Raw genomic sequence first — 56,096 nt, 5'->3', positions numbered from 1 at the left:
CGCCCTGGATAAACTCGGCGCCGCGCGCAACCAAATGCTCCACGGCCTCGGCGCGGCGGCCATTGATGCGCACCTGCAAACCTTGCTCCAAAGCAAAGCGGGCAAAGCGCCCACCAATAAAACCGCTCGCCCCTGTTACCAGAATCCTCATATCCACCCTCTCACGCAAATCCGCTCTCTTCGTCAGCGCACTCTAGCAGCGCTAAAGCCGTGGCGCGCTAACCCTACAGGCCAAAACAGCGACCTTCAGGCCCGTAGACGAAAGATCCAACAGTGTTTATTAATGCGCACGGATATTGCAGGATATTTTACATAGCACCCCAACTGTAACCCTTCTACCCCGGAGTTGACCGCATGCCGCTGCGCCTAAAGCTAGCCCTAAGCTACCTGTTGATTGGCTTAATCCCAGTGCTGGGCATGGCTTTTACGGTCTATCAGCAAGCCGGCGCGGCCTTGCGCGAACAAAGCCTGAATGCCCTCGAGGCCGTGGCTAATATCAAACAGCAGCAATTGCTGGATAACTGGCAGCAACGGCGCAACCAGATCAGCACCCTGGCCAGCAACCTCAGCAACACTTATCAAGGCTTGGATGCCAACGCGCTGCTCAGTAGCGCTAATTACGACCGGCCGATTTTTGAAAACTTCATCACCACCTTCGGCTATCGCGACCTAAAACTGGTACTGCCCGACAGCACCGTGATGTTTAGCCTGCAGCGCGGCAGCGACTACCAGCACAAGCTCAGCGACAGCGCGCTGCAAGGCACGCCGCTGGCCCAACTGGTCAAGCAAAGCCGCGACAACCGCCAGTTGGTGATCAGCGACCTGCTCTATAACGAGCTCAGCAAGGAGCCGACCCAATACCTGGCGGCACCGATCATGGCTGACGGCGAGCTGATCATGACCTTGGTGCTGGAGCTACCGATTGCCCCCCTCAATACCGTGATGCAAACCCGCCAAGGCCTGGGCGACAAGGGCGAGACCTATCTGGTCGGCAGCGACAGCCGTCTGCGCTCCGACTCGGTGCGTTTCCCCGAGCGCCAAGTCGCACGCGACCTGCAAGCGTCAGAAAGCCTGCAAGCCAGCGCCATCAGCGGCGCCCTGAACGGCCAACAAGGGCGGATTAGCGAGGCTGGCCTGGATGGCAACCTGGCCCTCAAGGTGTTTTTACCCCTGGAGTTTGATGGCAATCATTGGGCCCTGATCGCCGAGATGGATCAGGACCAAGCCTTTGCTCCGGTACGGCGTTTAATGTGGCAAATGTTGCTGCTCGGACTGTTAACCGTGGCGGCCGTGATCGCCGCCACCTGGCTAGTCAGTCGCAGCGTGATGCGCCCGCTGGGTGGCGAACCGAGCAATATGACCGCCCTCGCCCGCCGCCTGGCCGCTGGCGAACTAAATCTACCCAGCGTCAACGGCCAGCAATTTGGTCTGATGCACGCCTTGCATGAGATGGCCCAGGCCTGGCGCGAAGTGATCGAACGCCTGCGCCAATCCAGCCAAGACGTCGACCAGGCCAGCGGCGAAATTTTGCAGGCTGCCAGCCAAACCAGTGAGCGTCTGGACCTACAGCAGGAGGCGCTGGAGATGGTGGTCAGCGCCGTGGAACAGATGGCCTGCACCGTACAGGAAATTGCCCGCAACGCCGGCGACAGCGCCCACAGCAGCGAAGCGGCGCGCAACGCCTTCGGCTTGATGCAAGGCACCCTGCAACAGATGATCGGCCAACAAGGTCGGCTGTTAAGCGACATCAGCAAGGCCGGTAACGTGGTCGACACCCTGGCCAAAGACGCCCTGCAAATCGGCTCGGTGCTGGCGGTTATTCGCGGCATCGCCGACCAGACCAACTTGTTGGCACTCAACGCCGCCATTGAAGCCGCCCGCGCCGGCGAGCAAGGCCGCGGTTTTGCCGTGGTCGCCGATGAGGTGCGCAACCTGGCCCAGCGCACCAGCAGCGCCACCGAAGAGATAGTCGGCATTACCAATGCCCTGCACGGCTCCTCCAGCGAAGCGCTGAAAACCATGCAGGCCTCCGCCGAACAGGCCCACGCCCTGGAGCGCGAAACCCAGGTGGTGCTGGGGTCCCTGAGCCAGCTGAATGATTCGCTGCAAAGCGTGCAGGCCTTTGCCGTGCAAATTTCCACCGCCGCTGTCGAGCAAGCCGGCGTCACCCAAGAGGTCAACCAACATATGCATCGCCTGCACGACATGACCCGCGACAACCGCCAAACCGCCGCCCACACCCGCGACAGCGGCCAACACCTGCAACAGGTCGCCAACAGCCAGCAGGCGTTGGTGCAGCGCTTTAGCCTGTGAAGCCCTTAAGTAGGCTATGTACCCGCTCTAGCGATGAATCGTAGGGTGGATTAGGCGCATGACCACGGGCTATCTGCCGCGACGGAGTCAGCTGCGCCGTAACCCACCAGAGGAGGCCGGCCGATCACCGCTTGGTGGGTTACGTGGCGCACACTCTCTGCAGTTGATTTTAAAACCCGGCTCCGCGCCACTAACCCACCCTACCCCAGTGGCACCAGCCATTGACCGCTGGCACGCTGTAAATGGGCGGTCAGCTCGCCCAGCAGCTCGCCGCCATTACGCCAGTGGTGCCAGTACAGCGGCACATCCAGCGAGCGGCCGGGCAACAGCTCAACCAGCTGACCGCTGGCCAACTGGCTGTGCACCTGCAACTCAGGCACCAAACCCCAACCCAGACCGCCCGCAGTGAGCTGCACAAAGCCCTCGGAGGATGGGCACAGGTGGTGAATAAAGCCGCCGGCCACGCCCAAAGCCTGCAGATAGCGATGCTGCAATTGGTCATCCGGACCAAAGACTATCGCTGGCACCCGCGCCAAACCCGCCGCCGTTACTCCAGCCGCAAAGTGCCGGGCAATAAAGGCCGGGCTGGCCAGAGCCCGATAGCGCATGGCCCCCAGCAACTGACTGCGCGCGCCGGCCACCGGTCGCTCGGCGGCGCACACGCAGGCCGCCACATCGCCGCCACGCATGCGTTTTAGGCCCACTTCCTGATCTTCCACCACCAGCTCCAGCAATACCTGATGGCTGGCGCAAAATGGCCCGACGGCCGCCGCCCACCAGGTTGCCAAGCTGTCGGCATTCAGGGCAATGCGCAGGCGCTGAACAGTGCCACCCTCATCCAGCGCCGGCACTTGGCCGTGCAAGTCCCGCTCGAGTAAACGCACCTGCTGCACATGGTTAAGCAAGCGCCGGCCGATCTCAGTCGGTGCCGGCGGCGTGCCGCGCACCAATACCGGCTGCCCCACCCGCGCCTCCAGCAGCTTGATCCGCTGCGAGACCGCCGATTGCGACAGGCCCAGTAACTGCGCCGCCCGCTCAAACCCAGCCTGCTCTACCACCGCCGCCAAGGCGGCGAGCAGTTTGTAATCGAACATTATTAATTTCCCTAATGGGTAATCAGCATGATTTGTTTCTCTTATACATCTTGACCGCGCAGGCTGACCAGCATCGAGCCGCAATAGAGCGCTCACGTGAACGTTACAAAATCCACCCCACTCAGGAAGCGCCCAACATGTGGCACAGCTATTTCAACGGAATCTTGGTCGCCATCGGTCTGATCATGGCCATCGGTGCACAAAACGCCTTTGTGCTGGCGCAAAGCCTGCGCCGCGAACATCACCTGAGCGTCGCCGCCCTTTGCGTGCTCTGCGATGCGCTGCTGGTCACCCTGGGAGTCTTTGGCCTAGCCACACTCTTGACCCAAAGCCCGCTGTTGCTGGGTCTGGCCCGTTGGGGCGGGGCGGCGTTTTTACTGGTTTACGGCAGCCAGGCGCTGCTGCGCGCCCTGCGTCCGCAAGCGCTCAATCAGGCTGAACAAAGTGGCCCACGCTCGCGCCGTGCGGTGTTGCTCAGCGCCCTGGCGGTAACGCTACTGAATCCCCACGTGTACCTGGACACCGTCTTGCTGATCGGCTCCCTCGGCGCCCAGCAAGCGGCGCCCGGTGCCTATGCCTTGGGCGCGGCCAGTGCATCCTTGGTGTGGTTCTTCACCCTGGCCCTCGGCGCCGCCTGGCTGGCCCCATGGCTGGCGCGCCCGGCCACCTGGCGCCTGCTGGATCTGGCCGTGGCGGCGATGATGTTCAGCGTCGCCGGTCAGTTAGTGCTGGCCGGCTAAGCCCAACTCCAGCTTGGGCAAGGCTCTGGCTAGGCTTCTCCACACAGTTGTTGCGTGGTTAGCGCTAGGTTCGAGTGCTATCATCGCCCGTTCGCGGCGCCCTGAGCCATAAGCTTGGCGTCGCCGGCCGGCCCGTGAACCGGTTGCGCGCGTGCAGCGCACACACAGACCTGATGCCTGACCTAATAAACAACGGAGATAAACCATGGCTTTCGAATTGCCGCCACTGCCCTACGAGAAAAACGCCCTCGAGCCGCACCTGTCTGCCGAGACCCTGGAGTTCCACCACGATAAGCACCACAACACTTACGTGGTTAACCTGAACAACCTGGTGCCAGGCACCGAGTTCGAAGGCAAAACGCTCGAAGAAATCATCAAGACGTCCGCCGGCGGCATCTTCAATAACGCTGCGCAAATCTGGAACCACACCTTCTACTGGAACTGCCTGGCGCCAAACGCCGGCGGCCAACCGACCGGCGCTCTGGCCGACGCTATCAACGCAGCCTTCGGCTCGTTCGACAAGTTCAAAGAAGAGTTCAGCAAAACTTCCATCGGCACCTTCGGCTCCGGCTGGGGCTGGCTGGTGAAGAAAGCTGACGGCTCCCTGGCGCTGGCCAGCACCATCGGCGCAGGCTGCCCGCTGACCAGCGGCGACACCCCGCTGCTGACCTGCGACGTATGGGAACACGCCTACTACATCGACTACCGCAACATGCGTCCTAAGTATGTAGAAGCGTTCTGGAACCTGGTTAACTGGGACTTCGTAGCGAAAAACTTCGCCGCCTAAGCCCTTGGCCGCTACCTCTCGGTAGCGCGCTAAAACAAAAAAGCCCGCATCAGTGATGCGGGCTTTTTTGTGGGTGATGACCCGTCCTGAATAAGGTTGACACGGCCAATGGTGGGTTACGCCTAAGCCGCCTTGGCCGGTTTAACCCGGAACCAGGCGGCGTACAGCGCCGGCAAGAACAGCAGGGTCAAGGCCGTAGCCACCACCAGGCCGCCCATGATTGCCACCGCCATCGGCCCGAAGAACACGCTGCGCGACAGCGGGATCATCGCCAGTACCGAGGCCAGCGCGGTCAACACTATCGGCCGGAAGCGCCGCACTGTGGCGCCGACAATGGCGTCCCATTGATCGATGCCGGCCGCGATGTCCTGCTCGATCTGATCGACCAAAATCACCGAGTTACGCATGATCATTCCCGACAAGGCGATGGTGCCGAGCATGGCGACGAAGCCAAAGGGCTGCTGGAACACGATCAAGAACAGGGTGACGCCGATCAGCCCCAAGGGCGCGGTGAGAAATACCATGGCCGACAGCGAGAAGCTTTTCAGCTGCAGCATCAGCAAAGTCAGCACCACCAGGATAAACAGCGGCACCCCGGCGTTGACCGAACCCTGGCCCTTGGCCGCATCTTCGACAGTACCGGCAACGGTGAGCTCATAGCCCGACTGCAGTTCATTTATGATCGGCTGCAAGGTTGGCATGATCTGCTTAACCAAGGTGGACGGCTGCTCCTGACCATAGATGTCGGCGCGTACGGTGACGGTTGGCAGGCGATTGCGGTGCCAGATGATGCCTTCTTCGAAACCATATTCCAGGGTCGCCACTTGCGACAAAGCCACGCTCTTGCCGCTATCGGTGGGGATTGCCAGGCTTGGCAGCTGCGACAACTGCTGACGGTCATCGGTGCTGCCGCGCTGCAAAATCTCGATCAGCTCATTGCCCTCGCGATACTGACTGACACTGGAGCCGGACAAGGCGCTTTGCAGAAACCGCGACAGATCCGAGGTATTCACCCCCAGGGCCCGCGCACGATCCTGATCGACCAACAGGCGGATAACCTTGCTCGGCTCCTCCCAGTCCAGATGCACATTCACCACATGGGGGTTTTCGCGCACCTTGTCGGCCACTTGCCGGGCCAGCGCACGCACCACCTCAATATGCTCGCCCGAGAGCCGGAACTGGATCGGATAGCCAACCGGCGGGCCGTTCTCCAGGCGCGAAACCCGTGAGCGCAAGGTCGGGAACTCGTTGTTAAGCAGCTCGATCAGCCACACCCGCAGCTCTTCGCGGTCTTCAACCGATTTAGCCAGCAGCACGAACTGGGCAAAACTGGCCGACGGCAGCTCTTGGTTGAGCGACAAAAAGAACCGTGGCGAACCAGAGCCGACATAGGCCACGTAGTTAACAATGCCTTCGCGCTCTTTGAGAATCGCCTCCAGGCGTTTGACCTGCTCATTGGTGGCGGTCAAGGACGCACCTTCGTTGAGCTTCATATCAATCAACAATTCTGGGCGCCCCGAGGCCGGAAAGAACTGCTGCGGCACGAAACGGAACATCACTATGGAGGCGACAAACAATCCGACGGTCAGCAGTATCACACTCTTGCGCCGGCGCACGCACCAGTCCACGGTGCGCCGCACCCGCTGATAGAACGGCGTCGCGTAGGGGTCATAGCCTTTATCGCTGCCGCCATGCTTGGCCGCATGCAACTTGGCCAGATCAGGTAACAAGCGTTCGCCCAAGTAGGGCACAAATATCACCGCGGCAATCCACGAGGCCAGCAGGGCGATGGTCACCACCTGGAAGATCGAGCGGGTGTATTCGCCGGTGCTGGAGTTGGCCGTGGCTATGGGCAAAAAGCCAGCGGCGGTGATCAGGGTGCCGGTCAGCATCGGAAACGCGGTGCTGGTCCAGGCATAACTGGCGGCGGTCAGGCGGTCGAAGCCCTGCTCCATTTTGATCGCCATCATCTCAACCGCAATGATGGCGTCATCCACCAACAGGCCGAGGGCCAACACCAGGGCGCCGAGGGAGATCTTGTGCAGGCCTATGCCAAAAAACTGCATGCTGGCAAAGGTCATGGCCAGCACCAGCGGAATCGACAACGCCACCACCAAACCGGTGCGAAAGCCAAGCGAGAAGAAACTCACCAGCATCACAATGATCAGCGCCTCGACCAGCACCTGGACGAACTCGCCAACCCCGGCCCGCACGGCGGCCGGTTGATCTGACACCTTGCTCATTTGCATACCGGCCGGCAGGGTTTCCTGCAGCCGGGCAAACTCTTTCTCCAGCGCGGTGCCGAGTATCAGTATGTCACCACCGGACTTCATCGATACGGCAATGCCGAGCGCCTCCTCGCCCATAAAGCGCATGCTCGGCGCGGCCGGATCATTGAAGCCGCGATGCACCTCGGCGACATCGCCAATGCGGAAGGTTCGATCACCCACTTGAATGGGGAAATCACGGATCTCTTTGACGCTTTGAAAGCTGCCCGACACGCGCAACCGCACTCGATCAGTGGGGGTTTCAAAGAAGCCGGCGGAGCTTAAAGCGTTTTGTTTATCCAGCGCTTGCTGCACGGCCACCAGCGGCACCCCAAGGGTCGCCAGTTTGACGTTGGACAGTTCGATCCAGATTTTTTCATCCTGCAGGCCCAGCAGCTCGACCTTGCCGACGTCCTTGACCCGTTGTAGCTGCAACTGTACGCGGTCGGCGTAGTCTTTCAGTACCGCATAATCGAAACCATTGCCGGTCAAGGCGTAGACGTTACCGAAGGTGGTGCCGAACTCATCGTTAAAGAACGGTCCCTGAATGCCTTGGGGTAAATACTGGCGAATGTCGTTGGTTTTCTTGCGGATCTGATACCAGAGCCCTTCCATCTCCGTGGAGCGCATGCCTTCGCGGGCCAGGAAAGTGACCTGCGACTCACCGGGCCGCGAGAACGAGATGATCTTGTCGAAATCACCGGTCTCCATCAGCTTCTTTTCGATGCGTTCGGTGACTTGCTTGGAGACTTCTTCAGCCGTCGCCCCCGGCCACTTGGTATTGATCACCATGGCCCGGAAGGTAAAGGGCGGGTCTTCGCTCTGTCCCAGTTTGGTGTAGGAAAAGGCGCCGACCAGGGCCAGCAACAACATGAAATAACGCACGATCTGGCGATTTCGCAGCGCCCAAGCGGAAAGATTAAAACCCATCGCCAGTTACTCCTTCGCCGCCAGGTCAACCGCGCGATTATCGCGATCAACCGGACGCACCACCTGCCCCTCGCGCAGCACTTGCACGCCGGCAGCCACCACCCAGTCGTCGGCCTTGAGGCCAGACAGCACCGGCACATTGGTTTCGGCAAAGGCGCCAATGGTTACCGGGGTGCGCTGCAACTTGGAAGTCCCGCGCTCAACCACCCACACATAAGGCGAGCCACTCTCCGCCGTTAGCGCCGAGAGTGGCACGGCCAGCGGCACTTCGCCGTCGACCCGAATAAATACCCGCGCGCTTTGGCCGAGCTCCGCCGGCACCTTACCTTCGGTAAAGGCCACTCGGGCGGCAAAGGTTCGTGACTGCGGATCGGCCGCCGGCGCCAGTTCGCGGATGCGCCCCGGGAAGCGCTGATTAGCCTGCGACCACAGCTCAACCTCAACCACTTGGCCGACTTTGATCCGCTCAAAAGTCTGCTCCGGTAAGCTGATCAGCACTTCGCGCTCGCCATCGGCGGCCAGGGTAAACACCGTCTGCCCGGCGGCAACCACCTGCCCGGCTTCCAGCAAGCGCTTGGCAATCACGCCATTTTGGCTGGCGCGCAACACCGCATAACCGGCTTGGTTATTGGCCACGTTGTATTCGGCCTTGACCTGTTGCAAGCGCGCCTGGCCTGAGTGATAGAGGTTTTCGGCGTTGTCGTATTGCGAGCGGCTGACCAGCTGGCGGGCCATCAGGGTTTTGTAGCGATCCCGCTCGGCCCGCACCAACTGCAGATTGGCCTCGGCGGCGCTGACCTGAGCGCGCGCCGCATCTAACTGTAAACGCACATCTTGTGGGTCAAGCTCGGCCAGTGGCTGCCCGATTTTTACCCGCGCACCGACATCCACCAAACGCTTAAGTACCTTACCGCCAATGCGAAACGCCAGCTCTGACTCCAGCCGCGCCCGCACCTCACCTGGATAGGTGTCCATTAACTCACCCGCCGGCAGCGGATGCACCACCAAGGCGGGACGCGCCTGCGACTGCACGGTTTCAGGGTTGCCACAGGCAACCAGCAGACTGATCAGGCTTAGCGGCAAAGCAACAGACAAGGCATGACGAAACATGGCGGGAGACCTTTCGCGAGGAACGCTTGGTTTTTTATACTGAGAATTTTTATACTGGCGAGTATAGTAAAAATACAAAACTCATCAGTCCAGTATTAAAAAGTAAAAAATGTTAAACCAACTGTTACCGCCCAACGGCCCCGGCCGGCCCAAAGATCCAGCCAAACGCGTCGCCATTCTGGAGGCGGCGCAGACGCTGTTTTTGCGTAACGGTTATGACGGCAGCAGTATGGATGCAATTGCCGCCGAGGCCGGCGTCTCCAAGCTGACGGTGTACAGTCATTTCACCGATAAAGAGACGCTGTTCTCCTTTGCCGTGCAGTCCAAGTGCCAGAAACAGGTGCCTGAGATGTTGTTTGAGCTGGCTGACGGCGTGCCGATTGAGGGCGTATTGCTCAATATCGGCCGCAGCTTTCATCAGCTGATCAACAGTGACGAGTCGATTGAACTGCACCGCGTGCTGATTACCCGTGGTGCCCAGGACGCAAAGCTTTCGCAAATGTTTTTTGACGCCGGCCCCCAGCGTCTGATGAATGAGATGGAGCAGCTGCTGAGCAAGGCCAACGCCGCCGGCCTGCTCAAAATTGCCAAACCGCTGAATGCCGCCGACCAGTTCTTCTGCCTGATCAAAGGCGGCTGCAACTTTCGCCTGCTGATCGGCTGCGCGGCGCCACAGACCGACAGCGAAATAGACACCCATGTGCGCGATGCCGTGGAACTGTTTATTCGCGCTTATCGGCCTTAAGCCAATCAACCCAAGCCGTCAGCCCTTGAGCGCTTTCTTCGGATAGATGTCATAGCGGCTGGACTTGCCCTCCAGCGCATAGCTGGGCTTTGGCCCCTCGATGCACGGCGCTTTACGCGCACGCTTAACCACCACTCGATGACTGGCCAGCGCTAACGCTGCGGCCAACAAGGCCGGAGCATCTTGATCGGCGCCTACCAAGGGGCGAAACAGGCGCATCTCTTTTTTCACCAGCGCGGTTTTGTCGCGATGGGGAAACATCGGGTCCAGGTAGATTACTTGCGGTGGCTCACCGACCCAGGCAGCCATCAACTCGATGGCGTTGCCTTGCAACAGGCGCATCTGCGCCACAATCGGAGCGACCTCGCTATCGCCCCTGGCCCGCGCCAGGCCATCTTCAAGCAAGGCGGCAATCAACGGCTGGCGCTCGATCAGAGTCATCTGGCAGCCCAGACTGGCCAGCACAAAGGCATCGCGCCCCAATCCTGCGGTGGCGTCCAGCACCTGCGGACGCACGCCCGGTTGTACCCCGACCGCCTTGGCGATCATCTGCCCGCTGCCGCCACCAAATAACCGCCGATGAGCCACCGCCCCTTCGACAAAGTCGACCCGCACCGCACCCGGTGCGTGCGGGCCAAGCTCGACAAACTGCAAACCGGCCGCGCCCAACTGCAAGGCAAACTCTGCCTCGGGATCGACCGCCAACCCCAGCCGTTCGGCCCACAGCGCCAGGGCCGGCAGGTAGCTTGGCTCAAGCGCAGCAAGGGTAATTGTGGCGCTAAGCCGCTCGTCACTCATCAACTTTAATGCTCAAAAAATGCTCAGGTGCGCCGCGAATCGGCCGATAACTCATTAGGGTCTGTTCCCGTTTCATCGCAAGCCGCGTTGCCGCGAGAAATGCCCCCCGGTTAGGCGCAGGACGCAGGTAATGGTTATTCCCTTGCCAAATCCTGCAACAACAGCGGGGGACATTTCCCGCGCAACCCGAAGGGCCGGGCCTGTTTTTGCGCGAGGCGGCGTTTCTCGTCGCTCATTTGGAACAACCAAATCGCGCTCCTCGTGCCTTGCCTCGCGCAAAAACAGGCTCCGGCGCGGCCGCGAATGAAACGGGAACAGACCCTAAGGGCAGCATTCTGCCAGAACTGCGTTTTCACTACCGCATTGAGTTGGCCATGCTAAATATTAGTCACTCGGCAAATCACCAGTATCACGGCGTCCACCCTGGCGAGACAGACAAGCAAGTGCCGCCCGAGGTGAGCCAGTCACTTAACTATCAAATTTTGCGCCGCACCTTGATGGCCAACAGCGAAGCGCCAGACGCACAAGCCGCCGCCCGTGAAATAAGCGCTGCGCACAGCATCGACGTGAGCGCCGCCAGCCCGCAGACGACCAGCCCAAGCCCTAGCACCGCGCCAGTCACAACAGTCGATGCAGCAGTACAAGGCCGCGACTTTGCGCAAATCATCCAGCAGCGTGAGCTAAAGCTCGACCTGCAGGTTAAGCCCGTACCGCAGAAAACCGACCCCTTGGCACTGGACCTGGCCGGTAACGGTTTCAGTACCCGCGGCCTTGGCGACAGTATCAGCTTTGATCTCGACGGCGACGGTCAGCAACAACGCATCAGCGCCCCCAATGGCGACGATGCGCTGCTGGCGCTGGATCGCAATCAAAACGGCCGCATCGATGACGGCCGCGAACTGTTCGGCGACCAACATGGCGCCAGCAACGGCTTTGCCGAACTGAGCAAATACGACGACAACCACGACGGGCGGATCGATCTGCACGACTCGGTATATGCACAGCTAAGTTTGCTGCGCTTTGACCAACAGGGTCGGCAACACAGCCAAAACCTGAGTGCGGCGGGCGTCAGCGCCATCAACTTGCAGGCGCAAAACGTCAAACAAGCACTGGGTGCCTACGATGAGATTGCACAGTTGGGGCATTTCGAGTTCAGCGATGGCCGTAGCGGCCAAGCGGCGGATTTACTGCTGGCGAGTCATTAACCGCCACGTTAAGGCTCAGGCGTAAAGATCCAAACCCAGAATTTCTTGAACATCCTGCTGCCCGGCAAAGCTTGCAGTGCTGCCGTAACTGGCCAGCGCCTGGTTGGCTCTATTGCTTAAACCGCGCTGAACAGGCTGATCTTGCAGGCGCGCCGGCAAGTTATCGCTGCTGGCATTACTGGCCTGCACCCGACGCACTTGCGCCACCGCTTCCAAACCTTGACTGCTGGCCGGCAGGGCTGGCTGCTCACGCCGCTGCTCCTGCTCGCGCTGGACTTCACGCAGCGGTGTGACCGCGCCCCCCGTGCGGGCACCGCGATCTAACGAGCTGAATGAAGTAGGGCCGTCAATACGCATCTGCTACTGCTCGAAAGACTGTTTAACGGTGGGATGAACTCAATCTAGCGGGGCGCCAGACTCTTGGCAATCAGCCGCAGGTCCGCGCTCATATACAACAGACCAAAGGTCTCAGGGCGCAGCTTTAGGGGTTGCTACCTGGTCGCGTAAATACACCGGCTGGGCCATATCCGCCGGCAGTGCTTCGCCACGCGCCCAGGCAAAACCGGCCAGTGCCAGCAAGTCTTGCGCATGGGGCAACAACACCTGCGGCTCGGCCAGCGGCTTAACCGGCATGCGCGCGGCATAGCTGCCCCAGCCGGTGCCGGCGGCTATCCAGTCAGCGCTGGCATCTGCCTCTGTCGGCAAGCTGACACGCTCGGGCGGCAACACCGCCTCCAGCCCTTGCAGACGCATCTCGCCCTGCTGCTCGCGGTAACAACCCCAGTACACCTCATCCATCCGCGCATCAATCGCCGCCGCCACCTGAGTTGCGCCCTGCTCGCGCAACGCACGTTGCGCCAACACCGCCAAAGTCGAGACCGGCAACACCGGCCGTTCCAGCGCGAAAGCCAAGCCTTGCACCACGCCAATGGCGATGCGCACGCCGGTAAAGGCTCCCGGACCGCGACCAAAGGCAACCCCATCGAGTGCCGACAGCGCTATCCCGGCCTCGGCCAGCAGGTCCTTGATCATCGGCAGCAAACGCTGGGCGTGCAGGCGCGGAATCACCTCGTAATGACTGAGCACCCGCCCGTCATGCAACAAGGCAACGGAGCAAGCTTCGGTGGCGGTATCCAGGGCCAGCAAGGTGGTCATCGGCAGTTCCGGAGGGCAAAAAGGCGAGCAGTATAAACACCAACGGCCCGCAAGCGGGCCGTTGGACAAGCACAAGGTTAGCGCGAGCTAAATCAGCTCAGCGCAGCCATGACCTTGGCGGTGATTTCGTCGACTGAACCCACACCTTCGACCTTGGAGCACTTAGGTGTGCCGCCGGCAGCAGCGAGGTTTGAGTAGAACGCCACCAATGGCTTGGTTTGCTCGTGGTACAGCGCCAAACGCTTGCGCACCACTTCTTCGCTGTCGTCTGGACGCTGAATCAGCTCTTCGCCGGTTTCATCATCAATGCCGGCTACTTTCGGCGCGTTGTGTTCGGTGTGGTAAACCCGCCCGGAAGCTGGGTGCACGCGACGCCCGGCGATGCGGCTGACGATTTCTTCGTCATCCACAGCAATTTCCAGCACGTTATCAATGCTCACACCGGCTTCTTGCAACGCATCAGCTTGTGGAATGGTGCGCGGGAAGCCATCAAAGAGGAAACCCTGAGCGCAATCGGCCTGGGTAATACGTTCTTTGATCAGGTCGATAATGATCTCGTCGGAGACCAGGCCACCGCTGTCCATCACCCCTTTGACCTTCAAACCCAACGGGCTGCCAGCCTTAACGGCGGCACGCAGCATGTCGCCGGTAGAAATCTGCGGAATGCCGAACTTTTCAGTGATGAAGCGTGCCTGCGTGCCTTTACCTGCACCGGGAGCCCCCAACAAAATCACACGCATCGATGTGCTCCTAAAAAATCAAATAAGGTCGGATTCGCCTCATGGGGCCAATCTCTGAGTTAAATAAGGCCGCACGTAGCGGCCAAAGGTTGATCAAGATACACAGCGCACCCTACCGGCACAAGCCACCGAAAGTCGGATAAAGCCGTCCCGCAAGTCGTGCTAAGCCAGCCCGCTACGCGCCCTGCAGCACCCACCAGTAAAGCCGCTTTCAGGCCGCTGTCTAGCTAGCCAAAATAACGCCCGACGCGCCCAGCGCTAGGGCTTAAGCCGGCGCCACGGAACGCTAGGAGGTGATAAAAGCAGGCAGATAAATGACCCCAGCGCACCTCAATGGCACCCAAGGACAACTAAAAAGCTCAGTAGCGGCACCTGAGCAGCCTCTTGAGCTGCGACAAAAAGTCGCAAAATCTCAGCCCTAAGCACCAACTATTACGCCGAGTTTTCAGCGCAAAACGCTAATAACACGACCCAACCCGGCCAGCGCGCCAACTTATTACAAGGTTGCGACGCCAATCTGCACAGCGACCGACCCGCGACTAGGCTATTAACAGCAGCTCCAACTCAGCCGCCATGGGTCGCCGCGTGAGAGCCCGCCAAACAGATAACAACTGAGGTGTTTATGAAAATCCGCGAACTGGTCCGCCACTGGGAAGAGAATGCCAAGGGGCGTCTAACCCGCAATCGCTACCAGATCCAACTCGACCTCGAAGCCGCCGCCCGCCTTGCCGCGCTGGCCGAGATGTACCCCAAACGCCAACCCGAAGACATGCTCGGTGAACTCATCGGTGCCGCACTGGAGGAGTTGGAGGCCGGCCTGCCCTATGTCAAAGGCAGCCAGGTGGTGGCGACCGACGAGCAAGGTGATCCGCTGTACGAAGACATCGGGCCGACACCGCGCTTTTTAGCCTTGTCACGCAAGCATCTGCAAAACCTGCTGACCCAGCAAGACAGCCCGATACACTGAGACGCAGCTTTACAGCTGCGTGCTCGGGCAGGCCATTAGTTGATTTCTTGCGGGGTTTCTTGACCCATGCAGCGTACGGCTCTTTTCTTGTTATCCACCAGCACGCCACTCAGGCCTTTTTGCGCGGTATCAAACAGCACCAACACGCCATCCACGCACTGGGCGACCTGGGTGGCCGGCTCCAAACCCAGGCGATAATCGGAGCCCGGCGTGGTTTTGTACATGGTGAACTCAGACAACAGCAGTGAATCTTCCGGCTTGGCGATATGCAGGTAACCGTACGACCAAAGCGCCAGCACACTGACCAAAATGCTGCCGATAGCGGTGAGAATCAGGGGGATGGCGTTACGTTCACTCATTGCGGACTCTCAATGTGAAAATGGGAAGTAGGAATTTCGGCTAACCGGCGCAAACCAACAAAGCCTTGCGGGTCATCGAGATAGCGCAGCATCACCTCACGCCACAGCGGCTCGGCAAAGGTCTGCACATGACCGCCGCGAGTCGGTTGCAGCACCCGCGGCGGGCGCGCAGCTTGATACAAGCGCACGCCATTGGAAAGAGGCACCACCTCATCATCGAGACTTTGATAGAGCAACGTCGGCAAACCTTCCAGCTGCGGCATGGCGTAAATGGCGCTGTCGCTTTCTGGCATCAGCCACGACAACGGCACCTGCAGCGGCCAGGTTAGCCAGAAGTTGCTCAAGGTGTATTGCGCCATATCAGCATAACTGGCGGGCGCGCCGTCCAGCACCAGCGCCATCAGCTGCGCCCGCTGCAACGGATGCTCAGCCAGATAATGCACACCCATGGCGCCACCCAGACTCTGCCCCAGCAACACCAAGGGCTTGCCCTGCACCTGCGGCGCTTGGGCCAACCAGGCAAAGCTGGCGTCTATATCCTGGTAGGCACCACTAAGACTTGGCTCACCTTGCGAACGACCATAGCCGCGATAATCCAGCAGCAACACTTGATAACCCTGGGCCGGCAACCACCAACTGCCGCCCAAATGGCTCGCCACGTTGCCGCCATTGCCATGCAAGTGCAGCACCGTGCCCTTTACCGCAACGCCGGCTTTAACCGGCAACCACCAAGCATGCAGCCGCGTGCCGTCGGCGGCAGTGATAAACACATCAGTGAACTCAAGGCCGGCAACGCTGGGGTTAAAACTCAGTTCACGCTCGGGGTAAAACAACCAGGAATCGCAACCCGCCAACAGCAAGGCCAACAGACAGAGCCCGAGGCTGCGCATCATTGGCCCACAGGATAGATAGGCGCATCAATCGGCCCCGGCCACCAGCTAGCCTTGGAGTCATGGTAAAAATGAAAACCTACGGCGGCCTTCACCGGCTCGGCCAGCAAACCGGCACGCAGGCGCAATACCCCCGGCAAAGAGCTGCGCTGGCTAAACAATGGCGAACCACAAACCCGGCAAAAACAACGCACTTTGCCTGGTGATGACTCATAACGTTGCATTAACTCCAACCCCGTCAGCCAACTCACCTGCACCTCGGCCACCGGCACATTGGTCGCCACCGGCCCGCCCTGCGCGCGCCGGCACTGACTGCAATAACACACCTGAATCGGCGGCAACTCGCCGCTCACAGTGAAGGTCACGCCCTGACAGAGACAGCTTCCGTGGTGCATGGGTGTCACTCCCTAAATAAATCAAAACCCGTGATGGGTTAGGCCGCGTTGCGGCTAAGCCATCCTACAAAAATTGCTCAACAACACTGCATTCAAACCAATGCTAGGAGCGTCACGAGCGAAGGCTAGGCAAGGCGCAAGCGGTCTGAAAAAGCGGAGTTTACATTTGTAAATGAGCATTTTTCAGACCGCTTGCAACGCCGCATAGCCGAGCGCAGTAGCTCCTAGAGGATGTTGGCGTAGTCGGCTTCGATGCGGTCCAAACTCAGGTGATTGAGGAAGTTGGAGAAACACATCCACGCCGACAGTGCATTCAAATCGCGAAACTGCTGCGGCAAGTACTTGGGTGGCACCACCAGTCCCTCATCAACCAACTGACGCAGGGTGCGCATGTCTTCGAGGGTGGTTTTACCGCAAAACAGCAGCGGAATTTGCTCCAGCTTGCCTTTGCGCACGGCCAGTTGGATGTAGTTGTAGATCAGGATAAAGCCCTTCAAGTACGACAAGTCCTTGGTAAACGGCAGCCCTTGCGGCGTCGAACCACGGAACACTCGGCTGGCATTGCCGTAGCTGTCTTCCATGCTGAAGCCCTGCTCGCGATAAAACTCGAACACCTGTAAAAAGTCCGCGCCCTCCTCAGCCATATGAATGGCGCGGGTGCGATTGGTCAGCTTGCGCAAGCGAGTTGGGTAGGAGGCAAAGGCAATCACCTCCATCAGAATCGCCAGGCCTTCCTGGGTCACGGTGGACGACGGCGGGCCCTTGGCCAGGAAGGTGCAAAACGGTTGATTGAGGCCGTTGAGGGTGGTGCCGACATGCACCAAGCCTTCATGCACTTCCAGGGCGCGCACATCACGCTCGTTGAACATGGCATCGGCGCGAATCTTGATGTAATCGGCACCGGCGGCGGCGTCAGCGACAATGCCGTCGGAGACAAACACCCGCACGGTGTCATCACCGTCACCGAACACGCCACTCAAGCGCTGCTGCAACATGGCCACCGCATCTTCGGCGGTCAGGGTCTTGGCCTCGTCCTTTAGATCGCCGCGCCCGGCGATATTATTCAGGTAATCCGAGAGCATCAAACCCAGATCGGCCAGGGTCGGGTCGCCGGCATGGAAGGCATCCGAGGCGGCGCCGTAGAGCTCTTGTGAGATAAGGCCAAAATCCGCCGTGCCGCGCGCCTCGAGCATCCGCACCACCATGCGGTACTCCTTGCACATGCGCCGCATGATCTGCCCGACCGGATTGAACTGGCCCAGATGGCGGGTGATATCCCGTTCGATATTTTGGAATTCGAGCTTTTTCGCGTCCGAGTCAAACGACAAGGGCCGCGCCTGGTAATAAGCCAAGTCCACGGCGGGCATGTGCTTGCCCTTACCTTTGAGAAAGGCCTTACGCACCCCGTCGTCCCACTTGATCGCATCGAGCACGCGGATCGGCGTTTGCGCCTCGACAATCCGGTCAGACAAGCTGCGGATAGTCTTTTGGTAATCGTCGGGGAGCTTACCTTTGCTCATCAGAGCCTCACTGGTCGATACGCTGATAGCGCGCAGTCTCGATAAACACATCGGCGTTGGCCGGATCATTTAAATAAGCCAAAACCTGCGGCAACGGACTGCTGATCAAGGCGCTGTCCGAGCCTTGGGTTTCAACTACTTGGCCCTGCAAGCTGCCGGCTTTCAGCTCTTGCAGAAAACGCTGCGGATCCAGGCTGTAAAGCACCAGCTCATTGCGTTTGCTGATTTCAAAACCGGCCATTGCGTAGTTGCTGCCAAAGCGCCTCGGCAGGCTTAGCGAGGCATACCAGCGCTCACCGCTGCGCGCCACGGTGAAAGGATAGACTTCAGGCTTAGCGTCCTGACCGAGCACCCGAATCGTCGCCACATAATGCTTGTTGGCGTCGGCGCTGATCTCCAGCAGCAGTTGCTCGCCCCATTCATTATCGCGCTGCCAACTGCCCAACAACTGCACCGGAGCCGCCTGCCCAGCCGGAATTGGCTGCTTGAACAGCACCAAACAACCGTTCAACAGCAGGCAGACCAGCACCAACAGCAACACCCGCGACGCGTTCATTAATCTCTCCCTAGACACTGTAATGAGGCAAACACTGTCCATTACACAGCCGCTACAGCAAGCTCAGATTACAAGCCCATAACCAAGCGTAGATAGCGGCGTAACAGCGCGCGCATCTCATCCAACTTAAGATTATCCAAGCCATCCAACAGACCCTGGTATTCCATCTGCAGAATCATCCCGGTCAACACCTTGGCGTCTTCGTCGGGCTGCTGCGAACCGAGCACCAGAAAGAAGCGATCAACCCCCTGATAGAGGATCTTACGGTGAGCATTGGCCAGCGCCAGCAAGCCCGGATTAAGCAATGCTTCAAGCCGCAGAGCCTGCTCGGCGAGCAGGCTTTCACGGTTCTCGCTGAGCTGACCACGCACGTAAGCAATCGCCATTTCGACCACCTGTTCGAGCAACTGCTGACGCGACTCAGGCTCCTGACCAATAGCCGTTTCTATCTGCTGCAGTTGCTCTTCGGCGCTCGCCCAAAACGCCACCATCGCCGCCGCGCTGCGCTCGACAAACAAGGCAAAGGTGTCGGTAATCAGGTCGTTGATGTCTTTGAAATAATAGGTGGTGGCCGACAACGGCACCGCCGCCTCGGTGGCCACCGCACGGTGGCGCACGGCACGCACGCCGTCACGCACGATAATGCGCAAGGCCGCATCGAGAATCGCCTGGCGGCGCTGCTCACTGCCCTGGCGTGTGGCCTTGCGACCCTGATACTGCACGCTATCGGCTACATCGCTGGCCACTTGCGAAGCACTGGGTTTCTTGGTCTTTTCGCTCAAAATGCACATTCCCTTAATTGCAGATAATCCATTGCAACTCTTGCCTAACTCCAAACCAAACAATAACGGCCCAAGCACAGCCTTTTCTACAAGAAAAAACCGCCCGAAGGCGGTTTTTGTGAGCGCCCGTTAGGCTTCGTGACGCATATGCGGAAACAGGATCACATCCCGTATCGACGGTGCATTGGTCAGCAGCATGACCAAGCGGTCGATGCCAATGCCTTCGCCGGCGGTCGGCGGCATGCCGTATTCCAAGGCGCGCACAAAATCGGCGTCAAAGTGCATGGCTTCGTCGTCGCCGGCATCCTTATCAGCCACCTGGGCATGAAAACGCTCGGCCTGGTCTTGGGCGTCGTTCAACTCGGAGTAAGCGTTGGCGATTTCACGGCCACCGATAAACAGCTCGAAACGGTCGGTAACGCTCGGATTTTCGTCATTGCGCCGGGCCAGCGGCGACACTTCGAACGGGTACTGAGTAATGAAGTGCGGCTGCTCCAGCTTGTGCTCGACCAGCTCTTCGAAAATCATCACCTGCAGCTTGCCCAGGCCTTCGAAGCCAATCACCTTGGCGCCGGCTTGCTTGGCGATGGCGCGGGCCTTGTCGACATCCTGCAGATCGGCGGCAGTCAGCTCGGGGTTGTACTTGAGGATCGAGTCGAACACCGACAAACGCACGAAGGGCTCGCCGAAGTGGAACACTTTGTCGCCGTACGGCACGTCGGTGCTGCCCAGCACCAGCTGCGCCAACTCACGGAACAGCTCTTCGGTGAGGTCCATGTTGTCTTCGTAATCGGCGTAGGCCTGATAGAACTCCAACATGGTGAATTCAGGATTGTGCCGGGTCGAAACGCCTTCGTTACGGAAGTTGCGGTTGATCTCGAACACCCGCTCAAAACCGCCAACCACTAAGCGCTTGAGGTACAGCTCCGGCGCGATGCGCAGGTACATGTCCATGTCCAAGGCGTTGTGGTGGGTTTCAAACGGGGTGGCCGCGGCACCGCCGGGAATGGCTTGCAGCATCGGCGTTTCGACTTCGAGGAAATCGCGCTGCATCAGGAACTGGCGAATATGGGCGATGACCTGCGAGCGCACGCGGAAGGTCTGGCGCACTTCTTCGTTAACGATCAGGTCAACGTAGCGCTGGCGATAACGGGTTTCGGTATCGGTCAGGCCGTGGTGCTTGTCCGGCAGCGGACGCAGCGACTTGGTCAGCAGCCGCACATTGGTCATTTCCACATAGAGATCGCCCTTGCCGGAACGGGCCAGGGTGCCCTCGGCTGCGATGATGTCGCCCAAGTCCCAGTGCTTGACCGCTTCCAGGGTTTCCGCCGGCAGGGTTTTACGGTTGACGTACAGCTGAATCCGCCCGCTCATGTCTTGCAACACCAAGAACGAGCCACGATTAAGCATCAGCCGGCCGGCAACCTTGACCGGGATAGCCGCCTCAGCCAACTCTTCCTTGCTGCTGTCGACATGGCGCTTCTGCAGGTCGGCGCAATAGCTGTCACGACGGAAATCGTTCGGGAAGGCGTTGCCCTGCTCACGCGCGGTCGCCAGCTTTTCCTTGCGCTGGGCAATCAGCTTGTTTTCTTCTTGTTGCAGTTCGTGCAAGTCGAGTTGCGGATCGAGTGGTTGGTCGCTCATGGTCGTCGTCATTCCGTCACGCTGTTCGTTGATTCATGCGCCGGCCCAGCACGGGCCGGACGGCAAAAAAATTACAGGCCTTGCTTGAGGCTGGCCACCAGGTACTCATCGATATCGCCGTCGAGCACGTTGACGCAGTCGCTACGCTCGACGCTGGTACGCAGATCCTTGATCCGCGACTGATCGAGTACATAGGAGCGAATCTGGTGACCCCAACCGATGTCCGACTTGGTGTCTTCCAGCGCCTGGGAGGCGGCGTTGCGTTTTTGTACTTCCTGCTCGTACAAACGCGCGCGCAGCATCTTCATGGCGGTGTCTTTGTTGGCATGCTGGGACCGTTCGTTCTGGCAGCAGACCACGGTGTTGCTCGGTACGTGGGTGATACGCACCGCAGAGTCCGTGGTGTTTACGTGCTGACCACCGGCACCGGAGGAGCGGTAGGTATCGATACGCAGGTCCGACGGATTGATGTCGATCTCAATGTTGTCATCGATTTCCGGCGAGACGAACACCGCGGTAAAGGAGGTGTGGCGACGGTTGCCAGAGTCGAACGGACTCTTGCGCACCAGGCGGTGCACGCCGATCTCGGTGCGCAACCAGCCAAAGGCGTATTCACCCTTAATATGCAGGGTCGCGCCCTTGATCCCGGCCACTTCACCGGCCGACAACTCCATGATGATGGCCTCGAAGCCGCGCTTGTCGGCCCAGCGCAGGTACATGCGCAGCAGCATGTTGGCCCAATCTTGGGCCTCGGTGCCGCCGGAGCCGGCCTGGATATCCAGGTAGGCGTTATTGGGATCCATCTCGTGGCTGAACATGCGGCGAAACTCAAGCTTCTCCAGCGACTCGCGCAGGCGCTCGATCTCGGCGGCAACGTCATCGACGGCGGCCTGGTCTTCTTCCTCGGCCGCCATTTCCAGCAGGTCGCGGGCATCGCTTAAACCGGCCGACATTTCATCGAGGGTTTCGACGATTTGTACTAATAGGGCGCGCTCGCGGCCTAGATTCTGCGCGTACTCGGCGTTATTCCAGACATTGGGATCTTCGAGTTCGCGGTTAACTTCGATCAGCCGATCATGCTTGTGATCGTAGTCAAAGATACCCCCGAATAGTCAGGGAACGCTCGGACAGGTCCTTGATGCTATTCAAGATTGGGTTAATTTCCATGGTGTTCTGCACTCGCAAACGAAACTTTCTGAAAGCCCGCGAGTATACCCGACTCACGAGAAGCTTGTCGGGCTTAGAGCTGCCCTACTGCGAAAGCCTGGAGGCTGGCGCTTTTTTCCGCTCAATCTCGTTGAAGAGAATGACTATTCGCCTCGATTGAGCGAAAAAACGAGCTCAACCCCAGACTTTCTCGCTACGGGCGTCCAAGCCCGACAAGCTTCTAGCCACTGACACGGACGATGCACGCTCAGGCCAAGCAATGCAGCAACACTCGCCGTCGACGCATCGATTAATTTGTTCAAAATATGATCAGCTTCACGCCGTTTTTTTAGCGCACATTCTTTGACGCGGGTACAGTTGCGCCACAAAAACTCGCCAGCAGTACCGACCATGCCCCGCAAAACCGCCATTTCACGCAGCGCTCGCGCACTGCGCCGCAGCCTCTCGGCCTGGGCTTTGTGCCTGCTTAGCACGCCCGTCTGGGCCGATCTCGCCGCACTAAATGCCAGCCAACTGCCTATTAATGCGGCTCAGGTGCGGTTAAATAACTGGCAGCAACTGATTAGCAACGCCACCACCTTGAGCAATGCCGAAAAATTGCGCGCGGTTAATCAGCTGATCAATAACTCCCTGAGTTATGTCAGCGACCAACAAGCCTGGGGCCAAACAGAATACTGGGCCACCCCCACCGAAGCCTTGCTGCGCGGCCAAGGCGACTGCGAAGACTTTGCCATCGCCAAGTACTTCAGCCTGCTCAAAATGGGCATCAGCGCGGCGCAACTGCGCCTGATGCACGTCAAAGCCCTGAGCAGCAACAGCCCCCATATGGTGCTGGCCTGCTACCCAAGCCCGCAGTCAGAACCGCTGCTGCTGGATAATTTGACCAACCGCATCCTGCCGGCGAACCGCCGTAAAGACCTGCTGGCGGTTTACGCTTTCAATGCCGAAGGCATCTACCTGGCCAAGGCTCCCACGCAAAAAATTGCTCAGCCGGTAACCATGCTCAGCCGCTGGGTCGCCCTCAATGCGCGCATGCACAACAGCGAAAACGCGCAACCAGTGCTTTAAAGCCCCCAGCCACTGAAAACGATTTCTTTGCAGCAACCCTCTAAAAACAAGATATACACTCAGCGCTATCGATAAAGCCGAGGCAAACCCGGCTTCGCTGCCGGTAACTCGCCATGATGACGCTGCGCCAGATTCGCCACTTTATTGCCGTCGCCGAAACCGGCTCGATTTCTGCCGCAGCGCAAGCCGTATTTATCTCCCAGTCGACCCTGACCCTGGCGATCCAGCAACTGGAAGCCGATATCGGCGTCAGCCTGTTCAACCGCCATGCCAAGGGCATGAGCCTGACTCACCAGGGCCATCAGTTCTTGCGTCAGGCCCATTTGATTTTGGCCTCGGTCGACAATGCCAAGCGCAGCCTGCAGCAGAGCACCGACCAGGTGGCTGGGCAGCTGACTGTTGGGGTGACCAGCCTGGTGGCTGGCTACTACTTGGCCGACTTGATCACTCGCTTTCAGCGCGCCTATCCCAACGTCGAGATCCGCGTGATTGAAGACGAGCGCCCCTATATCGAACACCTGCTGATCAGCGGCGAAATCGATGTGGGGGTACTGATTTTATCCAACCTCGAAGACCGTCACGCCCTGCAGACCGAGGTACTCACTCACTCACCGCAACGCCTGTGGCTGCCGGCTCAGCACCCACTGCTGGAGCACGACAGCATCAGCCTGGCCGATGTCGCCAGCCAGCCACTGATCCAGCTGAACGTCGATGAAATGGGCCTCAATGGTCAGCGCATCTGGGCGCAAGCCGGCCTGCAAGCCAACATCACCCTGCGCACCGGCTCCACCGAAGCGGTGCGCAGCTTGGTGGCCGCCGGCTTAGGCCTGTCGATTCAAGCCGATATGACCTACCGGCCCTGGTCACTGGAAGGCGACATTATCGAGGCCCGCGCACTGGTTGACCTGACCCAAACCCTGGATGTCGGCCTCGCCTGGCGCCGTGGCGCGGCACGCCCAGCCTTGGTCGCGCCGTTTCTGACCGTGGCCCGCGAGCAGCCCGCCGGGCGCAAGCTATCTATTTAATCGAACGCAGCTTTCAGTATTTAGCATTTGTAGGGGCCATGCCCGCGCTCTAGTCTCTGGCTACCCCTAATGCGGGCGACCGGTGCTGGCGCAATCTGCCCAATCACCGTCAGCCCCGATAATAAAAAGAGTACGGCTGATGGCTGGCGAGACGACTTCCACGCCCTTCTATAGCGAACTGTTGATCGACGGTGAACTGGTCGCCGGCGCCGGCCTGCCCGAGGCGATCATCAATCCGGCCACTGGTGAAACACTGACACTGGTGCGCGAAGCCTCGACCCCGCAGGTCGAAACCGCCATTCTGGCCGCGCACCGGGCCTTCAGCAGCTGGTCACGAACCACCCCCGCACAACGCTCGGCCGTACTGCTGGCGATTGCCGACGCCATCGAGCAACGCGCCGAACTCTTGGCCCGCCTGGAAGCCCTGAATTGTGGCAAGCCGCTGCACCTGGCGCGCCAGGATGACCTGAGTGCCACAGTCGATGTATTCCGTTTCTTTGCCGGCGCAGTGCGCTGCCAACAAGGCCAGTTGGCCGGTGAATACCTGCCGGGCTACACCAGCATGGTGCGCCGCGACCCAATCGGGGTGGTGGCCTCCATTGCGCCCTGGAACTACCCGCTGATGATGGCCGCCTGGAAGATTGCCCCGGCGCTGGCCGCCGGCAATACCCTGGTATTCAAGCCCTCCGAACACACCCCGCTGTCGATACTGGCACTGGCGCCGGCATTGGCCGAACTGCTGCCACGCGGCGTGATTAACATCATCTGCGGCGGTGGCGAAGGGGTCGGCAGCCATCTGGTCAGCCACCCAAAAGTGCGCATGGTGTCGCTGACCGGCGACATAGTCACCGGCCAGAAAGTCCTCCAGGCCGTGGCCAAAACCCTCAAACGCACCCACCTGGAATTGGGCGGCAAAGCGCCGGTGATTGTCTGCAACGACGCCGACCTCGACGCCGTGGTGCAAGGCGTGCGCAATTACGGTTACTACAACGCCGGCCAAGACTGCACCGCCGCCTGCCGCATTTACGCCCAAGCCGGCATCCATGACCGGCTGGTGAGCGAGCTGGGCGATGCAGTGGCCAGCCTGCGCTTCGCCCGCAAAAATGACGCCGACAACGAACTCGGCCCGCTGATCAGCGCGCGCCAGCGTGACCGGGTCGCCAGCTTTGTCGAGCGCGCCCTCGGCCAACCGCATATCGAGCGGGTCACCGGCGCCGCCGCGCACTCCGGGCCGGGTTTTTTCTATCAGCCAACGCTGCTGGCCGGCTGCAAGCAGAGCGATGAAATCGTCCAACGCGAGGTGTTTGGCCCAGTAGTCACGGTCACCCGCTTCGACGAACTGGCGCAAGCGGTGGACTGGGCCAACGACTCCGAATACGGCCTGGCTTCATCGGTGTGGACGCAAAATCTCGACAAGGCCATGCAGGTAGCCGCCCGCCTGCAATACGGCTGCACCTGGATCAACAGCCATTTTATGCTGGTCAGCGAGATGCCCCACGGCGGCTTGAAGCGCTCGGGCTATGGCAAGGATTTGTCCAGCGACTCGCTGCAAGACTACAGCGTGGTGCGCCACATCATGGCCCGCCACGGTCAGCCATTGGTCTAACCGGCCAGCTATAACCGTCCGCTAAACAGACAAAAACACCACAGTTTTTAATCTTTAACCACCACAAAAGGCCCGCGAGGGCTAAGCACCACGACGTTCAACTGCCCCGACCAATACCAACAAAAGGGAACTCCAATGATCGTGCATAAAACTGCGTTACTCAGCGCACTCACCACCGCCTTGCTGGCCAGCGCCAGCTTGCAAGCCGCACAACCTCTGCAAGCGATTGGCGCCGGCGAAGGTCAACTGAACATCATCGCCTGGCCCGGCTATATCGAGCGCGGCGAAAGCGACAAGGCCTATGACTGGGTCACCGGCTTTGAGCAAGAGTCGGGCTGCAAGGTCAACGTCAAAACCGCCGCCACCTCCGATGAGATGGTCAGCCTGATGGCCAAAGGCGGATACGACCTGGTTACCGCCTCGGGCGACGCCTCGCTGCGCCTGATTGCCGGCAAGCGCGTGCAACCGATCAACACCGCACTGATCGCCAACTGGAAAAACCTCGACGCACGCCTGAAAGACGCGCCTTGGTACAACGTTGATAAGCAAACCTACGGCGCGCCCTATCAGTGGGGCCCGAACGTGCTGATGTACAACAGCAAAGCCTTCCCAACCGCGCCCACCAGCTGGAGCGTGGTATTTGAGGAGCAAAACTTGCCGGATGGCAAATCCAACAAAGGCCGGGTGCAAGCCTATGACGGTCCGATTTACCTGGCCGACGCCGCCTTGTATTTGAAAACCAAGCAACCCGAATTGGGCATCAAAGACCCTTACGAACTGAACGAAGCTCAGTACGCTGCAGTGCTCGACCTGCTGCGCAAACAGCACGGCCTGGTCCATCGCTACTGGCACGATGCGACCGTGCAGATGAGCGACTTCAAAAACGAAGGCGTGATGGCCTCGGGTTCCTGGCCGTATCAGGTCAATGCCCTGCAGTTGGAAAAACAACCTATCGCCTCGACCATCCCCGTCGAAGGTGCCACCGGCTGGGCCGACACCAGCATGCTGCACGCCGAGGCCAAGAACCCTAACTGCGCCTATAAGTGGATCAACTGGTCGCTGCAACCCAAGGTACAAGGCGACGTCGCCGCCTGGTTCGGCTCAGTCCCAGTGGTACCAGCAGCCTGCAAAGGCAACGAACTGCTGGGCGCCGAGGGCTGCAAAACCAACGGCTTCGAGAACTTCGAGAAGATCGCCTTCTGGAAAAGCCCCCAAGGCAAGTGCGCCACCCATGGTGAGTGCGTGCCATACAGCCGCTGGACCAAGGATTACATAGCCATTATGGGCGGTAGATAGGGGCCTGCCTGGGACCCGCTTCGTAGGATGGGTGGAGCGCAGCGATACCCATCAATGAGCACAGGTATCCCTGTGGGCAATGGCACCCGGAGCATCGTTCGCGCGACGATGGGTATCGCAATCTCAACCCATCCTACGGTGCTTTGCTGATGCATGCCGAGATCCGTAGGGTGGGTTAGCCGCGCAGCGGCGCCACCATTGCCGCACCGCGCAGCCATTGTCGGAGCGGCAAGCAAAATCTGCTTTTCAACGTTTCACAACCCACAGCGCCGGGCATTTTCAGTGTCGGCAAAACACCGATGCCGGGCGTTGCGGGTTGGTTTTTATCCTGGAGTTTTACGATGACCCTTGCAGTACAGTTCACCGATGTCTCCCGTGCCTTCGGCGAGGTTAAAGCCGTTGATCAGGTCAGCATCGATATCCAGGATGGCGAGTTTTTCTCCATGCTCGGCCCCTCAGGCTCTGGCAAGACCACCTGCCTGCGTTTGATCGCCGGTTTCGAGCAACCAACCTCTGGCTCCATTCGTATTCATGGGGTGGAGGCCGTCGGCCTGCCGCCCTACCAACGCGACGTCAATACGGTGTTTCAGGATTACGCCCTGTTCCCCCATATGAACGTGCGCGACAACGTCGCCTATGGCCTCAAGGTCAAGGGCGTCGGTAAAGCCGAACGGCTGGCCCGCGCCGATGAAGCCCTGGCCATGGTCGCCCTGACCGGCTTTGGCGAGCGCAAGCCCGCCGCCATGTCCGGCGGTCAGCGCCAACGGGTGGCCCTGGCCCGCGCCCTGGTCAACCGACCACGGGTGCTGCTGCTGGATGAACCCCTCGGCGCACTGGATTTAAAACTGCGCGAACAGATGCAAAGCGAGCTGAAAAAGCTCCAGCGCCAGCTTGGCATCACCTTTATTTTCGTCACCCACGACCAGACCGAAGCGCTGTCGATGTCCGACCGCGTGGCGGTGTTCAACAAGGGTCGCATCGAACAGGTCGACACCCCACGCAACCTCTATATGCAGCCGGCCACCGCCTTTGTCGCCGAATTTGTCGGCACCTCCAACGTGCTGCGTGGCGAGTTGGCAGCCAAGTTAAGCAACGCCAGCCAGCCGTTTTCGATCCGCCCGGAACACATCAGGTTGGTCGACAGCAACACAGCCATCGGCAGCAGCGACGTCGAAGTCAGCGGCCTGCTGCATGAGGTGCAATACCAGGGCAGCACCACTCGTTTCGAGTTGCAACTGGAGAACGGCCAGACCCTTAGCGTCAGCCAGGCCAATAACCAATGGCTCGACAGCAGCCCGGCCTTTCAGCCCGGTCAGTGCCTGACTGCGCGCTGGCCGCGTGACGCCATGGTTGCGCTGCGCGAGGGCATCTGAGATGGAACTGCACGCTAACCCTGCACGGCTGCCGGACCCTATAGGTCCGCTGCGGCGCTTTTCCAACCTGCTCTACCGGCGGCCCAATCTGTACCTGGCCCTGCTGCTGTTGCCACCGCTGCTGTGGTTCGGGGCGATTTACCTAGGCTCGCTATTGGGCCTGATGTGGCAAGGTTTTTACACCTTCGACGACTTCAGCATGACGGTCACGCCCGACCTGACGCTGGCTAATTTCGCCGCGCTGTTCGAACCGTCCAACTATGACGTGATCCTGCGCACGCTCTATATGGCCATTGCGGTGACCCTGGGCAGCGCCCTGCTAGCCTTCCCGATTGCCTATTACATGGCGCGCTACACCAGCGGCAAAACCAAGGCGTTTTTCTATATCGCAGTGATGATGCCGATGTGGGCCAGTTATATCGTCAAGGCCTACGCCTGGACCCTGCTGCTGGCCAAGGGCGGCGTGGCCCAGTGGTTTGTCGAGCACCTGGGTCTGACCCCGCTGTTGCAATTTATTCTGGGGATGCCCGGCATCGGCGGCAGCACTCTATCGACCTCCTATCTCGGTCGCTGCCTGGTGTTTATCTACATCTGGCTGCCCTTTATGATTTTGCCGATTCAGGCCTCCATCGAACGCCTGCCGCCGTCCTTGCTGCAAGCCTCGGCCGACCTCGGCGCCAGACCACGGCAGACCTTCACCCAAGTGATCCTGCCGCTGTGCGTACCGGGGATTGCCGCCGGTTCGATCTTCACCTTCAGCCTGACGCTGGGCGACTTTATCGTTCCGCAACTGATCGGCCCGCCCGGCTACTTTATCGGCAGCATGGTCTACGCCCAACAAGGCGCAATCGGCAACATGCCGATGGCCGCCGCCTTCACCCTAGTGCCCATAGTGCTGATCAGCATTTATCTGGCCATCGTCAAACGTCTGGGGGCTTTCGATGCACTCTAAATCAGCAAAAGGCGAGCAAGCCTCCTGGGGCCTGAAACTCGCGGCTTGGGGTGGGCTGGTGTTTCTGCACTTCCCCATCGCGATCATTTGCATCTATGCCTTCAACACCGAGGTCGGCGCTTTTAGCTTCCCGCCCCAGGGCTTCACCTTGCACTGGTTCAGCGTGGCCTTCGCCCGCGAAGACGTGCTGGAGTCGATCAAGCTGTCGCTGCAGATCGCCTGCATCGCCACCCTGATTGCCTTAGTCCTCGGCACCCTGGCGGCGGCGGCCCTGTATCGGCGCGACTTCTTCGGCAAGGACGGCATCTCGCTGATGCTGATTCTGCCCATCGCCCTGCCCGGCATCATCACCGGCCTGTCGCTGCTGTCGGCGTTCAAGAGTTTAGGGATTGAACCGGGGATGCTGACCATCATCATTGGCCACGCGACCTTCTGCGTGGTGATCGTCTACAACAACGTGATCGCGCGTTTTCGGCGCACCAGCCACAGCCTGATCGAGGCATCTATGGACTTGGGCGCCGACGGCTGGCAGACCTTTCGCTACATCATCTTGCCCAACTTAGGCTCGGCCTTGCTGGCCGGCGGCATGCTGGCCTTTGCCCTGTCGTTCGACGAAATCATCGTCACCACCTTCACCGCCGGCCACGAACGCACCCTGCCGATCTGGCTGCTCAACCAACTCGGTCGCCCGCGCGATGTGCCGGTCACCAATGTGGTGGCCATGCTGGTGATGCTGGTGACCATGCTGCCGATTCTCGGCGCCTATTACCTGACCAAGGGTGGTGAGAGCGTGGCTGGCAGTGGCAAATGACCACAAACCCATCCTACGACCTGCACCTCCTATTTCATGCAACCCCGATAACGCGAGGTTTACGCGATGCAAACCAAACTGCTGATCAATGGCCAGCTGGTCGAAGGTGAAGGCGCCGCCCAGGCCGTGCTCAACCCGGCGCTGGGCAGCGTGCTGGTGTCTATCAATGAAGCCAGCCCGGCCCAGGTCGACGCCGCCGTGAGCGCCGCCGATGCCGCCTTCGACAGCTGGTCGCAGACCGTGCCGAAAGACCGCGCACATCTGCTGCTGCGCCTGGCCGACGCCATCGAAGCCAACGGCGAAACCCTCGCCCGACTGGAGTCGAACAACTGCGGCAAGCCCTACTCTGCGGCGCTGAATGACGAGATCCCGGCGGTGGCCGATGTATTCCGCTTCTTCGCCGGCGCTTGTCGGACCATGGGCGGCTCGGCCGGCGGTGAATACCTGGCCGGCCACACCTCGATGATCCGTCGCGATGCTATTGGTGTCGTTGCTTCGATTGCGCCCTGGAACTACCCGCTGATGATGGCCGCCTGGAAGCTCGCCCCGGCCCTGGCCGCCGGCAACTGCGTGGTGCTCAAGCCCTCCGAACAGACCCCGCTGACCGCCCTGAAGCTGGCCGAGCTGGCCAATGCGATCTTCCCGGCCGGGGTGATCAATCTGGTGTTTGGCCGTGGCCCCAGCGTCGGCCAGCCGCTGGTGACCCACAAGAAAGTGCGCATGGTCTCGCTGACTGGTTCGATTCCGACCGGCAGCCACATCATCAGCAGCACCGCCGACAGCGTGAAACGCATGCACATGGAACTGGGCGGCAAGGCCCCGGTGATCATCTTTGACGACGCCGATCTGGACGCCGCAGTGGAAGGCATCCGCACCTTCGGCTTCTACAACGCCGGCCAAGACTGCACCGCGGCGTGCCGTATCTACGCGCAAAAAGGCATCTACGAGAAATTCGTCGCCAAACTCGGTGAGGCGGTCGGCAGCATCAAGTACGGCCTACAGGATGACCCTGCCACCGAACTCGGCCCACTGATCACCGAGCAGCACCGCCAGCGCGTGGTGAGCATGGTCGACAAGGCCAAGGCACTGCCGCACATCCAGGTGGTCACCGGCGGCAATGCTGTGCCGGGGCCGGGCTTTTTCTTCGAACCGACCGTGCTGGCTGGCGCCCTGCAGGGCGACGAAATAGTCCAGCGCGAGGTGTTCGGCCCGGTGGTCTCGGTCACCCAGTTCGACGATGAAGCTCAGGCCCTGAGCTTCGCCAATGACTCGGACTACGGCCTGGCCTCCTCGGTGTGGACCCGCGACGTCGGTCGTGCCCATCGCCTGGCTGCCCGCCTGCAATACGGCTGCACCTGGGTCAACACGCATTTTATGTTGGTCAGCGAAATGCCCCACGGCGGCGTGAAGCTGTCCGGCTACGGCAAGGACATGTCGATGTACGGCCTGGAGGATTACACCGTCGTGCGTCATGTGATGTTTAAACACTAACTGAAGCTACTGCGCTCGCGACGCTGCAGGTTTCCGTCTTAACCATGAGTGGCCCATCTCGGGCCGCTCACACTGAGCAGGAGCAACAACAATGAAAACAACCCTCCGTAGCGTCAGCTTCCTCATGCTGTTTACCGCCGCTGGCATGGTCCAGGCCGCCGACAGTGCCAAGGCGGTGATCGATGGTTATATGGCCGCCTGGAACGCCCACGACGCGGAAAAAGCCTCGACCTTCTTCGCCGAAGACGGCGTGTACTTCGACGCCACCGTCGGCACCCCGCAAAAAGGCCGGGTGGCCGCCCGCGACAACGTGATTAAGGTGTTTCTCACCGCCGTACCCGATGCCAAATGGACAATGACCAGCGCGCCAATTGCCAGCCAGGACGGTATCGCCTTCCAGTGGCAATTCAGCGGCACCAACAGCGGCGCCTGGGGCCCGGAAACCCCGGCCACCAACAAACCGCTGAGTTTTGAAGGGGTCAGCTTTATGCTGATCAAAAACGGCAAAATCACCTACCAAGGCGATTACTACGACGCACTCGGTTTTAACAAGCAACTGGGCTGGTAAGCCGCAGGAGCTATCAATTAGCCAATAGCACTGCCGATTCAGTCCGACTGGCTCGGCAATGCCGCGCAACGCCCACCACCGCACGGGTTAAACCAACCACGCACAATTCATCTGCAGGACTAAGCTGTGAGGGTTTGCTAAAGCGTCACACTCCCGACGCAGTAGCATTGCACCAGCCGTTACTGGCGAGCATCATCGTTACAGGTACCGGCTGGCAAGCACTGCCAGCGCACTCAACGGATGAGCAGTATGGCCAGTAACTGCACTCGCCAAACCCCGCAAGCACTGCGAATACTCAGGCGCGGCCTCGCCGCATGGTCGCTACTGCTGCTATGCCTGCTCAGCCCGGCAGCGCCAGCCGACGACGCACCCCTGCAAGTAATCGACTTTCAGCTGCGCTGGAAGCATCAATTCCAGTTTGCCGGCTATTACGCCGCCATCGCCCAAGGCTATTACCGCGAAGAAGGCCTGGAAGTGCGCCTGCACCAAGGCGTTCCAGGCAAGACCCCAGTGGAAGAAGTGCTGGCCGGCCGCGCCCAATACGCCCAAGCCAACAGTGAGTTGTTATTTGCCCGTCTCAACGGCAAACCCTTGGTGGCACTGGCGGCGATCTTCCAGCATTCACCCTCGGTGCTGCTGGCGCGGGCCGATGCCGGCATTCGTAGCGTGCATGACTTGCTGGGCAAGCGGGTGATGCTGATAAACGCGCAAGTCAATGCCGACTTCTTAGCCATGTTTCGCCGCGAAGGCATGGACCCGACCCGCATCCAAGTGCAGCCCAGCAGTTACGCCATCGAAGACCTGGCCAGCGGCAAAACCGATGCCTTCAACTCTTACCTGACCAACGAGCCGTTCCTGTTGCAGCAACAGGGCATCGATTACGTGGTCATTTCGCCAAGCACCTATGGCATCGACTTCTACAGCGACATTCTGTTCACCAGCGAGGCCGAAATTGAAGAGCACCCCGAGCGGGTTGAGGCCTTTCGTCGCGCCACCTTGCGCGGTTGGCGCTATGCCATGGATCACCCCGAGGAGATTATCGAGCTGCTGCTCAAGCAGTATAAGGTGCCAAAATCCCGCGCCCATTTGCAGTTTGAAGCCCAGGTGATGCGCAGCCTGATCCTGCCCGACCTGATCGAAATCGGCCATATGAACCCCGGCCGCTGGCAGCGCATGAGTGAAATCCTCGTTGAACAAGGCATGGCGCCAGACACCAGCAGCCTGGAAGGCTTCAGTTACGACCCCAACCCACCCCAGCAGGTTAAACGCTTGCAGCGCATCATCGTGGTGATCAGCCTCGGCGGCGCTTTGGCGCTGGCGGTCACCCTGGCGCTGCTGGCGATTCAACGCCGGCTGATGCGCGAGATTCGCTTGCGCAAACAAGCGGAAGCCGAAGTCCGCGCGCTGGCCTTTAACGACAACCTGACAGGCTTGCCCAATCGCAACAGCTTTATCCCCTACGCCAAGCAAAAATTACTCGCGGCCAAACGCAGCGGTGAGCATCTGGCGCTGTGCTATATCGACCTGAACAAGTTCAAAGAGATCAACGACCGCCATGGCCACCAAGCCGGCGATGCGGTGCTGGTGCACGCGGCCAAGGCCATCAGCAGCAGCATTCGTGAGGCCGATATGGCGGCGAGGATGGGCGGCGATGAGTTTGTCATCTTGCTCGATGGGATCAACAACGCCGTCGATACCGAACGGCTGACCAACCTGATCTGCCAAGCCATAGCCCAGCCACTGCATTGGCAAGGGTTGATCCTGCGGGTAACGGCCAGCCTGGGGGTGGCCCTGTGCCCGCAAGATGGCGACGAACTCAGCGAGCTGATGGCCAAGGCCGACGCGGCGATGTTCTACAAAAAGGCCGCCATGCTGGTGTTGCGCTAGCGGCACCGCTATTAAGCAGACCGTTGCTTAACGGGCCGCCAGATGGGCAATCATCAGCTGCACGCTTTCGCGCCCGCGAAACTCGTTCACATCCAGTTTGTAGGCCAGCTCGACCCAGCGCACGCTGGCGTTCGGCCAGGTTTCACGGTCGATATTAAAGGCAATGCCATCCAGCTCAAGGCTGCCGCATTCACTCTTGAGCACCAGCTTTAAGTGCTTCTCACCGACCAGGCGCTGTTGCAGCACCTGGAACACCCCATGAAACAGCGGCTCGGGAAAGTGCTGACCCCAAGGTCCGGCATGCCGCAGCGCCTTGGCCAGCTCAAGATTGAATTCGGTGACGCTTAATTGACCGTCAGACAACAGCCGGCCGGTCAGATCATCCTCATTCAACTGACGACGCACCTCAGCATCGAAGGCCGCAGCAAACGCGCCGTAGTGCTCCTGCGGCAACGACAGGCCGGCGGCCATGGCATGCCCGCCGAACTTGCTGATCAAGCCCGGATGCTTGGCCGCCACCGCGTCCAGCGCATCACGGATATGCAGCCCCGGCACCGAACGGGCCGAACCTTTCAGTAACCCCGCGCCGGCATCGGCAAAGGCAATGGCCGGGCGGTGATAACGCTCCTTCAGCCGTGAGGCCAGGATGCCGATCACGCCCTGATGCCAGTCCGGCTCAAACAGACACAGGCCAAACGGCATGTCGGCCAGCGGCAGGTCCTTGAGCTGGGCCAGCGCTTCGCGCTGCATGCCCTGCTCGATGGTCTTGCGGTCTTTGTTCAGTTCGTCCAATTGCTGGGCCATGTCGCGGGCCAGCGCTTCGTCTTCACAGAGCAGGCATTCAATCCCTAAGCTCATGTCGTCCAACCGCCCGGCGGCGTTTAGCCGTGGGCCGAGGATAAAACCCAGGTCGGTCGAGTTAATCCGTGAGTAATCGCGACCGGCCACTTCCAGCACCGCGCGCAAACCAGCCCGCGCCCGGCCGGCGCGAATGCGGGCGATGCCTTGATGGACCAGGATGCGGTTATTGGCATCCAACGGCACCACGTCGGCGACGCTGCCCAACGCGACCAAATCGAGCAGCTCGGCCAGGTTCGGCTCGGCCAGGCTGCGTTCGGCAAACCAATTCAGCTCGCGCAACTTGGCGCGCAGCGCCAGCAACAGATAAAACATCACGCCGACGCCGGCCAGCGCCTTGCTGGGGAACTCACAGCCCGGCTGGTTGGGATTGACGATGGCATCGGCAGCCGGCAACTCGGGGCCCGGCAAGTGGTGATCGGTAATCAGCACCGTCAGGCCGGCCGCCTTGGCCGCCGCCACGCCGTCGACGCTGGAGATGCCGTTGTCCACCGTCAGCAGCAAATCCGGCTGGCGCTGCAAGGCCACCGCGACTATCTCCGGGGTCAGGCCATAGCCGAACTCAAAGCGATTAGGCACCAGATAATCGACATGGGCAGCGCCAAGCATGCGCAACCCCAGTACTCCGGCTGCACTGGCGGTGGCGCCGTCGGCGTCGAAGTCGCCGACAATCAAAATCCGCTGACGCAACGTCAATGCCGTCACCAGCAAACTGACCGCCGCATCGATGCCCTTGAGTTGCGCAAACGGAATCAGCCGCGCCAAGCCCTTGTCCAACTCGGCGGCCGACTGCACGCCACGGGCGGCATACAAGCGGGTGAGCAACGGCGGCAGATCGCCCAGGTTAGGTAAAACAGCGGGTAGCGGGCGGGGTTCGATGCGCATGGGGCGGGGATCTCAGTGTGCAGGTCGAGACGAACCATAGGATGGGTTGAGCCTGCGACACCCATCGTATTACCGGTATTGATGGGTATCGCTGCGCTCAACCCATCCTACAAATCCAAGTCTTAACGCTCGCCGACCAACCATTCCAATGGCACTTCATGCTGACCGCGCTCATCGGTGACGAACAACTCGCCATCGCTGATCATCACGCTCCAGCTCAGCGAGCGCGGCATATTCAGGGCCAGGCCAGCCAAAGCTTCCTGATCTACGGCCACCACATTGAGGTTTTTCAGGTTCCGTACCGAATCGAGCATTTTGCTCTGCCAGACGCGCAAACTGCCGTAAGCCACCAAGCTGAATTTCTCGGTGCGTCGCGAGCACCAGGTCATGCGGTCGCTGTCGGGTTGGCCGACTTCGATCCAGTGCAGCACACGGTCATCCAGGCTTTTTTCCCACAGCGCCGGCTCGTCGATATCCGACAGACCCCGACCGAAGGCCAAATGCTCGTGATAGAACAGGCAATAGGCAATCAGCCGCGCGGCCAGACGCTCCTCGGTTTCCGACGGATGCTTGGCCACGGTGAAACGCAGGCTTTCATACACACTGCGATCAATGTCGGTGAGGTTCAGGTCGATTTTGTACGTAGTGGACGGCTGGGCCATGGGGGACTTCTTGATTATCTGCAGCGGGAAAGCCGCCAAGTTTAACCCGAAACCCCCGACCCGACCCGAGCTAACCCAGCATCCGTGCTAAACAAGCACGGCCAGCGCTCAGCAGCGCAGGCGCAGCTCTTGCTGCGTCACGGGATCGAGGTAGTCAATCAGGGCTTGATTGGTCGGCAAATCCACATACAGCCGGCAATAATGCTCGCCGTTACGCCAGGCCATGGACACCCCGGTATCGCCGGATTGATGCAATTCAAAGCAGCCATCGAACGCCGGATGCGTATTGCGCAAGCGCATCAGCACCAGCAAGCGCTGCACCAGCGGCTGCTGCATGGCCTCCTCGGCCTCGGCCAGACTGTAGGCATGCCGGTTGACGTCGCGCGCCTCGCCGCTCGCCGCGCACAAGGCAAAATCATTGCAACCCGCCAGCAGGCCGACGTAATACACCTGCGGGATACCCGGGGTGAAGAACTGGATGGCGCGCGCCGCGATATAAGCATCGTCATTGCGCAGCAAGGCTTCGTAGAAGGTGCAGGTCAGCTGGTAGATGGCGCCGACGCTGTGCACGCTGACCGCCGAACGACGCATGATCGGGTCGGCACTGCGGGTCGAGACCTCATCGATCAGAAAGCGGATTTCCAACTCCGGCAACATGCTTTCCACATCCGGGATGCAGATGCCGTCATGGGTGTCGAGCACCGTGATTTGGTTGCGCGGGCACATGCGCAACCACTGACGCAGGTAACGACTGTTACCGGATAAAAACGCGTGCAGCACCAGCGGCGGCAAAGCGAAGGCGTAAGGGCGCATGTTGCGCTGCGAGATGGCGTACTGGTAACTGATGTGATCGTGCACCTCGGGCAGCATCTCGGCGCCATATTTCTCGCCGGTCTCGCGGAACCACTCGAGAATCCGGTAGACATCCGGCTCGACCAAAAAGCAGCTACTGCCAATCCGCTTGGTGGTATAGCCGAAGGCATCCAGGCGAAACAACTTGACCCCGCGCGCCGCGAGAAAGGCGATGTATTTCTCCATCAAGCGGTACGTCTGCTCGGACTGGTAATTCAGGTCGATCTGCCGCTCGGTGAAGGTGCACCAGACCCGACAAGTCTCACCATTGGCCAGATGCACGTTACGGAACGGCTCCTTCTCCTTGCGAATGTGAATCTTGGCCAGGTCTTCCTGCACGATCTCACCCAACTGATCGACCAGCACGAACAGCTCGGCATAGGTTGAGTCCAGGCCATGGGCCACAAAGTCGAGAAACTCCGGCGACTCATCAGAGATATGACTGATCACCAGATCGACACACAGATCGAAACGCGCCGAAATCCGCTCAACATCGGCCCAATCGCCATAGCGAGAATCGACCTCCATATGGGTCAGCGGCGAGAAACCCGCATCGGCGTTCGAGGGGTACAGCGGCAGAATATGCACACCGCCCACAGCATCGGCGAGATGCCGGTCCAGCAATTGATAGAGACCGGCCAGGTTGCCACCGAAGCGGTCGGGATAGGTAATCAGCTGAATAGCGTTGCGCAATTGCATGCAACCTCCTGATTCGCCGACACGACAACCACGAATTGACTGTCACGGGGCAAATTGACCGCGCGTCCAAACCAACCAACGCGAGTGCTTAGACCTTAACAGAGGACGCGCGCCCATCGGCAATGCCTATTCGACCGCGCAAGCAGTCGGGCCAGCCACAGCACCTCGAACCCGCAGGCATTAGCGGCCAGTGGCAAGGCTCGATTACCGGTAACCTGCATTTCCCCTGCGCCACCACAATCGCATAGGCTTACCCCCCGCCTATCACGCATCGGAGCCGCCATGGAACACAGCAAACCCCTCGCGGGCTTAAAGGTAATAGAACTCGGCACCCTGATCGCCGGGCCTTTCGCCGCGCGGATCTGCGCCGAATTTGGCGCCCAGGTGATCAAGGTCGAATCGCCCGACGGCGGCGATCCGCTGCGCAAATGGCGCAAGCTGTATGAGGGCACCTCCTTGTGGTGGTTCGTGCAGGCGCGCAACAAGCAGTCGCTGACCTTGAACCTCAAGCACCCGGATGCCATCGCCATCCTCAAGCAACTGCTCGGCGACACCGATATTCTGATCGAGAATTTTCGCCCCGGCGTGCTGGAAAAACTCGGCTTGGGCTGGGATGTTTTACACGCACTCAACCCCAAGCTGGTGATGGTGCGCCTGTCCGGTTTCGGCCAGACCGGTCCGCTGAAAGACCAACCGGGCTTCGGTGCGGTCGGTGAATCCATGGGCGGCTTGCGCTATATCACCGGCTTCGAAGATCGGCCGCCGGTGCGCACCGGCATCTCCATTGGCGACTCGATTGCCGCCCTCTGGGGGGTGATCGGCGCCTTGATGGCGCTGCGGCATTGCGAAGTAAATGGCGGACAGGGCCAGGTGGTCGACGTGGCGTTGTATGAGGCGGTATTCGCCATGATGGAAAGCATGGTGCCCGAGTTCGACGTGTTCGGTTTTATCCGCGAGCGCAGCGGCAACATCATGCCCGGCATCACTCCCTCGTCGATCCACACCAGCTTGGATGGCAAGCATGTGCAGATCGGCGCCAACGGCGATGCAATCTTCCAGCGCTTTATGCGCGCCATCGGCCGTGATGATTTAGCCAACGACCCGACGCTGACCGACAATGCCGGCCGCGATGGGCGCCGTGACGAGCTGTACGGGGTGATCGACCGTTGGGCCAGCAGCCTGCCACTGGATGCGCTATTGAATACGCTCAGCAGCGCCGAAGTGCCGGCCAGCCGCATCTACTCCGCCGCAGACATGCTCAGCGACCCGCAGTTTCTCGCCCGCGAAATGTTCCTCTCAGCCAAATTACCCGACGGCAAAGCCTTCAAGATGCCCGGCATAGTGCCCAAGCTTTCTGCGACCCCAGGCTCGGTTGATTCAGTGGGGCCAGAGCTGGGCGAACACAATGGCCAAGTGCTGACGGCGCTGGGTTATACCAGTGAGCAAATCAGCGCCCTGCGTCGCGACGGGGCTATCTAACCCGTCTGTCCGACACCACCCAGCAGCCACAAAAAAGGCCAGCTCCTTACGGCAGCTGGCCTTTTTTGTGGCTCAAGTTTCGAGCTAGTTACAACGGCTTGCCACGATTGCCGTGGGCTGCGACGAAGGCTTGCACGGTCTTCAGGTCGTTGGCCAATACGGTGCAGCGCTCATCGCGCTGGAACAGATCAGCCAAGTGCGGCGGCAATGCAGGCGCTGCGCCGACACCGGCCTGCTCCACCGCTTCCGGGAATTTAACCGGGTGGGCGGTGCCAAGGATGACCATGGGCGTGGCCAAGCTGCGGCGGCAATCGCGGGCGGCTTTAACGCCGATGGCGGTGTGCGGGTCGAGCAGCTCGCCACATTCGACATACACCTGGGCGATGGTGGCGCAGGTTTCTTCGTCGTTGACCGCCAGGGAATCGAACAACTTGCGCGCCTCGGTCCAGCGATCATCGGCCACGCTGAATGAACCGGCCTGCTTGAAGGTACTCATCAGTTCGGCCACCGCCGCGCCATTGCGACCGTGCAGGTCAAACAACAGGCGCTCGAAGTTCGACGAGACCATGATGTCCATGGATGGCGACAGCGTTGGATGCAGGGTGTCTTTGGCGTACTGATTGCCACTCATAAAGCGGTGCAGGATGTCGTTGCGGTTGGTCGCGACGATCAGCTGGCTGATCGGCAAGCCCATGTTGCGCGCCAAGTAACCGGCGAAAATATCGCCAAAGTTGCCGGTTGGCACCGAGAACGCGATCGAACGGGCCGGGCCGCCGAGCTGCAGGGCCGCATGAAAGTAGTAGACGATCTGGGCCATGATCCGCGCCCAGTTGATCGAGTTAACCGCGACCAAACGAGTGCCCTTGAGAAAGCCCTGGTCGGCGAAGCTGTCCTTGACCATCTCCTGGCAGTCATCGAAGTTGCCTTCGATGGCGATGTTGTGGATGTTGTCGCCGAAGATGGTGGTCATCTGCCGGCGCTGCACCTCAGACACCCGGTTGTGCGGGTGCATGATAAAGATGTCGACGTTATCGCAGGCCTTACAGCCTTCGATGGCCGCCGAGCCGGTGTCGCCAGAGGTGGCACCCATGATCACCACACGCTCATTGCGCTTGGCCAACACGTAATCGAGCAAACGGCCGAGCAACTGCAGGGCGAAGTCTTTGAACGCCAGGGTTGGCCCGTGGAACAGTTCCAACACCCACTCATTGCTGCCCAGTTGACGCAGCGGTGCCACGGCGCCGTGGGCGAATACGCCCTGCTCCCCAACTGAATAGGTATCTTGCAGAATCTGCTTGAAGTCGGCGTCCGGAATGCTGCCGGTCACAAACGGGCGCATCACCTTGAAGGCCAGCTCGTGGTACGGCAGGCCGGCCCAGGAGGCGATCTCTTCCTGGGTGAAACGCGGCAGGTTTTCCGGCACGTAAAGGCCGCCATCGCTGGCCAGACCGGCCAACAACACATCTTCAAAATTCAGGGTCGGCGCTTGGCCACGGGTGCTGACATAACGCATATCTATCAACCTTTAAGCTGAAATCTGAGCCGCCAGCACGGGGCTGGCGACCAATTAATTAAGCTGCTCGACGCGAATGCGCACCACATTGCCAACCACATCGCTCAAGGCTTCCAGGGCGGTGATGGCATTGTTCATGCGCAGCTCAACCACCCGATGGGTGACCAGAATCATCGGCACCAGGCCGTCGTGCTCTTCGACTTCCTTCTGCATGATCGATTCGATATTGATGCCGTGCTCAGACAGGATGGTCGCCACTTGCGCCAACACACCCGGATGATCGCGGCCCTGGATGCGCAGGTAATAAGCGCTCTCGCAAGCTTCGATCGGCAGGATCGGATGGTCCGACAGCGCGTCTGGCTGGAAGGCCAGGTGCGGCACGCGGTTTTCCGGATCGGAGGTCATGGCGCGAACCACGTCGACCAAGTCCGCCACCACCGAAGACGCCGTCGGCTCCATGCCGGCGCCAGCGCCGTAGAACAAGGTCGAGCCTGCGGCGTCGCCATTGACCATCACCGCGTTCATCACGCCATTAACATTGGCGATCAGCCGATCAGCCGGGATCAACGTCGGGTGCACCCGCAGCTCGATGCCGGCCTCGGTGCGCCGCGCCACGCCCAGGTGCTTGATGCGGTAACCCAGGGCTTCGGCGTAGTTGACGTCGGCCGTGGTCAGCTTGGTGATGCCTTCGGTGTAGGCCTTGTCGAACTGCAGCGGGATACCAAAGGCGATCGAGGCCAGAATAGTCAGCTTGTGCGCGGCATCTATGCCTTCGACATCGAAGGTCGGATCGGTTTCGGCGTAACCCAGGGCCTGGGCTTCCTTGAGCACGTCTTCAAAGGCACGGCCTTTATCGCGCATCTCGGTGAGGATGAAGTTACCGGTGCCGTTGATGATGCCGGCCACCCAGTTGATCCGGTTGCCCGCCAAACCTTCGCGAACCGCCTTGATCACCGGAATACCGCCGGCGACCGAGGCTTCGAAGGCGACTATTACGCCCTTCTCACGGGCCTTGGCAAAAATCTCGTTGCCATGCACGGCAATCAGCGCCTTGTTGGCGGTGACCACATGCTTGCCGTTTTCGATGGCTTTGAGCACTAATTCGCGGGCGATGGTGCTGCCGCCGATCAGCTCAACCACGACGTCGATTTCGGGGTTATTGACCACGTCGAACACGTCGCCGGTAGTTGGGGTCGCGCCAATATCGCACTTGGGATTGGCACTGCGCAGGGCAATTTGAGCCACTTCAATACCGCGCCCGGCACGCCGAGCAATCTCCTCGGCATTACGCTTAAGCACATTGAAGGTGCCGCCACCGACGGTACCCAGTCCACAAATGCCTACTTTGACCGGTTTCAAACGCTATACCCCATCATCACAGTAAACGGGCGAGTCACACTCATCCGCATAAAAGAGCCGCACCTTACGAAGCGGCTCTTTATTAGTCAATCCGTCGCGGACGCCATTAGTCATCCGGCGCGGACGCTTATTAATCAATCCGCCGCAGTAGCCTGTTACTTGGCCTCGAGAGCCAGTTTCGCCAACTCCGGCGCTGGCCGGTAACCAGGTATCAACTCGCCATTGGCCAAGACAATCGCCGGCGTACCATCAATGCCAATCAGCTGACCCAACTCATATTGCTTGGCTACTGGGTTTTCGCAGGTACCAGGTGGCAATTCTTTACGCGCTTTGACCGCCGTCATAGCCGCCTGACGATCTTTGGCGCACCAGACACTGACTAAACCGTTATAGCCATTCGAGGCCAAACCCTGACGCGGGAAGGCCATGTACCGTACCTCGACGCCGAGGCGATTGAGCTCTGGCACTTCACGGTGCAGTTTTTGGCAGTAGCCGCAATCTGTGTCGGTAAATACGGTGATATGGGTCTTCGGTGCTTTAGGGGCAAACACCACCATTTCACTCAAGGGCACCGCATTAATCTCTTTGGCTATAGCTTTGCTTTTGACCTGCTCAGTCAGATTCAGCGCCTGGCCATTTTTAAACTGGTAGAGAAAACCTTGCAGCATGTACTGGCCGTCGGCGCTGGAATAGAGCACGCGACCACCTTGCAAATGCACTTCAAAAACGCCGGTTAGCGGGCTCTCGGCAATGGCTTCAATCTTCATGTCGGGATCAATAGATTTTAACGACTGACGGATCGCCTGATCCGGATCAGCAGGCGCTGCGGCCAAGGCAAAATTGCCAAGCAAACCAAGGGCTACAACGCTAACAATTTTGCACAGACGCATAAGGGGCTCCGGCGACACAGACTCATTAAAGCGGCCAAGATTACCACACAAGGCCGCCCAGACCGACCGCCTGCACCGTGTAACAGCGCCATCTATCGCCGTAAAGAGACCGTCAGCCGCGCGGGTGATGCTTGGCATGCAGCTCTTGCAAACGGGCGCGGGCGACATGGGTGTAGATCTGCGTGGTGGACAAATCGCTATGCCCAAGCAGCATCTGCACCACTCGCAAATCCGCGCCATGATTGAGCAAGTGCGTGGCAAAGGCATGCCGTAGCGTGTGTGGTGACAAAGATTTAGCAATGCCGGCCACACTCGCGTGGTGCTTGATCCGATGCCAGAAGGTTTGCCGGGTCATCTGCTCGCCGCGCAGACTTGGAAACAATACATCACTGGGTTTGCCGGCCAGCAAAAAACCACGACCCTCACGCACGTAGCGCTCGATCCAGTGCATCGCCTCTTCACCCAGCGGCACCAAACGCTCCTTGCTGCCCTTGCCGAACACCCGCAACACGCCTTGGCGCAGATTGACCTGCTCAAGGGTCAGGCTGATCAGCTCGGTCACCCGCAGTCCGCAGGCATACAAAACCTCGAGCATGGCTCTGTCACGCAAGCCCAGCGGCTCGGCCACTTCCGGCGCCGCCAATAAGGCCTCGACATCGGCCTCAGACAGCGACTTGGGCAGCGGTCGGCCAAGTTGCGGCAACTCAACTTGCAAGGTCGGGTCTTGGCCAATCAAGCCTTCACGCAGCAAAAAGCGGTAAAAGCCGCGCAAGCCGGAGAGAAACCGCGCCGTCGAACGGGCTTGGTATCCGGCGCTTAAGCGCCATGCCAGATGATCGAGAATCAGCTCGCGCCCGGCACTGGGCAGCTCCAAGCCACGTTCCAGCAACCAGCCATTGAAGTGACTCAGATCGCTGCTATAGGCCGCACGGGTATTAGCCGCCAAGCCCTTCTCCAGCCATAGGGTTTCGAGAAAACGTTCAATCAGGGGATGCTCAACAGCAGACATGGGCGCAACGCAGATAGACAAAAATGAGCGCCAGTCTTGCATAGGCGCATAGCCTCAACCAGCACAAAAAAGGCGATTAAAAACACATCATAGGCAGCTAAAAAAACTAAAAATCAGCGCGCCACCTACCTTTAGATGGGTGACAGTTCAATCCATGCCAACCATGCTTGCAATAAGCCACTACCGTCTGCCGGATTTATAACAATGTCTAACAATCAAAAATCGCGTCTGGGCCAACTGTTAATCGACAAGGGCTTAGTCACAGCAGCTCAACTCGATAGCGCCATTAAGCTGCAGCTGACCAGCAGCAAACGTCTCGGTGAAATTTTCATCGAGCAAGGCGTGCTGACCGAACGGCAACTGAGCAAAGCGCTGAAAAAGCAAAACAGCCTGCGCCTGACTGCCACCCTGGTCGCCGCCCTGCTCAGCCCATTCCAGATGGCCAGCGCCGATATGCAGCGGCAAACTCCGCCCAGCATGACTAGCCAACTGCAGACGCCGCGCGGCATGCAAGCACTGAGCGACGCCGAGATGAGCAGCGTCAGCGCCCAAGGCCTGAACGATGTACTGCAAGGTATTTTCGCCAAAGCCGGCAGCGACGATGGCGTCGGCACCGTCGGCCAACTGGCAAAATTGGTACTGCCGGTGCTGAACAGCCTGGAAGCCGAAACCTCGATGCATGACGTGCAGTACGACACCAGCAAAATGACCTCAATCATCAATGCCGACGGCTCGATCAACGTGCGCCTGCCCAGCTCGATTGGCGAATTACGCTTCGACAACATTCGCGTCGCCGGCGCCAACCCCGGACAAAGCTTTGGCAGCGTAGTGATGCAAGACATCGACCTCTCGCAAGCCTCGCTGCGGATCAGCCTGCACTGAGCTCACCCAAGCAATCCAAAGTGCCCGCAATGGGCGTTTTCTCCAGCCAGGTATGCCGCAGTACTTCGCCACACTCATCACCACCCGTACCGCAAGCACTCAAAATTCAGGCAAAAAAAAGCAGCCCGCAGGCTGCTTTTTCAGAACGACTGGACTTAAGCCAGCTTTTCTTTGATACGTGCTGCCTTGCCCGACAGGTCACGAAGGTAGTACAGCTTGGCTTTACGCACGTCACCGCGACGCTTAACGCTCAGGCTTTCTACGATCGGGCTGTAGGTCTGGAAAGTACGCTCAACGCCAACACCGTTGGAGATCTTACGAACAGTGAAAGCACTGTTCAGACCACGGTTACGCTTGGCAATAACGACGCCTTCGAATGCTTGCAGACGCTGACGGTCGCCTTCCTTCACTTTCACCTGAACGATGATGGTGTCACCTGGGGCGAATGGCGGAAGAACTTTGCCCATCTGCTCAGCTTCGATCTGCTGAATGATTTTGTTAGTCATGCTGTGCTCCTAAGGCTGGCCTAAGGCCGACCATCGATACGTTAACTATCGTCCCGCTGGCGAAGGTATTCCGCCAACAGCTTTTTCTCTTCTCCAGAAAGCGAGCGGCTTTCCAGAAGATCGGCGCGTCGTTCGTAGGTCCGACCAAGGGACTGCTGCAAACGCCAACGCCGGATGTGTTCATGGTTGCCGCCAAGCAGCACCTGTGGAACACGTTTGTCCGCATACACCTCCGGGCGGGTGTAGTGTGGACAGTCGAGCAGGCCGTCGGTAAACGAGTCCTCCTCGGCGGAATTCGCGTGGCCTAATGCACCAGGCAACAACCGCGTTACCGCATCGATCAGTACCATCGCCGGCAGCTCACCGCCGGAAAGGACGTAATCACCAATCGACCATTCCTCATCGACATGCGCCTCAATGAAGCGCTCATCGATCCCTTCGTAGCGGCCAGCGATGAGGATTAAAGCCTCCTCTTGCGCCAACTCGCGTACCGCCGACTGATTAAGCTGGCGACCTTGCGGCGAAAGGTAAATCACTTTGACCTTACCGCCGACAGCTTGCTTGGCATCCGCCAAGGCATCCTGCAGGGGCTTGATCTTCATCACCATGCCCGGACCGCCACCAAAAGGTCGATCATCCACTGTGTGGTGGCGATCTTCGGTATAGGCTCGCGGATTCCAGCAGGTCAGTTGCAACAACCCCTGTTTAACCGCGCGACTGGTAATGCCGTATTCACTGATGGCGGAAAACATTTCCGGAAACAGGGTTATAACTTCAACGCGTAGGCCAGCCATGTTTCGTACTAGCCCCTGCCGCTCAGAAAGCCAGCCTTAGAAGTCTGCATCCCATTCCACCCGCATCTCACCAGCGGCCAGATCAACTGCCAACACGCATTGCTCGGTATAGGGCAATAGGCGTTCGCGATCATCCAGGCTGCCTGTGCAGGCTTTAACCACCATTACATCGTTGGCGCCGGTTTCCAGTAAGTGATGCACAGTGCCGAGCAATTGCCCGAGCTGGTCTATCACTTTCAGACCTTCCAGCTGGTACCAGTAGTACTCGCCGTCGGTCAGGTCTGGGAGCAAGCTGCGGAGCACACAAATTTCAAATCCCGCGAGAAGACGTGCTTCTTCACGGTCATCGAGCCCCTTCAGCTTTGCCACGAGCACTTTGTTTTGCAAGCGCCCGCTAGCCAGCTCAACCTGTCGAACTTCACTGCCACGCCTAAGCGTCCAGTGTGAATAGTCCAGCAGATTGTCAATCGGATCAGTGAAGGAGTAGACCTTCACTTCGCCACGAACACCGTGAACCGAGAAAATCTTGCCGATAACTAAATAATCATCGGCTGGTTTGGTGATCGCGGTCATGCTGCTCAGGCCACAGCCTTAGCAGCTTCCTTCAACAACTGTGCAGCGCGATCAGATGGCTGAGCACCCTGGCTCAGCCAGTAAGTAGCGCGCTCTTGGTCGACTGAAAGACGCACTTCACCACCAGCTGCGACCGGATTGAAGAAACCAATACGCTCAACAAAACGACCATCGCGCGCATTGCGGCTGTTGGTCACGGTCAGGTGATAAAACGGGCGCTTCTTAGAGCCGCCACGGGCAAGACGAATAGTTACCATATCAACATCGTTCCTGTAGTCGGTGCTGCAAAACTAAAATTGCACACTGGGCACGGGGCCCGAAAGGCCGCACATTCTAAGGATTGTGCGGCGCGAGTTCAACACATAAGTACCAATACACTGTTACTTAGGTGCCGCTTAAGTACTTAAATCTGCCTGCAAGCCCCGCAGAGCAAGGTTACAGGCCCGCACTCAAATTCTTGGCATGCCGCCGCCGGGCAACATTCCGCCCATGCCGCGCATCATTTTCGCCATACCGCCCTTGGCGGTGAACTTCTTCATCATCTTCTGCATCTGCTTGTGCTGCTTGATCAGCCGGCCAATATCCTGCACCTGGGTGCCGGAGCCCATGGCGATGCGGCGCTTGCGCGAACCACTGATCACCTCAGGGTCGCGGCGCTCAAGCGGCGTCATCGAGTTGATGATGGCTTCCATCTGCTTGAACTGCTTCTCGGCCACGCCTTGGGCGCCGCCCATTTGCGCCAGATTGACGCCGCCCATATTCGGCAGCTTGTCCATCAGGCCGCTAAGGCCGCCCATGTTTTTCATCTGCTGCAGCTGATCGCGGAAGTCTTCGAGATCGAAGCCTTTGCCTTTTTTCAGCTTCTTCGCCAGCTTGTCGGCTTTATCGCGATCCAGGGTGTTTTCGGCCTGTTCGATCAGGCTGAGCACATCACCCATGCCGAGGATGCGCGAGGCAATCCGATCAGGGTGAAACGGCTCAAGGGCGTCAGTTTTCTCGCCCATACCGATAAATTTGATCGGTTTGCCGGTAATCGCCCGCACCGACAGCGCCGCACCACCGCGCGCATCGCCATCGACCTTGGTCAACACCACGCCAGTCAGCGGCAGCGCATCGGCGAAGGCCTTGGCGGTATTGGCGGCATCCTGACCGGTCATGGCGTCGACCACGAACAGCGTCTCGACCGGATTAACCGCCGCATGCAAGGCCTGAATCTCGGCCATCATCTCGGCATCAATGGCCAAGCGGCCGGCGGTATCGACAATGACTACATCGATAAACTTCAGCCGCGCCTCATTAATAGCCGCCAACGCGATGGCCACTGGCTGCTGAGTAAGATCAGACGGAAAGAAGGTCACGCCAACTTCGCCAGCCAGGGTTTCCAGCTGTTTGATCGCGGCCGGGCGATAAACGTCGGCCGAAACGATCAGCACGCTTTTCTTTTTGCGCTCTTTAAGGAAGCGCGCCAGCTTGGCCACGGTGGTGGTTTTACCCGCACCTTGCAGGCCGGCCATCAACACCACGGCGGGCGGCAAAGCGTGCAGGTCGAGGTCTTCGTTGGCCGCGCCCATCAACTCTTCAAGCTCGGCGCGCACGATCTTCACGAAGGCCTGACCCGGCGTCAGGCTTTTCGACACCTCGGTGCCGACCGCGCGATCTTTGACCTTATTAACGAAGTCCTTGACCACTGGCAGAGCCACGTCAGCTTCGAGCAAGGCCATGCGCACTTCGCGCAGGGTGTCTTTAATATTGTCTTCGGTCAGCTTGGCCTTGCCGGTGACATGGCGCAGCGTCTGCGAGAGGCGATCAGTTAGATTTTCAAACATGCGCGTTCCTTTCAGTGTCTCCAGAGCCGAGACTGAGCTTGCTGCCAGCGGGCGATTATAGCGAAGACTCTGCGCCGCCGACACCGCCACGGTCTTTCAGGGCAAGAGCGTTATATGCCACACTGCGAAATCTCAAGGATTGCCTGCTCAGGTTCTATGCACCCTCTGCTTCCCAGCCTCGCCGCCGCCGGCTTATATGTCGGCACCACTGCTTACCAAGCCCTGCGCTTGGGCCAACGCGCAGTGCCGGACAAACGCCTGCTCAGCCTACTGGGTTTACTCGCCCTGCTCGCCCACGGTTTCAGCCTGTATTTACAGCTGATTACGCCGATGGGCCTGGGCCTGGACTTCTTTAATGCCGCCAGCCTGATCGCCGCCGCAGTCATATTACTGACCCTGCTGGCTTGCCGGCAGATCCCGGTAGAAAACCTGTTACTGCTGTTGTTTCCGCTCGGCGCTCTGACGGTGCTAATGGCGCAGTTTGCCCCCAGTGGCACGGTGCAGACGATAAACGAGCACTCCGGCATCCTGGCCCATATCCTGTTGTCGATTCTGGCTTACGGCATGCTGACCATAGCGATGTTTCAGTCGCTGTTGCTGCTACTGCAAGACCATCAGCTAAAAAATAAACACCCCTCAGGGCTGATTAAAAATTTCCCGCCGCTGCAAACCATGGAAAGCCTGCTGTTTGGCTTTCTCTGGGCCGGCTGGGGTTTGCTGTCGCTGTCCCTGCTGTCGGGCTGGTTGTTTGTCGAAGACCTGTTCACCCAGCATCTGGCGCACAAAACCATTCTCTCGGTGTTCGCCTGGCTGGTGTTTGCCGTGCTGCTGTGGGGCCGGCAACAACTGGGCTGGCGCGGACACAAAGCCATTCGCTGGACACTGGCGGGTTTCTGCTTGCTGATGCTGGCCTATTTTGGCAGCAAGCTGGTACGCGAATTCATTCTGCACATCTAGGCACTTACCCGTGGACAATGCTCACCCAGGGTTTTTGATCGGCCTGCTAATTTTCCTGCTGGCCTGCTCGGCGTTCTTCTCCAGCGCAGAAACCGGCATCCTCAGCCTGAACCGCTACCGCCTGCGCCACCGAGCCAAAGAAGGACACCGCGGCGCCAAGCGCGTCAGCGCCCTGCTTAGCCGCCCGGACCGCCTGCTGGGCACCATCCTGATTGGCAATAACTTCGTCAACATCCTCGCTTCGGCCATCGCCACCGTACTGGCCATTCAACTGTGGGGCGATGCCGGCATCGCCATCGCCACGGTTGGGCTGACATTACTGCTACTGATCTTTGGTGAAATCACTCCCAAGACCCTGGCTGCCCTGCGCCCAGAGGCCGTCGCCTACCCAGCCAGCCTGCCCCTGAGTTTATTGCTCAAGCTGTTATATCCGCTGGTGTTGCTGCTGGGCTGGATCAGCAACGGCCTGTTGCGCCTGTTTGGCATCGATCCCAGCAGCAAGCGCAACGATAGCCTCAGTACCGAAGAGCTGCGCAGCGTGGTGCGCGAGTCTGAACATACACTGCCGAACCGGCAGAACATGCTGCTGGGCATCCTTGAGCTGGACAACATCACCGTCAACGACATCATGATCCCGCGCAACGAGGTCACCGGCATCGACCTTGAAGACAGCTTCGAAGAGATCATCCGCCAGCTGCGCACCACCAGCCACACACGCCTGCCGGTGTTTCGCAGCGACATCAATCAGATCGAAGGCGTGGTGCATATGCGCCATATCGCCCGGCTCCTGACCCACAACCAGCTGACCAAAGAAGCCTTGCTCGGCGCCTGCCAAGAGCCCTACTTCATCCCGGAAAGCACGCCACTCTCGACTCAGCTGATCAACTTTCAAAAGGAAAAACGCCGCATCGGCATAGTTGTCGACGAGTACGGCGAAGCGCTGGGCATCGTCACCCTGGAAGATATTCTGGAAGAAATAGTCGGCGACTTTAAGCATCAAGAACTGCAAGACAGTCCAGATATTCACCCGCAAGCCGACGGCACCCAGATCATCGATGGCACCGCCAACATCCGCGACCTCAACAAGATGCTCAACTGGCAGTTGCCCTGCGACGGCCCCAAGACCCTGAATGGGCTGATCACCGAAGCCCTGGAAAATCTCCCGGACAGCAGCGTTTGCCTGAAGGTCGGCCGCTATCGGCTGGAGGTGTTACAGATGGCCGACAACCGGGTAAAAACCGTGCGCATCTGGCCCGCCAATCTCAACCCACTGACGCCGCCGACTGCTGCTGACTGAGCAGCTGTTGGCTGAGCAATTGCGGCGCCAGCCCGCTCGCCCAGACCTGATAGCCCAGCTGCGAGGGGTGATAACCATCCACCGCCAGGTAGTCGGCGGTAAATTCCAGCGCGACCGGGCAATAACTGGCACCCAACTGCCGCGCCACCGCGCGTAATTGCCGATCCAGCAAGGCTCCACGCAAGTCCAACACCCGCCGCAACAACCAGGGCAGCGCGCTAAAGTGCTGCAGCGGTGGCACCGCGGTAAACGCCACCTGCGCCCCTTGCGCCTGCAACGCCTGGGTCATGCATGTCAGTGCTTGGCGCCAGCTGCGCAGCGAGCTGAGTTGGGTGCTGTCGTTCACCCCAAACACCAGCAAGAGCAAATCTGCCTGTGCCGCCAAGGCCTGCGGCAACAAGCGCGTGCAGGCCTGACTGGCGGTGATGCCGTTTTCGCCGCACGCCTGCCAGGCCACGGGGCGGCGCTGCTGCTCGGCCAAGGCGTGGGCCAAACGCGCGGCCAAGCCTTGGGTTTGGCAAGCGACACCCACACCCGCCACGGTCGACTCACCCAGCAGTAAGACGCGCAACGCCGGCCCGGCAAACTCAGCCCCAGCCAAGCCTTGCTGCGGGCCGGCTGCCGGCGCTAAACGCAAGGCTCGCCGGCGCGTGCGCAGCGCCTGCGGCACCAGCACAGGCAGCAATAACAACGCCAGCAGCCACCAGGCGCCAACCCGCAGGCGCATCACAGCGTGATGCTAACCGCCTGCGCGGCCCGTACCGCCTTGGCCCGCGCCAACTCAATCGACTCATCCCGCGCCAGCGCCACGCCCATGCGCCGCTGGCCGGACACCTGCGGCTTGCCGAATAAACGCAGCGCCGTGTCTGGCTCGCTCAAGGCCGCAGCCAAATTGCCGAAGCTGACCTGACTCGACTCACCCTCGACCAGAATCACCGCCGATGCCGCAGCACCCAACTGACGAACCAGCGGAATTGGCAAACCCAAAATCGCCCGCGCATGCAGGGCAAACTCGGACAAGTCTTGAGAAATCAGGGTGACCAAGCCGGTGTCATGGGGGCGCGGCGAGACTTCGCTGAACCACACTTGATCGCCTTTAACGAACAACTCCACGCCAAACAAGCCACGGCCGCCCAACGCTTCAGTCACCGCCAACGCCACTCGCTCGGACTCCGCCAGCGCCGCCGGGCTCATCGCCTGCGGCTGCCAGGATTCGTGATAGTCGCCCTTGACTTGCCGATGGCCGACTGGCGCGCAGAAGGTAGTGCCCGTGGCGTGACGCACGGTGAGCAGGGTGATTTCGTAGTCAAAGTCGATAAATCCCTCGACTATCACCCGCCCCTTGCCGGCCCGTCCGCCTTCCTGGGCGTAATCCCAGGCCGCCTGCAGATCGGCGCTGCTTTTCAGTAACGACTGGCCTTTGCCCGAGGAGCTCATGATCGGTTTAACCACGCACGGATAACCGATGCGCGCCACCGCCGCCCGATAGACCTCAAGGGTATCGGCAAACTCATAGGGCGAGGTCGGCAGGCCCAGCTCTTCGGCGGCCAGCCGGCGAATGCCCTCACGGTTCATGGTCAACTGCGCCGCCCGCGCACTGGGAATCACGTTGAAGCCTTCGGCTTCCAGCTCAACCAGGGTGGCGGTGGCTATGGCCTCGATTTCCGGGACTATGTAATGCGGCTGCTCGGCCTCAATCACCGCCCGCAAGGCGGCGCCGTCGAGCATATTGATCACGTGATGGCGATGGGCAACCTGCATGGCCGGCGCATCGGCGTAGCGATCAACCGCGATCACCTCAACGCCCAGGCGCTGCAGTTCGATCACCAACTCTTTACCCAGTTCGCCCGAACCACAGAGCAAAACACGGGTGGCGCTGGCCGACAGGGGGGTGCCAATACGGGGCATGATGCGTCCTCAATAAATAAACAGGCGGTGCAGCGGCGGCGTTGGCGCGGCGCTACAGGGCGAATAAAACCTAAACCGGCGGGCTCAGAAATTGACCGTTGGCGTAGGCACGCTCAACACAACGGGCCAGCACTTGGCGGCGCTCGGCATTATCCATGCGCATCCAGCGGGTGATTTCCGCCGCGCTGCGCTGGCAGCCAATGCAGATATCGGCATCATCCAAAGCGCAGACGTTGATGCACGGCGAGGCCAGCGGCTTTTCAGTTTTACGTGCAGTCATAATGGCTAACTCAGGCACGCTTAATCGTCCTGCGGGTGCAAGTCACGGGCGTAACGCTGGGCGTTGTGCACGTAATGGGCAGCGCTGGCCTCGAGCATTTTGATCTGCTGCTCGGTCAGCTCGCGCACCACCTTGCCGGGTGAGCCCATCACCAGGCTACCATCAGGAATCACCTTGCCTTCAGGGATCAGCGCATTGGCACCAATCAGGCAGTTCTTGCCGATTTTGGCACCGTTGAGCACCACCGCATTGATGCCGATCAGGCTGTAATCACCGACCGTACAGCCATGCAGCATGACGTTATGACCGATGGTAACGCCCTTGCCGATCGACAGCGGATAACCCATATCGGTGTGCATCACGGTGCCGTCTTGCACATTGCTGTTCTCGCCGATGTGGATCAGCTCGTTGTCGCCGCGCAGCACCGTGTTAAACCAAACGCTGGCGCCGGCCTCAAGTTTAACCTTGCCGACCAACACCGCATTCGGCGCCACCCAGCTCTCGGGATGCGACTCGACCCGTGAATCGCCCAGACGGTATTTCATAGATTCGCCCTCAAGATGAATGTTTAGCTCAGGTGGGTAAAAGGTGCCGAGGGTCGATGTAGCTCGATTCCGGCGTCGTAAAGCAGGTTGACCAACTCGACCACCATGATCGCCGTCAGCCCCCAGATTTTATATTCACCGTACTGGTAACTCGGCACGTACCAGCTCTTGCCCAGATAATCGATGCGATGGGTCATCTCCCGCGGATCGTTGCGGAAATACGCCAGGGGCACCATAAACACCGAGGCAATTTCCGCGTCATTGGCCTGGTACTCCACATAATCGGGCACCAAACCGACGTAGGGCGTGACCTGAATACCATGCCGCGACACCAGCGTGCTGAGCGGCCCCAGCACCTCGACCAAGCCGGCCGGCAAGCCGATTTCTTCTTCGGCCTCACGCAATGCGGTGCAGATTAAATCGCTGTCCTCCGGATCGCGCCGACCACCGGGAAACGCCACCTCACCGCCGTGGGTCGACAAGCCGCTGGCGCGCAGGGTCAGCACCAAACAAGGCTCGGCACTGCGGGTAATCGGCAGCAGCACCGCCGCTTGCGGCAAGCTCTCGTCAATAGGCAAGCCGAGCGGGCTATAGCCCTGCATGCGCCGCAGCAAGTCATCCAACATGAGTGGTTCTCGATCTTGGTTTATCTCTGGCATCATGGCATGAAGCGCCACGCCGCCCAAGCCCACAAACCCACGGTCTGCGCTTAAGTCTGCAGCCCTCTGCTTGGCCGCGATTAACCGCCGAACACCATGGAGCCCAGATGAAATTTTGCAGCCAGTGTGGCAACCCGGTCGCCCAACAGATTCCCGACGGCGATAACCGCCTGCGCTTCGTGTGCCCGCAGTGCCAGACCATTCACTACCAAAACCCGCGAATTATCGCCGGCTGCCTGCCGGTGTGGGGCGAGCAAGTGCTGCTGTGCCGGCGGGCGATTGAGCCGCGCCGTGGTTTTTGGACGCTACCGGCCGGCTTTATGGAAAACGGCGAAACCCTGGAACAAGCCGCCGCCCGCGAAACCCTCGAGGAAGCCTGTGCTCGCGTTCAGGGCCTAAGCCTCTATACCCTGTTCGACCTGCCGCATATCAATCAGGTCTATATGCTGTTTCGCGCCGAGTTAGTCGATCTGGATTTTGCCGCCGGGGCAGAAAGCCTGGAGGTGCAACTTTTCTCGGAACAGGACATTCCCTGGTCAGAGCTGGCTTTCCCGACGATCAGCCGTACTTTAGAATGCTACTTCGCTGACCGGCCACAGCAACTGTTCCCGGTACGCAACGAGCCACTTGCGGCCTTGCGTGCGCATTACCAAAAAACTTGAGCGGCCCAGCGTCGTCAACCCCCAGGAAACTGCTCCAATGCGTTGGTTGTTAGCCTTACTTTGCCTGTCCTTTGCCACGTTTGCCAACGCCAGCAGCCCGACTCTGAACGCGCAGAACATCGACAAGGTGTTGGTGCTCAAGTCCGCCCATCAGCTGCAACTGATCAGCCGCGGCAAAACCCTAAAAACCTACCGTATCTCCCTGGGCAAACAACCCAAGGGGCCGAAACTGCGTGAAGGCGACCAGCGCACCCCTGAAGGCCTGTATTGGATCGACTGGCGTAAAACCAGCAACAATTACAACCTGTCCCTGCATGTCTCCTACCCCAACAGCCGCGACAAAGCCCTGGCCCTCAAGCAAGGCCTGGCACCGGGCGGCATGATCATGATCCACGGCACGCCGATTGATGAGGAATACCCCGAGTGGTACTTCACCACCCTCGACTGGACCAACGGCTGCATCGCGATGAAAAACAGCGACATGCAAGAACTTTGGGATACCGTCAAAGACGGCACCCTGATCGAAATCAGGCCCTAAGTCAGCAAAGAGTCTGAAACCGCTCGGTGGGTTACGCGGCGCACTGACTGCGAGGTGAGGTTTTGAGCCTGCGAGGCGCCGCTAACCCACCCTTGTATGTTGAGGTCATCGTTAAACAGTAGGCTCAAACACGCTGTTGACGATAATCAGTAAGGTTCCGGGGAGGCCGTCCCACCCTAGAGACGCATTGCGATCTCGTTTGTAGAGAGGCCCCCCGCCTCA

At 59.6% G+C, this 56,096-nt stretch carries 53 protein-coding genes and 2 pseudogenes (1 of these 55 running past the window's edge); 22 read left to right on the top strand and 33 right to left on the bottom strand.

Annotated features, from left to right (window positions below):
• Positions 1–151: the 5' end (the start) of an NAD(P)-dependent oxidoreductase gene (locus Q8R10_RS18940; protein ID WP_305655506.1), read on the bottom strand. 839 nt of this gene lie to the left of the window's left edge; the window shows 151 of its 990 coding nt (coding positions 1–151); its start codon is at positions 149–151; its stop codon lies off the left edge, out of view.
• Between the two features lie 1,640 nt (positions 152–1,791).
• Between Q8R10_RS18940 and Q8R10_RS20965 the strand changes: the two are divergent.
• Positions 1,792–2,313 (top strand): annotated as a pseudogene (locus Q8R10_RS20965) (methyl-accepting chemotaxis protein); the annotation flags it as partial.
• A 200-nt stretch (positions 2,314–2,513) separates the two neighbouring features.
• On the opposite strand, the gene Q8R10_RS18930 reads toward Q8R10_RS20965, so the two are convergent.
• On the bottom strand, positions 2,514–3,407 hold the full coding sequence (locus tag Q8R10_RS18930; protein ID WP_305655504.1) for a LysR family transcriptional regulator ArgP: 894 nt from the start codon (positions 3,405–3,407) through the stop codon (positions 2,514–2,516).
• Between the two features lie 137 nt (positions 3,408–3,544).
• Between Q8R10_RS18930 and Q8R10_RS18925 the strand changes: the two genes are divergently transcribed.
• Both Q8R10_RS18925 and Q8R10_RS18920 read left to right on the top strand, forming a co-directional pair.
• Complete coding sequence (locus Q8R10_RS18925; RefSeq protein WP_305655503.1) at positions 3,545–4,147, top strand: LysE/ArgO family amino acid transporter; 603 nt, start codon at positions 3,545–3,547, stop codon at positions 4,145–4,147.
• A gap of 205 nt (positions 4,148–4,352) precedes the next feature.
• Complete coding sequence (locus Q8R10_RS18920) at positions 4,353–4,934, top strand: superoxide dismutase (protein WP_305655502.1); 582 nt, start codon at positions 4,353–4,355, stop codon at positions 4,932–4,934.
• Positions 4,935–5,056: 122 nt separating this feature from the next.
• Here the strand turns inward: Q8R10_RS18920 and Q8R10_RS18915 are convergent, their stop codons facing one another.
• Positions 5,057–8,131 (bottom strand): efflux RND transporter permease subunit, encoded by a 3,075-nt coding sequence (locus tag Q8R10_RS18915; RefSeq protein ID WP_305655501.1) that lies wholly within the window; start codon positions 8,129–8,131, stop codon positions 5,057–5,059.
• 6 nt (positions 8,132–8,137) lie between these two features.
• The gene (locus tag Q8R10_RS18910) at positions 8,138–9,241 is read right to left on the bottom strand and encodes an efflux RND transporter periplasmic adaptor subunit (RefSeq protein WP_305655500.1); all 1,104 of its coding nucleotides are present in this window, start codon (positions 9,239–9,241) and stop codon (positions 8,138–8,140) included.
• Between the two features lie 109 nt (positions 9,242–9,350).
• On the opposite strand from Q8R10_RS18910, the gene Q8R10_RS18905 reads away from it, so the two are divergent.
• Positions 9,351–9,986, top strand: a complete 636-nt coding sequence (locus Q8R10_RS18905) for a TetR/AcrR family transcriptional regulator (protein ID WP_305655499.1) — start codon at positions 9,351–9,353, stop codon at positions 9,984–9,986.
• A gap of 18 nt (positions 9,987–10,004) precedes the next feature.
• Here Q8R10_RS18905 and Q8R10_RS18900 read toward each other — a convergent pair.
• Positions 10,005–10,780, bottom strand: a pseudogene (locus Q8R10_RS18900) (class I SAM-dependent methyltransferase).
• Between the two features lie 378 nt (positions 10,781–11,158).
• Here Q8R10_RS18900 and Q8R10_RS18895 point away from each other — a divergent pair.
• Positions 11,159–11,989, top strand: coding sequence for a hypothetical protein (locus Q8R10_RS18895; protein ID WP_305655497.1), 831 nt, complete (start codon positions 11,159–11,161; stop codon positions 11,987–11,989).
• 15 nt (positions 11,990–12,004) lie between these two features.
• On the opposite strand, the gene Q8R10_RS18890 is transcribed toward Q8R10_RS18895, so the two are convergent.
• The 3 genes from Q8R10_RS18890 to adk all read right to left on the bottom strand — a co-directional run bounded on the left by Q8R10_RS18890 (position 12,005) and on the right by adk (position 13,884).
• Positions 12,005–12,346, bottom strand: coding sequence for a hypothetical protein (locus Q8R10_RS18890; protein ID WP_305655496.1), 342 nt, complete (start codon positions 12,344–12,346; stop codon positions 12,005–12,007).
• A 111-nt stretch (positions 12,347–12,457) separates the two neighbouring features.
• Positions 12,458–13,144 (bottom strand): tRNA (adenosine(37)-N6)-threonylcarbamoyltransferase complex dimerization subunit type 1 TsaB, encoded by a 687-nt coding sequence (gene tsaB, locus Q8R10_RS18885; RefSeq protein WP_305655495.1) that lies wholly within the window; start codon positions 13,142–13,144, stop codon positions 12,458–12,460.
• Positions 13,145–13,236: 92 nt separating this feature from the next.
• On the bottom strand, positions 13,237–13,884 hold the full coding sequence (adk, locus tag Q8R10_RS18880; protein ID WP_305655494.1) for an adenylate kinase: 648 nt from the start codon (positions 13,882–13,884) through the stop codon (positions 13,237–13,239).
• A gap of 622 nt (positions 13,885–14,506) precedes the next feature.
• Between adk and Q8R10_RS18875 the strand changes: the two genes are divergently transcribed.
• A complete protein-coding gene (locus Q8R10_RS18875) occupies positions 14,507–14,851 on the top strand; it encodes a pilin assembly protein (RefSeq protein WP_305655493.1) in 345 nt (114 codons plus the stop codon).
• Between the two features lie 35 nt (positions 14,852–14,886).
• On the opposite strand, the gene Q8R10_RS18870 is transcribed toward Q8R10_RS18875, so the two are convergent.
• From Q8R10_RS18870 to prfB, 8 genes are all read right to left on the bottom strand, one after another.
• Complete coding sequence (locus Q8R10_RS18870; RefSeq protein WP_305655492.1) at positions 14,887–15,210, bottom strand: hypothetical protein; 324 nt, start codon at positions 15,208–15,210, stop codon at positions 14,887–14,889.
• The gene (locus Q8R10_RS18865; protein ID WP_305655510.1) at positions 15,207–16,100 is read right to left on the bottom strand and encodes an alpha/beta hydrolase; all 894 of its coding nucleotides are present in this window, start codon (positions 16,098–16,100) and stop codon (positions 15,207–15,209) included. Before Q8R10_RS18865 ends, Q8R10_RS18870 begins: the two co-directional genes overlap by 4 nt.
• Positions 16,100–16,495 carry a GFA family protein gene (locus Q8R10_RS18860; protein WP_305655490.1) on the bottom strand — a complete coding sequence of 132 codons (396 nt, stop codon included), beginning with the start codon at positions 16,493–16,495 and terminating at the stop codon, positions 16,100–16,102. Before Q8R10_RS18860 ends, Q8R10_RS18865 begins: the two co-directional genes overlap by 1 nt.
• Positions 16,496–16,719: 224 nt before the next feature.
• Entirely contained in the window at positions 16,720–18,015 is a 1,296-nt protein-coding gene (locus Q8R10_RS18855; RefSeq protein WP_305655488.1) for a flavohemoglobin expression-modulating QEGLA motif protein, read from the bottom strand.
• A 7-nt stretch (positions 18,016–18,022) separates the two neighbouring features.
• Complete coding sequence (locus tag Q8R10_RS18850; RefSeq protein ID WP_305655486.1) at positions 18,023–18,571, bottom strand: hypothetical protein; 549 nt, start codon at positions 18,569–18,571, stop codon at positions 18,023–18,025.
• 68 nt (positions 18,572–18,639) lie between these two features.
• On the bottom strand, positions 18,640–19,353 hold the full coding sequence (locus Q8R10_RS18845) for a TetR/AcrR family transcriptional regulator (RefSeq protein ID WP_371133370.1): 714 nt from the start codon (positions 19,351–19,353) through the stop codon (positions 18,640–18,642).
• 129 nt (positions 19,354–19,482) lie between these two features.
• Complete coding sequence (gene lysS, locus Q8R10_RS18840) at positions 19,483–20,997, bottom strand: lysine--tRNA ligase (protein WP_305655483.1); 1,515 nt, start codon at positions 20,995–20,997, stop codon at positions 19,483–19,485.
• Between the two features lie 71 nt (positions 20,998–21,068).
• A protein-coding gene (gene prfB, locus Q8R10_RS18835) for a peptide chain release factor 2 (protein WP_305655482.1) occupies positions 21,069–22,164 on the bottom strand; the annotation gives its coding sequence in 2 pieces (ribosomal slippage) (positions 21,069–22,091 and positions 22,093–22,164; 1,095 coding nt in all).
• 390 nt (positions 22,165–22,554) lie between these two features.
• Between prfB and Q8R10_RS18830 the strand changes: the two genes are divergently transcribed.
• The 10 genes from Q8R10_RS18830 to Q8R10_RS18785 all read left to right on the top strand — a co-directional run bounded on the left by Q8R10_RS18830 (position 22,555) and on the right by Q8R10_RS18785 (position 34,241).
• Positions 22,555–23,232: a transglutaminase-like cysteine peptidase gene (locus tag Q8R10_RS18830; RefSeq protein WP_305655481.1), complete on the top strand. Its 678-nt coding sequence runs from the start codon at positions 22,555–22,557 to the stop codon at positions 23,230–23,232.
• Between the two features lie 113 nt (positions 23,233–23,345).
• Positions 23,346–24,257 carry a LysR family transcriptional regulator gene (locus tag Q8R10_RS18825; RefSeq protein ID WP_305655480.1) on the top strand — a complete coding sequence of 304 codons (912 nt, stop codon included), beginning with the start codon at positions 23,346–23,348 and terminating at the stop codon, positions 24,255–24,257.
• Between the two features lie 139 nt (positions 24,258–24,396).
• Positions 24,397–25,863 (top strand): gamma-aminobutyraldehyde dehydrogenase, encoded by a 1,467-nt coding sequence (locus Q8R10_RS18820; protein WP_305655478.1) that lies wholly within the window; start codon positions 24,397–24,399, stop codon positions 25,861–25,863.
• 135 nt (positions 25,864–25,998) lie between these two features.
• Positions 25,999–27,159: a putative ABC transporter substrate-binding protein YdcS gene (gene ydcS / locus Q8R10_RS18815; protein WP_305655476.1), complete on the top strand. Its 1,161-nt coding sequence runs from the start codon at positions 25,999–26,001 to the stop codon at positions 27,157–27,159.
• A gap of 341 nt (positions 27,160–27,500) precedes the next feature.
• Positions 27,501–28,532 (top strand): ABC transporter ATP-binding protein, encoded by a 1,032-nt coding sequence (locus tag Q8R10_RS18810; protein WP_305655474.1) that lies wholly within the window; start codon positions 27,501–27,503, stop codon positions 28,530–28,532.
• A 1-nt stretch (position 28,533) separates the two neighbouring features.
• The gene (locus tag Q8R10_RS18805) at positions 28,534–29,484 is read left to right on the top strand and encodes an ABC transporter permease (RefSeq protein ID WP_305655472.1); all 951 of its coding nucleotides are present in this window, start codon (positions 28,534–28,536) and stop codon (positions 29,482–29,484) included.
• Positions 29,474–30,295 carry an ABC transporter permease gene (locus Q8R10_RS18800; protein ID WP_305655470.1) on the top strand — a complete coding sequence of 274 codons (822 nt, stop codon included), beginning with the start codon at positions 29,474–29,476 and terminating at the stop codon, positions 30,293–30,295. Before Q8R10_RS18805 ends, Q8R10_RS18800 begins: the two co-directional genes overlap by 11 nt.
• A 66-nt stretch (positions 30,296–30,361) precedes the next feature.
• Positions 30,362–31,786: a gamma-aminobutyraldehyde dehydrogenase gene (locus tag Q8R10_RS18795; protein ID WP_305655468.1), complete on the top strand. Its 1,425-nt coding sequence runs from the start codon at positions 30,362–30,364 to the stop codon at positions 31,784–31,786.
• A gap of 91 nt (positions 31,787–31,877) precedes the next feature.
• The gene (locus Q8R10_RS18790; RefSeq protein ID WP_305655467.1) at positions 31,878–32,354 is read left to right on the top strand and encodes an ester cyclase; all 477 of its coding nucleotides are present in this window, start codon (positions 31,878–31,880) and stop codon (positions 32,352–32,354) included.
• 249 nt (positions 32,355–32,603) lie between these two features.
• Positions 32,604–34,241 (top strand): GGDEF domain-containing protein, encoded by a 1,638-nt coding sequence (locus Q8R10_RS18785; RefSeq protein ID WP_305655466.1) that lies wholly within the window; start codon positions 32,604–32,606, stop codon positions 34,239–34,241.
• A gap of 27 nt (positions 34,242–34,268) precedes the next feature.
• Here the strand turns inward: Q8R10_RS18785 and recJ are convergent, their stop codons facing one another.
• The 3 genes from recJ to gtfA all read right to left on the bottom strand — a co-directional run bounded on the left by recJ (position 34,269) and on the right by gtfA (position 38,197).
• Complete coding sequence (recJ, locus tag Q8R10_RS18780) at positions 34,269–35,984, bottom strand: single-stranded-DNA-specific exonuclease RecJ (protein WP_305655464.1); 1,716 nt, start codon at positions 35,982–35,984, stop codon at positions 34,269–34,271.
• A 122-nt stretch (positions 35,985–36,106) separates the two neighbouring features.
• A complete protein-coding gene (locus Q8R10_RS18775; RefSeq protein WP_305655462.1) occupies positions 36,107–36,646 on the bottom strand; it encodes a YaeQ family protein in 540 nt (179 codons plus the stop codon).
• Positions 36,647–36,754: 108 nt separating this feature from the next.
• Complete coding sequence (gtfA, locus tag Q8R10_RS18770) at positions 36,755–38,197, bottom strand: sucrose phosphorylase (RefSeq protein WP_305655460.1); 1,443 nt, start codon at positions 38,195–38,197, stop codon at positions 36,755–36,757.
• 282 nt (positions 38,198–38,479) lie between these two features.
• Here gtfA and Q8R10_RS18765 point away from each other — a divergent pair, with 282 nt between their 5' ends.
• Entirely contained in the window at positions 38,480–39,676 is a 1,197-nt protein-coding gene (locus Q8R10_RS18765) for a CaiB/BaiF CoA-transferase family protein (protein WP_305655459.1), read from the top strand.
• A gap of 88 nt (positions 39,677–39,764) precedes the next feature.
• On the opposite strand, the gene thrC is transcribed toward Q8R10_RS18765, so the two are convergent.
• The 4 genes from thrC to xerD all read right to left on the bottom strand — a co-directional run bounded on the left by thrC (position 39,765) and on the right by xerD (position 44,447).
• Positions 39,765–41,189 (bottom strand): threonine synthase, encoded by a 1,425-nt coding sequence (thrC, locus tag Q8R10_RS18760; protein WP_305655457.1) that lies wholly within the window; start codon positions 41,187–41,189, stop codon positions 39,765–39,767.
• 54 nt (positions 41,190–41,243) lie between these two features.
• Positions 41,244–42,548 (bottom strand): homoserine dehydrogenase, encoded by a 1,305-nt coding sequence (locus Q8R10_RS18755; protein WP_305655455.1) that lies wholly within the window; start codon positions 42,546–42,548, stop codon positions 41,244–41,246.
• A gap of 155 nt (positions 42,549–42,703) precedes the next feature.
• The gene (locus Q8R10_RS18750) at positions 42,704–43,438 is read right to left on the bottom strand and encodes a thioredoxin fold domain-containing protein (RefSeq protein ID WP_305655454.1); all 735 of its coding nucleotides are present in this window, start codon (positions 43,436–43,438) and stop codon (positions 42,704–42,706) included.
• Between the two features lie 112 nt (positions 43,439–43,550).
• Positions 43,551–44,447 (bottom strand): site-specific tyrosine recombinase XerD, encoded by an 897-nt coding sequence (gene xerD, locus Q8R10_RS18745; protein WP_305655452.1) that lies wholly within the window; start codon positions 44,445–44,447, stop codon positions 43,551–43,553.
• A 204-nt stretch (positions 44,448–44,651) separates the two neighbouring features.
• Here xerD and Q8R10_RS18740 point away from each other — a divergent pair, with 204 nt between their 5' ends.
• Complete coding sequence (locus Q8R10_RS18740) at positions 44,652–45,329, top strand: hypothetical protein (RefSeq protein ID WP_305655451.1); 678 nt, start codon at positions 44,652–44,654, stop codon at positions 45,327–45,329.
• 155 nt (positions 45,330–45,484) lie between these two features.
• On the opposite strand, the gene rplS is transcribed toward Q8R10_RS18740, so the two are convergent.
• The 5 genes from rplS to ffh form a co-directional block, all read right to left on the bottom strand.
• Positions 45,485–45,835, bottom strand: coding sequence for a 50S ribosomal protein L19 (gene rplS, locus Q8R10_RS18735; protein WP_305655450.1), 351 nt, complete (start codon positions 45,833–45,835; stop codon positions 45,485–45,487).
• Positions 45,836–45,876: 41 nt separating this feature from the next.
• On the bottom strand, positions 45,877–46,629 hold the full coding sequence (gene trmD, locus Q8R10_RS18730; protein WP_305655449.1) for a tRNA (guanosine(37)-N1)-methyltransferase TrmD: 753 nt from the start codon (positions 46,627–46,629) through the stop codon (positions 45,877–45,879).
• A gap of 36 nt (positions 46,630–46,665) precedes the next feature.
• A complete protein-coding gene (gene rimM, locus Q8R10_RS18725) occupies positions 46,666–47,202 on the bottom strand; it encodes a ribosome maturation factor RimM (RefSeq protein WP_305655448.1) in 537 nt (178 codons plus the stop codon).
• 5 nt (positions 47,203–47,207) lie between these two features.
• A complete protein-coding gene (rpsP, locus tag Q8R10_RS18720; RefSeq protein ID WP_305655447.1) occupies positions 47,208–47,459 on the bottom strand; it encodes a 30S ribosomal protein S16 in 252 nt (83 codons plus the stop codon).
• Between the two features lie 192 nt (positions 47,460–47,651).
• Positions 47,652–49,028 (bottom strand): signal recognition particle protein, encoded by a 1,377-nt coding sequence (ffh, locus tag Q8R10_RS18715; RefSeq protein ID WP_305655446.1) that lies wholly within the window; start codon positions 49,026–49,028, stop codon positions 47,652–47,654.
• Between the two features lie 156 nt (positions 49,029–49,184).
• Between ffh and Q8R10_RS18710 the strand changes: the two genes are divergently transcribed.
• Complete coding sequence (locus tag Q8R10_RS18710; protein WP_305655444.1) at positions 49,185–49,985, top strand: inner membrane protein YpjD; 801 nt, start codon at positions 49,185–49,187, stop codon at positions 49,983–49,985.
• A gap of 10 nt (positions 49,986–49,995) precedes the next feature.
• On the top strand, positions 49,996–51,282 hold the full coding sequence (locus tag Q8R10_RS18705; RefSeq protein WP_305655443.1) for an HlyC/CorC family transporter: 1,287 nt from the start codon (positions 49,996–49,998) through the stop codon (positions 51,280–51,282).
• Here the strand turns inward: Q8R10_RS18705 and Q8R10_RS18700 are convergent.
• From Q8R10_RS18700 to Q8R10_RS18680, 5 genes are all read right to left on the bottom strand, one after another.
• Positions 51,248–52,012 (bottom strand): SGNH/GDSL hydrolase family protein, encoded by a 765-nt coding sequence (locus tag Q8R10_RS18700; protein WP_371133369.1) that lies wholly within the window; start codon positions 52,010–52,012, stop codon positions 51,248–51,250. The two genes, Q8R10_RS18705 and Q8R10_RS18700, sit on opposite strands and share 35 nt — an antisense overlap.
• Positions 52,009–53,190, bottom strand: a complete 1,182-nt coding sequence (gene purT / locus Q8R10_RS18695; RefSeq protein ID WP_305655440.1) for a formate-dependent phosphoribosylglycinamide formyltransferase — start codon at positions 53,188–53,190, stop codon at positions 52,009–52,011. Before purT ends, Q8R10_RS18700 begins: the two co-directional genes overlap by 4 nt.
• Positions 53,191–53,260: 70 nt before the next feature.
• Positions 53,261–53,470 carry a DUF1289 domain-containing protein gene (locus Q8R10_RS18690; protein ID WP_305655438.1) on the bottom strand — a complete coding sequence of 70 codons (210 nt, stop codon included), beginning with the start codon at positions 53,468–53,470 and terminating at the stop codon, positions 53,261–53,263.
• A 20-nt stretch (positions 53,471–53,490) separates the two neighbouring features.
• The gene (locus tag Q8R10_RS18685) at positions 53,491–54,015 is read right to left on the bottom strand and encodes a gamma carbonic anhydrase family protein (RefSeq protein WP_305655436.1); all 525 of its coding nucleotides are present in this window, start codon (positions 54,013–54,015) and stop codon (positions 53,491–53,493) included.
• Positions 54,016–54,038: 23 nt separating this feature from the next.
• A complete protein-coding gene (locus tag Q8R10_RS18680; RefSeq protein ID WP_305655434.1) occupies positions 54,039–54,641 on the bottom strand; it encodes a CoA pyrophosphatase in 603 nt (200 codons plus the stop codon).
• A gap of 140 nt (positions 54,642–54,781) precedes the next feature.
• Here Q8R10_RS18680 and Q8R10_RS18675 point away from each other — a divergent pair, with 140 nt between their 5' ends.
• Positions 54,782–55,336, top strand: coding sequence for an NUDIX hydrolase (locus Q8R10_RS18675; RefSeq protein WP_305655432.1), 555 nt, complete (start codon positions 54,782–54,784; stop codon positions 55,334–55,336).
• A 37-nt stretch (positions 55,337–55,373) separates the two neighbouring features.
• Positions 55,374–55,874 (top strand): murein L,D-transpeptidase family protein, encoded by a 501-nt coding sequence (locus tag Q8R10_RS18670; RefSeq protein WP_305655430.1) that lies wholly within the window; start codon positions 55,374–55,376, stop codon positions 55,872–55,874.
• The last annotated feature ends 222 nt before the right edge of the window (positions 55,875–56,096 follow it).

The sequence above is a fragment of the Pseudomonas sp. genome (genome assembly GCF_030698175.1).
Classification (GTDB): domain Bacteria; phylum Pseudomonadota; class Gammaproteobacteria; order Pseudomonadales; family Pseudomonadaceae; genus Aquipseudomonas.
This window is presented reverse-complemented; position numbering and strand designations above follow the sequence as displayed.

What these genes read in the sequence shown, in the direction of transcription:
- Q8R10_RS18920 (WP_305655502.1), top strand. Translation starts at nt 4,353, where the DNA reads ATGGCTTTCGAATTGCCGCCACTGCCCTACGAGAAAAACGCCCTCGAG.
- Q8R10_RS18765 (WP_305655459.1), top strand. Translation starts at nt 38,480, where the DNA reads ATGGAACACAGCAAACCCCTCGCGGGCTTAAAGGTAATAGAACTCGGC.
- Q8R10_RS18905 (WP_305655499.1), top strand. Translation starts at nt 9,351, where the DNA reads ATGTTAAACCAACTGTTACCGCCCAACGGCCCCGGCCGGCCCAAAGAT.
- Q8R10_RS18930 (WP_305655504.1), bottom strand. Translation starts at nt 3,407, where the DNA reads ATGTTCGATTACAAACTGCTCGCCGCCTTGGCGGCGGTGGTAGAGCAG.
- Q8R10_RS18710 (WP_305655444.1), top strand. Translation starts at nt 49,185, where the DNA reads ATGCACCCTCTGCTTCCCAGCCTCGCCGCCGCCGGCTTATATGTCGGC.
- rpsP (WP_305655447.1), bottom strand. Translation starts at nt 47,459, where the DNA reads ATGGTAACTATTCGTCTTGCCCGTGGCGGCTCTAAGAAGCGCCCGTTT.
- Q8R10_RS18860 (WP_305655490.1), bottom strand. Translation starts at nt 16,495, where the DNA reads ATGCACCACGGAAGCTGTCTCTGTCAGGGCGTGACCTTCACTGTGAGC.
- Q8R10_RS18925 (WP_305655503.1), top strand. Translation starts at nt 3,545, where the DNA reads ATGTGGCACAGCTATTTCAACGGAATCTTGGTCGCCATCGGTCTGATC.
- adk (WP_305655494.1), bottom strand. Translation starts at nt 13,884, where the DNA reads ATGCGTGTGATTTTGTTGGGGGCTCCCGGTGCAGGTAAAGGCACGCAG.
- Q8R10_RS18865 (WP_305655510.1), bottom strand. Translation starts at nt 16,100, where the DNA reads ATGCGCAGCCTCGGGCTCTGTCTGTTGGCCTTGCTGTTGGCGGGTTGC.
- Q8R10_RS18800 (WP_305655470.1), top strand. Translation starts at nt 29,474, where the DNA reads ATGCACTCTAAATCAGCAAAAGGCGAGCAAGCCTCCTGGGGCCTGAAA.
- Q8R10_RS18890 (WP_305655496.1), bottom strand. Translation starts at nt 12,346, where the DNA reads ATGCGTATTGACGGCCCTACTTCATTCAGCTCGTTAGATCGCGGTGCC.
- Q8R10_RS18740 (WP_305655451.1), top strand. Translation starts at nt 44,652, where the DNA reads ATGTCTAACAATCAAAAATCGCGTCTGGGCCAACTGTTAATCGACAAG.
- recJ (WP_305655464.1), bottom strand. Translation starts at nt 35,984, where the DNA reads ATGCGCATCGAACCCCGCCCGCTACCCGCTGTTTTACCTAACCTGGGC.
- Q8R10_RS18820 (WP_305655478.1), top strand. Translation starts at nt 24,397, where the DNA reads ATGGCTGGCGAGACGACTTCCACGCCCTTCTATAGCGAACTGTTGATC.
- Q8R10_RS18685 (WP_305655436.1), bottom strand. Translation starts at nt 54,015, where the DNA reads ATGAAATACCGTCTGGGCGATTCACGGGTCGAGTCGCATCCCGAGAGC.
- Q8R10_RS18895 (WP_305655497.1), top strand. Translation starts at nt 11,159, where the DNA reads ATGCTAAATATTAGTCACTCGGCAAATCACCAGTATCACGGCGTCCAC.
- Q8R10_RS18910 (WP_305655500.1), bottom strand. Translation starts at nt 9,241, where the DNA reads ATGTTTCGTCATGCCTTGTCTGTTGCTTTGCCGCTAAGCCTGATCAGT.
- Q8R10_RS18855 (WP_305655488.1), bottom strand. Translation starts at nt 18,015, where the DNA reads ATGAGCAAAGGTAAGCTCCCCGACGATTACCAAAAGACTATCCGCAGC.
- Q8R10_RS18785 (WP_305655466.1), top strand. Translation starts at nt 32,604, where the DNA reads ATGGCCAGTAACTGCACTCGCCAAACCCCGCAAGCACTGCGAATACTC.
- Q8R10_RS18830 (WP_305655481.1), top strand. Translation starts at nt 22,555, where the DNA reads ATGCCCCGCAAAACCGCCATTTCACGCAGCGCTCGCGCACTGCGCCGC.
- Q8R10_RS18795 (WP_305655468.1), top strand. Translation starts at nt 30,362, where the DNA reads ATGCAAACCAAACTGCTGATCAATGGCCAGCTGGTCGAAGGTGAAGGC.
- Q8R10_RS18750 (WP_305655454.1), bottom strand. Translation starts at nt 43,438, where the DNA reads ATGCGTCTGTGCAAAATTGTTAGCGTTGTAGCCCTTGGTTTGCTTGGC.
- Q8R10_RS18850 (WP_305655486.1), bottom strand. Translation starts at nt 18,571, where the DNA reads ATGAACGCGTCGCGGGTGTTGCTGTTGGTGCTGGTCTGCCTGCTGTTG.
- Q8R10_RS18810 (WP_305655474.1), top strand. Translation starts at nt 27,501, where the DNA reads ATGACCCTTGCAGTACAGTTCACCGATGTCTCCCGTGCCTTCGGCGAG.
- Q8R10_RS18805 (WP_305655472.1), top strand. Translation starts at nt 28,534, where the DNA reads ATGGAACTGCACGCTAACCCTGCACGGCTGCCGGACCCTATAGGTCCG.
- Q8R10_RS18670 (WP_305655430.1), top strand. Translation starts at nt 55,374, where the DNA reads ATGCGTTGGTTGTTAGCCTTACTTTGCCTGTCCTTTGCCACGTTTGCC.
- trmD (WP_305655449.1), bottom strand. Translation starts at nt 46,629, where the DNA reads ATGGCTGGCCTACGCGTTGAAGTTATAACCCTGTTTCCGGAAATGTTT.
- tsaB (WP_305655495.1), bottom strand. Translation starts at nt 13,144, where the DNA reads ATGACCACCTTGCTGGCCCTGGATACCGCCACCGAAGCTTGCTCCGTT.
- xerD (WP_305655452.1), bottom strand. Translation starts at nt 44,447, where the DNA reads ATGTCTGCTGTTGAGCATCCCCTGATTGAACGTTTTCTCGAAACCCTA.
- rplS (WP_305655450.1), bottom strand. Translation starts at nt 45,835, where the DNA reads ATGACTAACAAAATCATTCAGCAGATCGAAGCTGAGCAGATGGGCAAA.
- gtfA (WP_305655460.1), bottom strand. Translation starts at nt 38,197, where the DNA reads ATGCAATTGCGCAACGCTATTCAGCTGATTACCTATCCCGACCGCTTC.
- lysS (WP_305655483.1), bottom strand. Translation starts at nt 20,997, where the DNA reads ATGAGCGACCAACCACTCGATCCGCAACTCGACTTGCACGAACTGCAA.
- Q8R10_RS18675 (WP_305655432.1), top strand. Translation starts at nt 54,782, where the DNA reads ATGAAATTTTGCAGCCAGTGTGGCAACCCGGTCGCCCAACAGATTCCC.
- rimM (WP_305655448.1), bottom strand. Translation starts at nt 47,202, where the DNA reads ATGACCGCGATCACCAAACCAGCCGATGATTATTTAGTTATCGGCAAG.
- Q8R10_RS18680 (WP_305655434.1), bottom strand. Translation starts at nt 54,641, where the DNA reads ATGTTGGATGACTTGCTGCGGCGCATGCAGGGCTATAGCCCGCTCGGC.
- Q8R10_RS18825 (WP_305655480.1), top strand. Translation starts at nt 23,346, where the DNA reads ATGATGACGCTGCGCCAGATTCGCCACTTTATTGCCGTCGCCGAAACC.
- thrC (WP_305655457.1), bottom strand. Translation starts at nt 41,189, where the DNA reads ATGCGTTATGTCAGCACCCGTGGCCAAGCGCCGACCCTGAATTTTGAA.
- Q8R10_RS18875 (WP_305655493.1), top strand. Translation starts at nt 14,507, where the DNA reads ATGAAAATCCGCGAACTGGTCCGCCACTGGGAAGAGAATGCCAAGGGG.
- Q8R10_RS18690 (WP_305655438.1), bottom strand. Translation starts at nt 53,470, where the DNA reads ATGACTGCACGTAAAACTGAAAAGCCGCTGGCCTCGCCGTGCATCAAC.
- purT (WP_305655440.1), bottom strand. Translation starts at nt 53,190, where the DNA reads ATGCCCCGTATTGGCACCCCCCTGTCGGCCAGCGCCACCCGTGTTTTG.
- Q8R10_RS18870 (WP_305655492.1), bottom strand. Translation starts at nt 15,210, where the DNA reads ATGAGTGAACGTAACGCCATCCCCCTGATTCTCACCGCTATCGGCAGC.
- Q8R10_RS18790 (WP_305655467.1), top strand. Translation starts at nt 31,878, where the DNA reads ATGAAAACAACCCTCCGTAGCGTCAGCTTCCTCATGCTGTTTACCGCC.
- Q8R10_RS18775 (WP_305655462.1), bottom strand. Translation starts at nt 36,646, where the DNA reads ATGGCCCAGCCGTCCACTACGTACAAAATCGACCTGAACCTCACCGAC.
- ydcS (WP_305655476.1), top strand. Translation starts at nt 25,999, where the DNA reads ATGATCGTGCATAAAACTGCGTTACTCAGCGCACTCACCACCGCCTTG.
- Q8R10_RS18915 (WP_305655501.1), bottom strand. Translation starts at nt 8,131, where the DNA reads ATGGGTTTTAATCTTTCCGCTTGGGCGCTGCGAAATCGCCAGATCGTG.
- ffh (WP_305655446.1), bottom strand. Translation starts at nt 49,028, where the DNA reads ATGTTTGAAAATCTAACTGATCGCCTCTCGCAGACGCTGCGCCATGTC.